The organism is Flavobacteriales bacterium (assembly GCA_016779935.1).
Lineage (GTDB): Bacteria > Bacteroidota > Bacteroidia > Flavobacteriales > UBA7312.
The window spans coordinates 1-57671 of the sequence record JADHMQ010000008.1; the positions used below are offsets into that span (position 1 = coordinate 1).

The following is a 57671-nucleotide window of genomic DNA, read 5'->3' on the forward strand; positions in this document are numbered from 1 at the left end:
ACCCGTGACCTCTTCCTTACCAAGGAAACGCTCTACCCCTGAGCTACATCGGCTTAGATTAAGAGCGGGAGACGGGATTCGAACCCGCGACCCTCAGCTTGGAAGGCTGATGCTCTGGCCAGCTGAGCTACTCCCGCAAATAGTTGTTTTGTGGGGAGAGCAGGATTCGAACCTACGAAGGCGAAGCCAACAGATTTACAGTCTGTCCTCGTTGACCGCTTGAGTATCTCCCCTAAACAATTATATAGCTCTTAAACTAAGAACTGAGCCGCTAGAGGGACTCGAACCCACGACCTGCTGATTACAAATCAGCTGCTCTAGCCAGCTGAGCTATAGCGGCAAATCAATAAATAAAAAAACAGCCCCTCTTGAAAAAGGGTTTGCAAATGTATTAAAGTTTTTGTTTTACACAAATAACAATACCGTTTTTTTTTGCAATAATATTTTTGGTGTTAAATTATGGTTAAACAAGGCGCTTTTTTTGCTTGTTTTTTTTAACCTGACGGATTAAGGCTTCCTGCACAAGATCAACAGCTTCTTCAAAGGATTCACATTGTTTGCTTGCAAAAAGGTCGCTAGCTCCTGTATTAACCTTGATTTCGACAATTTTATTGGCTCTACTATCAGTATTTTCAATTTTAAGAAATACTTCTGAGTAAATTAACTCATCATCAAACTGTATGAGTTTTCCAACTTTCTTATTGATAAATTCTAAAAGTTTCTTGTCCGCGTCAAAATGAATGGAATGAATGGTAATTTGCATAGCTATAAATTTTATGCTCTTGGATGAGCGTTATTAAATACTTTTTTTAATTTCTCGATTGAATTGTGCGTGTAAACTTCTGTAGCGGATAAGCTAGCGTGACCTAAGAGTTCTTTTATAACATTTAAATCAGCTCCGCTATTAAGCATGTGGGTTGCAAAGGTATGCCTCAATATATGTGGACTAGTCTTTTTCAGACTAGTAACACTTGAAATTAAATCATTAATTGTTTTGTATACAAGTGATGGATTTAACTTTTTTCCTTTTTCAGTCATAAGCAAATAAGTTGTAAAATTTGTTTTCATTGAATTTCTTATGTCTAAAAACTTTTCTAGAGAGGTTACTAATTCTTGTGTTAACGGAATAATCCGTTCTTTATTTCGCTTTCCTAATACTTTGAGTTGTTTTTTACTAAAATCAACATCACTAATTTTAATATTGATAAGTTCCGATAATCTAATACCAGTGGAATAGAAAATTTCAACCATCAATTTATTTCTTTTGCCTACATAATCATCAGAAAACTTTTTTTTGTCTAAAAGTTCATTCATCTCATCGACAGTAACAAAACTTGGAATACTTTTTGATGTTTTGGCTGAAGTCAGCTTTAGTGTAGGGTTAAGCTTGACAACTCCTTCTTTCTCTGCAAACTTAAATAAGGATTTTAGTGTAGTTATTTTTCTATTGACTGTTCGCGGAGAGTTACCTGTATTTAATTCATTAACTAGCCAGCTTCTAATCATTGAGTGATTGGCTTTTTCTATTGAAGTAGAGTAAACCTCATCTAAGTAATTGCTTAAAAGAGTCAAATCAGCCTTATACGCCTTTATAGTGTGTAAGGAATATCTTTTTTCTAAAGCTAGATAATCAAGAAATTTTTGAGTAAGGGGCATAAAAAAACATCAATTTGAACGAATATACTAAAAAATAGTCATTTTTCAAATGATGTTTGGATACATATTAGGGTTGAAAAGAACTAGTCCTCTTCTCTACGTAAAGTCTCTTTATAAGCAGCTCTTATCTTTTGATTTCTTAGCTCAACAGACTTCTTAGTAAACTCTCTACGAGCTCTAAGTTGCTTCATAGTGCCAGTCATATTGAATTTCTTCTTAAACTTTTTAAGTGCTCTATCAATAGATTCTCCGTCTTTTACTGGTATGATTATCATATTCAAATTTAAATTGGGCTGCAAATATACAAATATCTACTTCACTTACAATAGTTAATGGATTATTTGCTTAGCAATTACAATTTTCTGGATTTCAGAAGTGCCTTCTCCTATTGTACACAGCTTAGAATCTCTGTAAAATCGCTCTACTGGAAACTCTTTTGAATATCCGTATCCTCCAAATATCTGTAGGGCATCTGTTGAAACTGCTACAGCAACTTCAGAGGAATAATATTTTGCCATAGCTCCGCTGAGTGTTATTCTTTCTCCAGCCTTTTTTTTGCTTATTGTATTGTAAATTAAAAGTTCCGACGCTTCAATTGTAGTTGCCATATCAGCTAATTTGAATGATATTGCTTGATGTTGTGAAATGGGCTTACCAAATTGCACACGTTCTTTTGAGTATTTTAAAGATGCTTCATATGCTCCTTTAGCAATTCCTAATGAGAGAGCCGCAATAGAAATCCGACCACCGTCCAACACCTTCATAGCTTGAATAAAACCATCTCCCACATTTCCAAGTACATTATCGTTTGATATTTTACAATTATCAAAAATTAATTCAGCGGTTTCGGAAGCTCTCATTCCTAATTTATCTTCTTTTTTGCCTGATGAAAATCCTTCAATTCCTTTCTCAACGATAAAGGCTGTCATTCCTCTAGAGTCTCCTTTTTCGCCAGTTCGTACTATTACAACTGCTACATCTCCACTAATGGCATGTGTAATAAAATTTTTAGCACCGTTTAATATCCAATAGTCTCCTTCTTTAACAGCTGTAGTTGACATACCTCCAGAATCAGAGCCGGTATTGTGTTCAGTAAGTCCCCATGCGCCAATCCACTCTGCAGTTGCTAACTTTGGCAAGTATTTTTTCTTTTGTTCTTTATTTCCAAACTGTAGTATATGTCCAGTACATAAAGAATTATGCGCCGCCATAGATAAGCCTATTGAAGGGTCAACTTTTGATAAGTGTTCAATGGCAGTAACATATTCCGAATATCCAAAACCTGAACCTCCATATTCTTCTGGAACCAACACACCCATTAAGCCTAATTCACCTAATTTTTTAAATACTTCAATAGGGAATGTTTGAGAATTATCCCATTCCTTCATGTTTGGTATAATTTCTTTCTCAGCAAAGGATTTAACCATTTCTGCTATGAGTTTTTGATTTTCATTGTAGTTAAAATCCATACTTTAATATTTTATTAGCGATATTGTTTTGTTTGACTCTGAGTCAATATTTTTTCTTCCTTCTAAAAAAGAAAGCTCTACAACAAATAAAAACGCACTGACATTGCCACCGAGTCTATCTACTAATTTTGCAGCAGCATTGGCAGTTCCTCCCGTTGCCAGCAAATCATCATGAATTGCAATGTTCCATCCGTTTTGAATTGAATCTGTATGAATTTCCACCACAGCTTTACCATATTCTAGATTGTACTCCTCACTTATAACATCCGAAGGTAATTTACCTGCTTTTCTTACTGGTATAAATGGAATGTTTAATTCATTTGCCAACATCATTCCAAATAAAAAACCACGACTCTCAACACCAACAATGGCATCGATTTTCTGACCTTTTATCTTGCTTATAAATGATTCTATTACAAATGATGTTAATACTGGGTCTGCTAGTATTGGTGTTATATCCTTAAAAGAAACTCCCTCCTTTGGAAAGTCTTTGACTTCCCTAATTTTCTTCTCTAAAACTGTTATACTCATTAGTTGTGAAATAGTTTACAATTTTACGAAATTTAAGGGTGTCAATCAAGTGTAAATTATTCAGCTCATTAATGCTTTTATAAGCCCCATGTTCTTCTCGATAATTCACTATTAATCGTGCTAAACTTGAAGAAATATAGGGGTGTTTTCGCAACTCATATTCTCCTATTTCATTTATATTTTTCTTTAATATACCCTTATCATCTACTACCAGATACTTTTCAATCTTTTCATATCTTACGCTATCCATTTGGTAAACTTCTAAAATTTGTTTTTTGGTATAAAAACCGCCTAATAGGTTTCTGTACTTACAAATACGCTTAGCAAAATACGTTCCTATTCCTGGTAATTGTTCAAAAGCTAATGTGTCCGCCAAATTGATATCAACTTCAATTGTGTTCTTTAATTTGGGCTTTATATTGTTCGTTTTTTTAGGGAATTGTTTTGAGCGAGAAAATTTCACTTTTTTCTCAACAACAGTTTTTTTATTCTTGAAATTCTTAATCTCTTTTTGATATTGAGAGAAATCATATTCACTTATAGATTTATCTTCACTAATTTTCGTGAAAAAATGAATAGCTACAATGACAATGGATAAAGCTATAATAGCTCTTCTATTACTAGAGTTGTAATAAAAAAAGTTTTTCACGGCAAAATAGGTTAGTTTCTATTTGGTCTTTTTTATCTGTCCTGATTTAATTTTATTTAAATACTCTTTTAAATCGACTTTTACTTCACCTGATAAAATCAACAATCCTAAAATGTTAGGGAAGGCCATAGCTAAAATCATCATATCTGAGAAGTCTAAAACAGCTCCTAATTTCACGGATGAACCAATGATTATAAAAATCAAAAATATTAGTTTGTATACTAGTTCTGATTTTTTTGATGAACCAAATAGATACGTCCATGATTTTAATCCATAATAAGACCAGGAAATCATGGTTGAAAAAGCGAATAAGAATATTGCGAATACTAAAACATAAGGAAACCAAGATATAACGCTTTCGAATGCTTGAGATGTTAATTGAGCGCCTTCTACTCCTTGTACTCCAGACATACCGGTTACTATGATTACTAAAGCCGTCATTGTACAGATTATAACCGTGTCAATAAATGGCTCTAATAAGGAAACAATGCCTTCACTGACTGGTTCATTGGTTTTAGTCGCGGAATGGGCAATTGAAGCGGATCCTACTCCAGCTTCATTGGAAAAGGCTGCTCTTCTAAAGCCTTGAATAATAACTCCTATAAATCCACCAAATGCTGCACTTGGTGCAAAAGCTCCGTTAATAATCATCGCTATAGCATTGCCTATTTCTGAGAAGTGAACAATTAATATAATTGAAGCTGCAGCAACATAAAGGACTGCCATGAAAGGAACAATCTTCTCAGTAACTTTCGCAATACTTTTAATTCCGCCAATTATTACTGTACCTACTAAAATAGCTAACATAAATCCAAACATCGGCCCGTTGCCTGAGAGCATTGGAAATTGCCCTGAGAGCTGGGCATATGCTTGGTTGGCCTGAAACATATTACCACCACCAAAAGAACCGCCAATACATAAAATGGCAAATAAAACAGCTAGTACTTTTCCTAAGTTTGAAAAGCCATATTTAGCTAATCCATTTTTTAAGTAATACATCGGCCCTCCTGAAACTTCTCCTTCATCGTTAACCACCCTGTATTTTACACCTAGCGTACATTCCACAAACTTTGATGACATGCCTAATAAACCTGCTACAATCATCCAAAATGTTGCCCCTGGTCCGCCTACAGTAATTGCTACTGCTACACCGGCTATATTTCCCAAACCTACTGTTGCTGAAAGGGCAGTTGCAAGGGCTTGAAAATGCGATACTTCTCCTTCATCTTCTGGATCGTCATATCTGCCTCGTACTAAATCTATGGCATGTTTGAAACCTCTGAAATTAATAAAGTTCATTTTTAAAGTAAAAAACAAAGCTCCAAACACCAACCATACGACAACAATTGGAATTGAAACATCAAGGTCTAATCCAAGTGCTGAAATAGGATCCCAAAAAATTACTTTTCCGATTACCTCAACAATTGGCTCAAAAAAGCTATTGATTTTATCTCCTAGATTTTGGGTTTCTTTAGCGAACAACATATTAGAAAATAATAGTGCCGACATTGTAATAAAAATTCTTCTCATAATTTAGTTTAGTTGTTGCTCTAATAATTTTAACCCTTCTTCAAAAGAGTGTGGCTCATATCCAAGTTCTTTATTGGATTTGGTAAGTATAAAACCTGTTTTGGGTGGTCGTTTAGCTTTTTGATTTAATGTTTCTGACGATATTCTGTTAATATTAGATTTATCGCAGCCATAAAAATCAGCCATTCGCTCAACCATCTCAAAAATACTCATAAAATCTTTTCCGGAAGCATTAAAAATTCCTTTAGCTTGTTTTTCTATTGCTAATACACACGCATTTGCTAAGTCTTCTGCTAGTGTAGGCGAACGAAATTGGTCATCTATAATATTAAGGGGCTTGCCTTCTTTTAATGCTTTTCTTGCCCATAAAACTATGTTGTTTCGTCGCAAGTTTTCGGCAGTTCCAAACAATATGATTGTCCGAAGTATTGTCCAATTTATTTTTGAATCGTAAAGTAATTGCTCAGATTTTAATTTAGACAAACCATAATAACTTAATGGGTTTGGCTCATCATTTTCAGAATAAGGACCGTTCTCTCCATCAAAGATAAAGTCAGTTGAAATATGAATGAAATGGGAGTTATACTGATTACATGCATCTCTTAGATGCTCAACTGCTTTAACATTCACTTTATCACACAGCTCCTTTTTTTCTTCACATCCATCGACATCTGTTAATGCAGCCGTATTTATAACTACTTCAGGATTAAAATTTTCAAAAGCGTTAAATATTGAATGTCTGTCAGTAATATCAAGAGTTTGATACAAAAATCCTGAGGTATCGCTAATTAGACACTCTCCTATTGATGTTGCTAAGACTTCATGCTGATTTTTTAGAGCTATTATTAGCTTTTGACCCAACAGTCCGTTACTTCCGGTAATCAGAATTTTCTTCTGCATTAATTAACTGATTTGGGTTTTATGAGATATAAAATTAGATATAGTACTATTGGCGAGCCGAAACCTAAAATTGCAGCTATTATGAATATTATTCTTATTCCACTTACATCAAGGTCAAATTTGTCTGAAAGCCATGAGCAAACACCTAATAATTTTTTTTCTGTCATGCTAAATTTAATATGCTATATAAATGATTAATTTGTTCGGTATTTGCTAGTACAAACAGCTTAGAATTAGGTAAAATTGGAGTATCTGCATTCGGATTTATTACATATTCACCTTCTGAAGTTTTGTATCCAATAATGTTGCAACCTGTTTTGTATCTAGCATTAATATCTTTTATTGTTTTATTATGTAAATCTACTGGTAATTCCTCAAAAGAGATTTCATCTAGATTAATTTCAGCATCACCTTCCAGAGCTATGTTATCTAGAAATTCAACTACATCAGGAGTTGTTACTAAGGAAGCCATGTGAGCTCCTCCTAATTTATCTGGCATTATGACATTGTTGGCTCCAGCTATTTTTAATTTGCTATAAGATTCATCAAATGAGGCTCTGCTTATAATTGTTAGATCCTTATTTTTTTGACGTGCCGACAATACTACATATAAATTATCTGCATCAGATGCTAAACTTGTTATTAATGCCTTGGCCTTTGAAATACCTGCTTTTTCTAGTGTTTCGTCTAAAGTGGCATCTCCATTTATAAATAAAATATTCTTGGAATCTCTAAGTTTTTCAATACGCTCTGGGTTATTATCAATAACTACAAAATCCTGCTCATGTGCAAATAATTTTTTTACAGCTTGCGAACCATTTCTACCATAGCCACAAACGACCACATGATTTTCAATTTGCTTTACATCTTTTTTCACTTTGTAGTCCTTAAAATATTTATTAAACTCTCCACTAACTATATAAGTGGTTAGTACAGATACCGCATAAGCAAATGTACCAAAACTTGTGATTATTAAAAATGTCGTGAACAATCTTCCTTCTGGACTTAATTCTCGGACTTCTTGAAAGCCAACTGTTGACAATGTGATTACTGTCATATAAACAGCTTCACTCAAAGAATAATCTTCAATATACATATAGCCAACTATAGCTATTGCAACAACAATAAATATGAAAAGTATGGCTGAATAAATTTTTGAAAAAACGTAGATACCTAATTTCATAATTTAAAGGTCAAAAACACTAGGTCTTTTTCGGTACTTAAAATGATTTCTTACTCGCAGGATAAAAACCATTGTTAGATACACTAATGGTATTCCAAAGTTAACAAAGGATAGATATATAAAAAATAGCCTAACAAAAGAAGGTCTTAAACCTAATTTACTTGCCCACCATGCACTTACTCCAAAAAACTGTTTTTCAAAAAAATTATTGAATTGATGCATTATCCTTTAAGTAATTGATTACCGATGTTGCAATTTAAACATTTTTTGCTTTCACAATATTTTCTTTTTAGTTGCAATAGAGCTTGGGACTGAGCGGCAGATTTAGGGCTGATACTTATTGAAGAGTACTGTCTTATCACATAATTGTTTTCGGCCTTACATTCTTCAAGATATTGTATCGCTAAATCTTGAAAAGTTAATGCTGATTTTCGCTTTGAATATGCAAATAGAATTGGACATATAGCATTTATTACTATTGAGTTAATGACTTCTTTTCCAAATGTTTTTTTCGTCTTACTGACTCTTTATTAAAGTGATAGTGTGTTAACCAATATTCACTCACACTAGATTTAAACAACCTCCGTATTTCATCTAAAGTTTGAGCTTATAACACTTTTGAAAAAAGATGTGTGTTTTTATGTATAAGCATTGCTAATTGAGCCAATCTAACAGTTGGGAATGAAGATGGGCGTAATCGCATAAACATCCAGTCGGACTCTTTTAATTTCTTTAATCTATATTTATGTTTTAGAAATGAATATTCGTTTTTTAGTGATACGCTATAATCATCTTTGACTTTTTCTAAGAATCCTGCTGTACCAAATAGTAAAGCTTCTATTTGAAATATATTGTTTTTATGTTTTTGTAGAATGGATAATGGCAACTGTTTTGAAAGAGCTAGCATAGATGTTGAATTTACTCTCAAACCTATCGTGTAAAACAAAGCGTTGTAAAAGGTATTTTCCCAATTATTTTTATCAATCTCAAACTCTTTTATAAATTGAGATGTCTTTTCCTCCAGCCTTTCTACAAGCAATCTTTCCAAAAATTGATTGACTTGAAATGAATCTAATTCACCAATGTAAGGTTCACAAATAATTTTGGTTTTACTATTCATTAATTGCTCGTACCTTCCTAATAAACTCCTATCAACAATACTACATAACTCTAAACATGGAATCTCATCTCCTGATGAATTATAAACTTCTGTGTCGTGATTCCAAACTACATGAAGGATTACAGAATTATATTTTTCGTTATAATGATGTCTATGTTTGTTCCAGTCAGAAGAGTTTAGATGTATCTCAATATCACCATTCCAAACCAAATTCTCTATTCTAATTTGTGATGATTTGAAATCTGGACCAGCATCAAAATTGTGAACACCTACTTTTAAAATTGATATGCGTTGTTGTTTAGTAGTAAGTAATGAGTTAATATCAAAATGGCAGAATTGCCATATATAATGGAGAAGATTTTCATTCATGGCTTTAAACAACAGTTAGTCTATCCGAATCATAAACGTATCTTTTGAGATAATAGAAAAAAGACCATAGCCATTTTCAGAACCATCGTCATTTGTAAAACTGTTGTATACATTAACGGGTTCGGAGCCAAATATAGCACCACCGGCAGTATTGTTTTGTGAAATTCTGGACGAATGGTAAGTGTAATAATCGTAATCTAGAGTTGATAAGCTAACTTTTATAGAGTCAATTTTTGATTCAGTACCTACTCCAAATTCTAAATCATCTTCATAGTAATAATAATTCTCATAACTTAATTCAATTCGCTTTGTCTGTCCATTGAATAGCTGATCATTAAACATAACATTTCGTCCATACTCTTCATCAAAACTTGCAGAGCCATTTGAAAGTGAAGGGTCGGAAGATTCAAAATAGATTGGCGAACTTACTACTTGAGGCTCTTCATTTTCATTAAGGTAATGGGTGTATGAAACTAATTTAAGAAGGTAAAAATTTTCTTCAGAGACATCGTCATCAAACTCAATTTCAATAAAACTTGTAACGTTTCCACTTGTACTAGTAGTTGTATGATTAACTGATTTTATTTCTGTTATTGAAGGTGCACTTAAAGGTTTTGAATTTAGCAAAGGATAATCAGCATGAAATACTCTTAAACTATATGATTTATCAAATTCTGCAACTACATTGCTTTTATAAAGTTTTGATGAGTCAATATAAGTTAATGAATCAATGTATATTTCATTTTCAAATAATGTTACTACTGCGTCAGAATGAAACTCAAAACTCTCACTACTTAAAGGATCTAGAGAGTGAGATACATATACTTTAAATTTGTCATCAATTTTATTGGAAGAATTCACAACTAATTTGGATTGATGTGGAGGGAGTTCCAAATCAATTACTGTTTGCATATCTTCACATGAAGTAAAAAGCAAGACTACCGAAATTAAACTAGTTAAAAATCTCATAATCTAAAATTTAAATTTGTAGGTGATTGATGGAATTATAGGAAATAGGCTTACCTGCTTCGCTACTTTATTATTTATTATGGTATTGTTAACTAAGGTAGGTTCATTATCAATCCTAATAAAGAATGGGTTTTTTCTATTGTATACATTATAAGCTCCAATTGACCACGTTCGTTCGCCCCATTTTTTCTTTTTATTAAAATTAAGACCTAGATCGAGACGATGATAAGAAGCCATTCTATAATTATTTCTAGAAGGATAATAATCAACTTCATTGACTTCTGAGTATTCAATTCCATTAATATTCCCTCCCATTCCAATTTCTGGATATCTAGCAGTACTTAAGGTTATATTATTTCCTGTTCCGAATACCCAAGTTGTACCAATATCAAAATTCTCGTTAAATTTATGTGACATGACTATTGATATATCATGACGTCTATCATACTTGTAAGGATACCAATTACCCAAATTAATATTGTCAAATTTTCTTTCACTAAAAGCCAAAGTATAACCAACCCATCCTGTTGTTTTACCTTTTTTCTTTTGAAAAAATAATTCTACGCCATAGGCTCTTCCCTGTCCGGATGTTTCAACCTTTTCTTGCCAATCTTGAAAGCCAATAATTTGAGAGCCAGGTTTTAGAGTCATTAAATCAGACATGGTTTTGTAATACCCTTCTAAACTGATTTCAAAAAGTCCATTTTTAAGAGTATGATTCAAGGATATTGCCACTTGTCGAGAGCGTTGAGGAGGAACAGAGTCAGTACTTGGCACCCATATATCTATTGGTAGACCAACACTAGTATTGCTCAGTAAATGAATATGTTGTTGCATTTGGGCATATGATGCTTTTACAGACCAATCTTTACTAATTATATACCTTGATGAAACTCTAGGTTGTAAATCAAAATATGATTTTCCATCAGTAAGAAAATTCGCAAAATGCAAGCCTACATTCACTTTCAATTGGTCATTAACTTTTATATCATCTTCTATGAATAAATAACTGTCATGACTAAATAATTCTCTTGAAAAGTTAAAGATTGTATCAGTTTTAGAATAGCTTACATTTTGAAGAGAATCTCTGGAATAATTACTTTCAAAATAGTCTATAGCTCCTGGTGAAAAATGATGATAGGTATAATTTAATCCAAACTTCACATAATGATTAGGGTTTGGCAAGTAATCAAAATCTATTTTAGCTCCTATATCTTTAATGCCTGAATAATAGGCAAATTGCAAGGAGTCTGAACTTAGTGTATTCTGATAAGTTTGTTCAGAATAGTCTACTACATCAGTCTGAAATTTATACTTACTAAAGGTTGCTGTCGTGTTACTAAAGAGTTTATTGCTAAAAAGATGATTCCATCTTAAGGAGGATGTTAAATTCCCCCATTCAAATCCAAAATCAGTGCTGTAATTATATCTTAAATCGCTTTGCTGAGAATTTAACTTATCATCATCAGAACTATAACTTTCAGAGAGATAAAAACGATCTTTACCAGAATATGCACTCAAGTACAACCTATCATTTTCGGAAATCTTATGATTCAACTTTGCATTCAAGTCATAGAAAAAATATCCTGCAGGATTTCCATCATTCGACTGCCTAATAAAAGGTTGAGCTAAAATATCAATATACGTTCTTCTTCCTGAAATAATGAATGACGTTTTATCTTTTATAATTGGTCCTTGTAAAGTAAGTTTTGAAGATATTATTCCGACACTTCCTTCTCCTTCTATTTTTTTCATGTTTCCTTCCTTCATATCTATTTCTAGAACAGAGGATAAGCGTCCACCAAAACGTGACGGAAAGCCACCCTTAGTTAAGCGTACATTTTTGATTGCATCAGCGTTAAATACCGAGAAAAAACCAAATAGGTGAGACGCATTATATACTGGAACACCATCTAAAAGAATTAAGTTTTGATCTGGACCGCCACCTCTAACGTAAAATCCACTGGTCCCTTCTCCTCCAGACTGAACACCAGGCAGTAATTGAATGGCTTTTAAAACATCTACTTCACCTAGTAGTGCTGGTATATTTTTAATTTGCTCTACTGGGACTTCAACTATACTTGATTGAGTTCGTTCAACAACTGTTTCTTCTCCAACAATTGTAACTTCTTGAATATTAGTAGATGAAGAGGTTAATTCGATATTTAATCTAATATCCTTATTAAGATTAATAGTTTTTGAAGTAAGCTCATACCCAATATATGAGAAATCAATATTTACTTCTCCTTCAGGAAGGGTTAAACTAAAAAAACCATATGTATTTGAGGTTGTACCTTGAAATTTTTCTTTCCAAATTACATTTACACCAATTAAGCTCTCGCCAGTTTCTTTGTCATTTACATAACCACTTATGGTGTGTTTTTTTTGTGAAAACACATTTAAACTTAGCAGAGTTAAGATTACTAAAAAAGAGTGTCTTTTCATTGGTTTAAGTAAGTTTTTATAACGACAAAGACAGTAAGACTTTCATCTGTTGCTGCAAAGCCAACGCTTGCTCTCTTGCTTTTATTGCAAAATCTTTCGTTGAATCAGCATAAATAATCCCTCTTGAAGAATTTACGAGCAATCCACATTGATTGTTCATTCCGTATTTGGCAACATCATTTAGGTTACCTCCTTGAGCTCCTACACCTGGAACTAATAGAAAATGGTTCGGGACAATCTCTCTAATTTCTTTCAAAGATTCTGCTCTAGTAGCTCCTACCACAAACATGATGTTTTCACCATAACTTTTTGATGTTTTCAATACTTTCTGATAAAGCATTTCTCCATTTTCATCTTTAGTTATTTGAAAATCCAATCCTCCACTGTTTGATGTTAAGGCTAGTATTATTGCCCATTTATCTTTAAATTCTAAAAATGGAGTAACCGAATCAGAACCCATGTATGGTGCAACAGTTACTGAATCAAAATTATAGGTTTCAAAAAATGTCTTAGCATACATCTTAGAGGTATTACCAATATCCCCACGCTTAGCATCGGCGATTGTAAAAATATCTTTAGGAATATAGTCTATCGTTTTCTTAAGGCTTTTCCATCCCTTTTCACCCATACTTTCATAGAAGGCAATATTTGGTTTATAGGCAACACATAAATCTGAAGTAGCATCAATAATTTGCTTGTTAAATTCAAAAACAGGGTCTTCTAAATCAAGTAAATGAGAAGGGATTTTTTGCAAATCAGTATCTAAGCCAATACATAAGAATGATTCTTTTGCTTTTATTTGCTCAAATAGGTCGTTTGCTGTCATTTTTAATCTGTTTGGGTTGTACCTTCTTTTAGTCTTTCAGCGTTTTCTGCTATTTTAAGCTCTTCGATAAACTTTTCAATATCACCATCAATAACGTTTGATAGATTGTACTGTGTCAGACCAATTCTATGGTCGGTTACCCTTCCTTGTGGATAATTGTATGTTCTAATTTTTGCAGAACGGTCTCCAGTAACGACCATTGATTTCCTTTTGCCTGAAAGCTCTTCTAACCGCTTTTGCATTTCTATTTCATAAATTCTTGAACGCAGAACTTTGAGTGCTTTGTCGTAATTTTTATGCTGAGATTTTTGGTCTTGACATTGTGCTACGACACCTGTTGGAATATGTGTAAGTCTTACAGCGGAATAAGTGGTATTTACTGACTGACCACCAGGGCCTGACGAACAATATGTATCTTTTCTTATATCGCTGTCTTTTATTTCAACATCAAATTCTTCTGCTTCAGGCATTACTACTACTGAAGCTGCAGATGTGTGAACACGCCCCTGAGTTTCGGTTTGTGGCACTCTTTGAACACGGTGAACACCAGATTCAAATTTGAGCATTCCGTACACATCTTCACCCTTTACATTAAATATGATTTCCTTGTAACCACCTGATGTTCCTTCTGCAACATCTACAAGTTCAGTTTTCCAACCTTTAGTACCCGCATAATTTAAATACATTCTGTAAAGGTCACCTGTAAAAATACTAGCTTCATCTCCTCCTGCTCCTGCACGTATTTCCACCACAGCATTTTTGGAATCGGCTGGATCTTTAGGAATTAATAACACCTTAATGTCTTCTTCCATAGAATTTCTTAATGGTGTAAGTTCATCAAGTTCCATTCGAGCCATTTCCTTCATCTCGTCATCTTTAAGCATCTCTTTGGCATTTTCGAGATTTGATAACAGGTTTCTATAATCTTTATAAGCCGCTATGATTGGTTGTAAGTCTTTATATTCTTTGTTTAGTTGAATATACTGCTTCATATCAGAAATGATATTAGGGTCAACAATTAATTGTGACACTTCATCAAATCTTACTTTTATTGCTTCTAACTTATCTAGCATAATTAATAAACAAATTCACCGTATTGACTCTTAATTGTCAACTTTTTACCTTTATTAGATTCTACTCTACCAACCACTTTAGCATCAACATTAAACTGTTTTGATATAGCAATGATTTCGTCTGCTATTTCTGCAGGAACATATAATTCCATTCGGTGTCCCATATTGAAAACCTTGTACATTTCTTTCCAGTCCGTATTAGATTCTTTTTGAATTAATTCAAACAAGGGAGGGATATCAAAAAGGTTATCTTTTATAACATGAACGTCATTTACAAAATGTAAAACTTTTGTCTGTGCACCTCCACTGCAGTGCACCATTCCGTGAATATCATTTCTGTAAGCATCAAGAATCTTCTTAATGACTGGGGCATAGGTTCGTGTTGGTGAAAGCACTAATTTGCCAATATCAACAGTCAGGTCTTCCTGAGTATCTGTTAGCATTTTTGTTCCTGAATATATTAAATCTTCTGGAACTGATGGGTCAAAACTTTCTGGATATTTATTCGCCAAGTATTTTGAAAAAACATCGTGTCGAGCAGAAGTTAACCCATTACTCCCCATTCCACCATTATACTCTGACTCATAGCTAGCCTGTCCAAATGAAGAAAGTCCTACAATTACATCACCATCTTGTATATTATGGTTTGAGATGACATCTTCTCTTTTTAATCGAGCAATAACAGTAGAATCAACTATAATCGTTCGGACTAAATCACCAACATCGGCAGTCTCCCCACCTGTTGATTTGATATCTACACCTTGACTTCTTAAATCTGAAAGTAACTCTTCTGTTCCATTGATGATGGCTGAAATGACTTCACCAGGGATTAGATTTTTATTTCTACCTATAGTTGAAGAGAGTAAGATGTTATCAGTTACACCTACACAAAGTAAGTCATCCAAGTTCATCACAAGTGCATCTTGAGCAATACCTTTCCAAACAGAGATATCACCAGTTTCTTTCCAATACATGTAGGCTAATGATGATTTAGTACCAGCACCGTCCGCATGCATTACCACACAATAATCATTATCGTTTGATAGGTAATCTGGAACAATTTTACAAAATGCTTGAGGAAAAAGGCCTTTATCTACATTTTTTATAGCACTGTGAACATCTTCCTTGTCTGCTGAAACTCCCCTAAGATTATATCTACTACTTGACATATTGGTAAAAAAAAGCATCTCGAAAAATCGAGACGCTTTAAATTTTATTTAAATTATTTACTTCTTCTTCACTAGTATCTCATCCTTTTCAACATCGTAAAAAGCATTAGATACTACTATAAAATCTGTTCTTCTGTTGTACTGGTGAGCCTTTTCTTTATCCTTATTTCTTTTGAGTTTATTTTCGATAAAGTCAGCAGATAAAACTGCCCCAGGTCTCAATTTACCATCTTTAACATCCATTACATAAGGTTCTGTTTCTCCCATTCCCTTAGCAACTAGTCTTTTTGGCTTTATACCTTTATCAACCATATAATCAACACAAATTTGAGCACGTCTTTGTGATAACTCCATATTAAAGTCATCACCAGCTCTACTATCTGTATGTGAACGAAGTTGGATAACAACATTTGGATTTTTCTTTAAAACTAGTATTAGTGCATCTAATGCATCTTTAGATTCTTTTCTTAGCTTGGCACTGTTGTAATCGTACTCAATTTTAGGAAGTACTATTTCGTCTTGTGTAGCTTCTAATACTATGTCTTGAACTATGTTTACAGACTCTTTTACACCAATAGTAGTTTCTGAGAAATTATTAGAAAGATATCCCTCTTTTGAGACGGTTATATTGTAAGATATATTTTCTTTAACAAAGTCTTTTCCAAATAAATATCTACCAGAATTATCAGTAAAAGTTTCCGTTTTACTACCATCGCTACCAACAATTTCTACTTTTGCCCCGCTAACTACTTGACTGGATTTTATATCAGTGATTACTCCAGAAATAGTTAAATTAAGTTTTGGTAAATGAAATTGATAAATATCATCTCCCTTGCTACCAAGTCTATTCGATGAAAGGTAACCCTTTTCATCTTCTGCTTCAAAGATAATTCCGAAGTCGTCATTAGATGAATTAATAGGACTCTTCATGTTTGAAATAGAACGAAGGTTATTTTCACCATCAAACTCTGCCTTGAAGATATCCAAACCACCCATACCAACTAGACCATCAGACGAGAAGTATAAAGAACCATCGTTGTGAATGAAAGGGAATAGTTCATTACCACTTGTGTTTATTTTGTCTCCCATGTTGATTGGCTCACTCCACTCATCTCTTTTTAATTTTTTGATGTACCAGATATCTTTTCCACCAAATCCGCCTTTCATATCTGAAGAGAAATACAAGACCTTACCATCTCCTCTGAGTGAAGGATGAGCGAAACTACTCACACTGTCATAAGGCAATGGCACTAATACTGGAGAAATCCAGCTCTTACCTTTTTTTCTTGAAAAATAAATTTCACAAGTAGGAATCGGCTTTACTTTTGAGTTTTCCATACATCTTGTGAAGAATAATTCGTTACCACGATCATTCATTGTTGGAGTAGCTTCGTGATTTGAAGTATTCATAGGTTCTTCAAATGGTGTGGGCTTTGACCATCTATTTTTCTTTTTATCAAATTTAGACCAATAGATATCCGTATAAGAATTTCCTGTAAATCCGTCAGTAGCTTTTCCTAAAGAGCCATCTCTTGAAGATGTGAAAAACAACTCATCGTAATCTCTACTAGCATAGCAGGGAGAATATTCTTCCTGGTTGGTATTATGAGGAAATGATGTCAGTACGTAACGGGATGGGTTTTGGAGGGCGTCAAGTGCAAACAGACATGAAGCAATTCCTTTATCAGCTCTATCGTCATTAGACTTTAGCTCTTTATACTTTTCAAATTGGACTACAGCTTCAGAAAACTTCTGTTGTTTTTGTAATACCTGAGCGTACCTTAAGTATACTTCAGCATGAGGATATTTGGCTTTGATTGCTCTTTTATACATTGCAGTAGCCTTTTTCAAATATATAGGCGTACCGATATTTCGAGCACATTCTGCTTGTAAGAAAATCAATTCGGCTTTCTTAGCCCTATTTTTTTCTTTGGTGTAATCTTCCTTATAAAGTTTCTCGGCCTCATGATAGTTCTGCATCATAAAAGCCTTATCGGCCTTCGATGTTTTAACTTTCTTAGATGAGTTTTGAGAAACTAAAGTTGTTGACGATAAAATAATTAATAGCGCCGTAAGTGAAAGTAAATGTTTCATTTTTTGTACTTAGAATTTTTGCTAAAATAAGGATTTATTTCTTTTGAAAAAGACACAAGTAAATATCTATTAAAAAGTTGTTAATAATTTTAAAAAATGCCTATTGAAATATTTACAAAATAAGGTAGTTTTGTGTAATTAGTACACATATTAAAAAAATTAGCATTTAAAGAAAATGAAAAAAAGCAAACTTGAGTACATTTGGCTAGACGGTCATGTACCAACTCAAAACATGAGAAGTAAAACTAAAGTAATGAACGACTTTAGTGGTAAATTAGAAGATTGTCCGACCTGGTCTTTTGATGGAAGTTCTACTCAACAAGCATCTGGAGGCTCATCAGATTGCTTGTTAAAACCTGTTGCAATTTATCCTGATCCTAGCAGAATTAATGGTTACTTAGTTATGACTGAGGTGTTAAATGCCGATGGAACTCCTCACGATTCAAACGGAAGAGCTACTATTGATGACGATGATAATGATTTTTGGTTTGGCTTCGAACAAGAATACTTTATCATGGATAAAAATACTCAACTTCCACTTGGTTTTCCATTAGGTGGATATCCTGGACCTCAAGGCTTGTATTATTGCTCTGTCGGTGGAAAAAACACTCATGGTAGAGAATTTGTTGAAGAACATGCTGATTTGTGTATTGAAGCTGGATTAAACTTCGAAGGTATTAACCAAGAGGTTGCTAGTGGTCAGTGGGAGTTTCAACTTTTTGCTAAAGGCGCTAAAAAAGCTGGCGATGAAATATGGATAGCTAGGTACCTTTTGGACAGACTTACTGAAAGCTACGGCTATTACATTGAATATCATCCAAAACCAGTAAAAGGAGATTGGAATGGTTCTGGTATGCACGCTAACTTCTCGAACAATACATTAAGAACGTGTGGTTCTCAAGAGGTTTATGAAAAAATATGTGAAGCTTTCAGACCTGTAACTAAAGAACATATTAGTGTTTATGGTGCTTACAACGACGAGAGATTAACTGGTCTTCATGAAACAGCTTCAATTAACGACTTTAGTTATGGCATTTCTGATAGAGGTGCTTCTATAAGAATTCCTATCTTAACAGTTGAAAATGGGTGGAAAGGATGGCTAGAAGACAGACGTCCAGCATCTAACGGTGATCCTTATAAAATTGCCGCAAGAATTGTTAAGACTGTGAAGGGAGTGGTTTAAGAATTAAATTAATTGAAATTAAAAAACAGCATCATTGATGCTGTTTTTTTGTTTACTTCTTTAGGTCTTTTTCAACTTTCTGTACTTCTTCTTTTACCGTGGTAGCTGTTGAACGAATTTCTCGTTTAATATCGTCAGACGCATCTTTTAGTTCTCTAAGTCCTTTACCCAATCCACGAGCAAGTTCAGGAATTTTTTTTGAGCCAAATAGCATTACAACAACAAGCATTATAATAACTATCTCAGGGCCTCCAATAAATAAAATAACATTCAACATAATCGGTTTGAGTTTGAATAATTCACTTACAAAGTTAAGGGTTCAAAATAAAAATGCCTCAAAAAGAGGCATTTTTTATTTATAATATGATTAAGAAAGTTACTTCTTTTCGGTAACAGACTTCTTAATTGTATCAAGCATAATTGGTGATGCAACAAATAGGGATGAGTAGGTTCCTACTACAACACCCACCATTAATGCAAACATAAATCCTCTAATAACTTCTCCTCCAAATAAGAAAATAACTAATAGCACAAAAAACGTTGTTAATGATGTATTAACTGTTCTACTTAGTGTGCTATTAAGTGCATTATTCACAAGAGAATTGAACTCTTTCTTCTTATAGATAGCCATATGCTCACGGATACGGTCAAAAACAACCACTGTATCGTTAAGTGAATAACCTATAATAGTTAAAAGAGCAGCAATAAATGCTTGGTCAATTTCAAGGGAGAATGGTAATATTCCGTAGAAAATAGAGAATATTGATAATACTATTAATACGTCATGGAATACTGCAGCAACAGCACCTAAACTAAATTGCCATTTTCTAAATCTTAGTAAGATGTATAAAAATATGATGAATAAAGAGAAAATTATTGACCATAATGCAGATACTTTAATGTCATCTGCAATAGTTGGACCTACTTTCTGAGAACTCATAACTTCATAAGAGCCAAACTGTGCTAATCCAGCATCTAACTGACTAAGCACTAAATCATCAGCAGTTAATTCTTTACTATCTATTAAGTATTTTGTAGTAATTTTAACTTGGTTCTCGTCACCAAACGTTTTAACTTCAGGGAACATTTTTAAACCTTCTTCATCTACAAAATAATTCGCTAGAGAACTTCTTAAGTCTTCATTTTCAATTGCAGCAGAATCAAACCTTACTACAAAAGTTCTACCTCCTTTAAAGTCAACACCATAGTTTAATTTCTTAGTTACAAGTGAACCAATACCTATGAGTATTAAAATTGATGAAATGGCATAAAAGACTTTTCTTTTTCCAATAAAGTCGATGGCGGTATTTTTAAATGCTCCTCTAGTGATTTTGTTGTCAAACGATACCGATTCTTTCTTGCTAAGTCTCCAGTAGAAAACTAGTCTTGTAATGAATATCGCAGAGAATAGTGAGGTTAAAATACCGATTACTAATGTCGTTGCAAACCCTTTGATTGGTCCAGAACCAAACATATATAATACTATACCTGTCAATAAGGTAGTAACATTTGCATCAATAATAGAACTGTAAGCATTTTTGTAACCATCGGAAACAGCAAGTTTAAGCCCTTTTCCGTTTAACAACTCTTCTCTAATTCTTTCATAGATAAGGACATTTGCATCAACAGACATACCAATTGTAAGAACTATACCCGCAATTCCTGGTAATGTTAAAACAGCTCCGATTGATGATAACACTCCAAATACAAAAAACAAGTTTGCAAGAAGGGCAATATTTGATACTATTCCTGCGAAACTGTAATAGAACATCATGTATACTAGCACTAATGCCAATGCTATTATGAATGATTTTAATCCTGAATCAATCGCTTCTTGACCTAAAGATGGTCCAACAATTGCTTCTTCAATAATTCTTGCAGGAGCTGGTAATTTACCTGACTTTAAAATATTAGATAAGTCATTCGCTTCATTAATAGTAAAGTTACCTGTAATTTGAGATCTTCCTCCGGAAATTTCAGCTTGAACTGTTGGGAAAGAATACACAAAATCATCAAGTACAATAGCAATACTTTTACCAATATTATCTGCCGTTAGTCTTTTCCACTGTCTTGAACCTTCAGCACTCATGGTCATTGATACTTCTGGCACACCATTGAATTGACCAAAATCAGTTCTAGCATCAGTAACAACATCACCTTCCATAGCGGCATTACCATCACGCGAAGTTACTCTTAGGGCTACTAACTGTACAAATTTCCCTTCTGGATCATAAGGTTTAACAGTCCATGAAAACTTAATATCACGTGGTAAGATATCCTTCACTTCATCCATTCTTAAGAATTCATTTACCTTTGAAGTATCTTTAATGTCAGAAATACCACAAACAGGCCCACTGTTAGGTTGATTTGTTTGACTGATATTTGGATATAATACAGCATATAGAGGGTTCTGTCTAGAGAACTGCTCAGCAGAAAGTGCTGTACTATCTGAAGAAACTTCTGAATCTATACTTAACTCATCAATAGCTAAATCTGAAATCATATCCTCCGAACTATCAACAGATTCTTCTGTAGACTCCGAGTCTGCAGTAGCAACTTCTTCTACTTCTTCTTCAATAGTTGACTTTAGAAATGTATTTATTTGATCGATAAGACCTATTACTTCTGTATTTTCATAGGTTTCCCAAAACTCGAGTTGAGCTGTTCCTTGCAATAATTTTCTAACCCTTTCAGGGTCTTTAACACCGGGCAATTCAACTAAGATTCTACCAGAACCTTCTAGTCTTTGGATGTTTGGCTGAGTAACTCCAAATCTATCAATTCTGGAACGCAGTATGTTAAATGAACGACTGATAGCGTCCTCAACTTCTATACCAATAACTCCTAGAACTTCTTCATTAGTTGAATTGGAATTAATTTTATCTTTTAACTCAGGAGTATAAAATATTGACGCAAGCTTGCCATCAGGGTTTACTTCTGAAAATGACTGACCAAATAGTGTGACGAAATTGTCTTGGCTGTCTCTTTGTTTTTCTTGAGCAAGTTTAATTGCAGAATTAAACATCTCATCTGAATTGTAGTTTGACATTGCACGGATAACGTCTACAACAGACACTTCCAACGTAACGTTCATCCCACCTTTAAGGTCAAGACCTAGATTAATTTCTCTCGATTTACACTCATTATAAGTATAATTCTTTATTCCAATGTTATAAACAGGCTCTGTGGCTATAGAATCAAGATATCTTTTTTCTTTTATTTCATCTCCGTTAGAGTATTCAACCGCATCCTCTTCAATCCCCCTTACAACAGATGTAAATGATAATTGATACAAACAAACAAGTGCAAATACGATTGCAAACAGAGAAACGAAACTTTTATTTTGCATAATTATGATTAGTTTAGAACGGGCAAATATAGTTTTTCAAATTTGAAATAGCAATTGGAAAAACAATGAAGGAATATTAGTTGAATTGAATGGCATAGCACGCATTATATATTTTATATGTTGTAAATTTGTATTGGTATGAAAAGAATGCTGATTTTTTATTTGACTATTATTAGTCTTTCTTCCTTTTCTCAACAGCTTAAAAGAGCTGAATTGTCAATATTAGAAAATGGTGTAATTATCCAAAATCCTTTTACGGGTGGTTTAAGTTCGTCTCAACTTTCTAATATTGATTTTAATAACGATGGCGTAAATGATGTTTTTGTTTTTGAACGAATTGGAGATAGAACTCTCGCTTTTATCAAAAATACCAGCGGATCAGATTTAAGTTATTCCTACTCCAAAGAATACAGTTATGATTTTCCTAAACTCGAAAAATGGGCATTACTGATTGACTTTAATTGTGATGGTAAAGAAGACATATTTACTTATAACGATAGTTACGTTAGATTATACAAAAACACATCTGTAGGCACTTCATTAAGTTTTGAACTGGAAACGGATGCGCTAATAAGCGACTTAGGACCTATCCAAAGTGCAATTATTATATCTGAAGTTGATATTCCCTCATTTGTTGATGTAGACTTTGATGGAGATATAGATGTGTTGACATTTAAGCAAAGCGGCGGTTATGTTGAGTACCACCAAAATCAAAGTCAAGAGCTTTACGGCAATTGTGATAGCTTAATTTTTGAACTCAAAACCGACTGTTGGGGAAGGTTTTTTGAAGGCTTGAATGAGTATGACTTCAATAGCTGCGAAAGTCAAACTATAATAGATCAACCAATAGTTGAAAGTCGTTCTTCAGGAGGACACAGTGGCTCATCAACCCTTACTTTAGATATTGATGGTGATAATGACATGGACATCATTCTTGGTGACGTTTCTTTTAATAACCTCAATTTATTGACTAATACTGGTGATTCTGAAGAGGCCTTAATGACTTCTGTAAATCAAGACTTCCCCATTGGAAACGGCAGTAATATAAGCGCTGAGATTGAATCTTTCCCTGCAGCATTTCACTTAGATGTTAATAATGATGGGCTCAGAGATTTAGTCGTTAGTCCAAACACAAATAATAATGCCGAAGATTTTGAAAGCATTTACCTCTATCTAAATTCCGGCGCAGATAATGCTCCAGTTTTTGAATTTGAAAAAACCGATTTCTTGCAAGAGCTTACACTGGATTTTGGTACAGCTGCTTATCCAGCAATGATTGACTATAACAATGACGGATTAAAGGATTTAATTATTGGAAATTACGGTTATCACGCTGGAAATAATCCATCTTCTCAACTGGCATTACTAAGAAATATTGGAAGTGAGACAGAGCCTAATTTCGAATTAATTGATAGAAACTTCGGCAATTTATCCTCAATAAATTTAGATACTGGATTAGTAGCTTCTGTTGCTGGCCTCACTCCTACATTTGGAGACTTGGATAATGATGGCGACATTGATTTAATTGTTGGTGATGGAAATGGAAAAATTCATTATTTCAAAAACACCTCAGCAATTGGTAATGACGCTCAGTTCGAACTTGAAAATGTTAATTTAAATACTATTGATATTGGTCAACATTCAGCACCTTTTTTATTTGATATGAATGAAGATGGTTTATTGGACTTAGTCATTGGCAAAGTCGACGGAAGTATTACTTATGCTCAAAATAATGGCTCTGAAACCAACCCTGTTTTTGATAATCTCGTTGAAGATTTTGGTGCTATTTCCGTAACTAACGACGAAAGTTTATACGGCTTTAGCATTCCCTTTGTTTTTTCTGAAAATGGAGAGATAGAAATGTTGATTGGTAGCGAAATTGGACGGATTTATCATTACAATAACATTTCTGGAAATCTTTCAGGCTCTTTCAATTTGGTGAGTGATAATTTCGAAAATATTCAAGAAGGTAAAAATGTTGCTTGCTTGTACGAAGACTTCAATGGTGATGGTAAAAGAGATATGTTTTATGGCATGCAATCAGGAGGATTGTTCTATTATATTAGCGACAGTACTTTAAGCTCTAATTCAACTTATGACGTTTCGACTTTAATTGATATATATCCTAACCCTACTGACAAATTTATAAATGTTAAGTCAGAAGTAGATGCTATCGCAAAAATCTACTCCATACATGGGAAGCTACTTATCAATAAACAAATAAGCGAACAGTCAAATATTGATGTTAGTCAACTTCAGCCAGCCTATTATTTTATATCCTTTGAAACACTAGATAGCTCTAAAATCATTTGGAAAAAAATAATAGTCCAATAAAAAATGGAGAGCGAACTCTCCATTATTAAAAACAATAACTCTTAATTATTTTTAGTCAATTAAAGCATTTGTAGCTCTAACTCCATCTGCAGAATCGTTTAACTTTTCTTTTTCAGCATCGTTAAGCTCAATTTCTACAATTCTTTCAATTCCGTTCTTTCCTAATATTACAGGAACACCTATACATAAATCGTTTAAGCCATACTCTCCGTCTAACATTACTGAACATGGGAACATCTTGTGTTGGTCACAAGCAATTGAGTGTACAAGTGAAGAAACAGCAGCACCAGGAGCATACCACGCTGAAGTTCCTAACATTGATGTTAATGTTGCACCACCAACCTTAGTATCTTCCAATACTTTTTGCAATCTATCTTCAGAAATGAATTCAGAAACTCTGACACTATTTCTTGTAGCTAATCTCGTTAATGGAAGCATTCCTTTGTCGCTATGCCCTCCGATAACCATGCCGTCTATATCTGACGCAGGACATTCTAAAGCTTCGCTAAGTCTATATTTGAATCTAGCACTATCCAATGCCCCACCCATGCCGATGATTCTATTCTTTGGAAGACCAGTTACTTTGTGTGCTAAGTAAGTCATAGTATCCATAGGATTACTGACTATAATTAAAATTACATTAGGCGAATGTTTAATTAAATTCTCTGAAACTGTTTTTACAATACCAGCGTTAATACCGATTAACTCTTCTCGAGTCATACCAGGTTTTCTAGGGATTCCACTCGTAATTACTGCAACATCACTATTCGCCGTTTTTGAATAATCATTAGTGCTTCCAGTGATTTTAGTGTCAAAGCCATTTAAAGTAGCTGTTTGCATTAAATCCATGGCTTTACCTTCTGCAAAGTTTTCTTTAATATCAATTAAAACTACTTCTGAAGCGAAGTTTTTGATAGCAATATATTCTGCACAACTTGCGCCTACTGCCCCAGCGCCTACAACTGTAATTTTCATATGTTATAAATTTTTGTGCAAAATTAACATTCTGAATCAACAATTCTAATTTTTAAAACACTAAAAATGAATTTAATCTAAGGTTACGTTCAAATCTAATTGAAAATCTAAAAATATATTTGTAACTTTATGAGCTGTTTATACTTAACCGACTTAACAATTTCTCTATGAGAATTCTATTTTTTCTGCTTGCAATCATTTTAGTAAATATTGAATCTGCATACTCTCAAATTGATGCAGGAGATGACATCACTATCTGTGAAATTCAAAGTGTCAACTTGTCTGCTGACTACACACCCAATTCTGTGGGTACAAATGATTATGTTTTAGAAAATGTACCATATACTTCAGAAGCCTATACTGGCACTATTGTAAATATGTTTGATGATTCAGAGATGGGTCCTTTTGATATAGGCTTTGACTTCTGTTTCTTCGGTAATGTTTATAATCAATTCTGTATAGGCTCTAATGGCTGGATCACTTTCGAATGCGGTCAACCTACAACATACGTTTCTGGACCTATTCCAAATGCAGCGGCTCCAGTGAACTCAATTATGGCACCATGGTCTGACTGGAACCCAGGTGTTGGCGGCGAAGTAAGATATGAAACTATCGGTGTAGCTCCTAACAGAGCTCTAGTAGTTAATTGGGTTGATGTACCTCTATATGGCGGGGCTTGCACTAATTTTCAAGGTAAGTTTCAAATCGTTCTTAGAGAGTCGACTAACATAATAGAAAATAACATTGAATATAAAATGAACTGCCCAGACGATGGTGCTGGTGGTTCAGATATAGCTGTACAGGGTATTCAAAATTTTGATGGCTCTATTGCCATCGTTGTTCCAGGTCGAAATGCTACTGCATGGGAAGCCGAAAATGAATCTCATCACTATACTCCTACTGGTTTAGCAGTTTCTAATGTGCAGTGGTTTGATGAAAACAATAACCTTGTAGGTGATGGAACTGATATTTCAGTAAACCCATTAGCTACAACTACTTATACTGTAATAGCCTCAGAATGCCCAACTGATTATACAGATGAAGTTACTGTATTTGTTTCAACGGAAATAACAGTAAGTGAAACCATCGACGATAACATTTGTCCTGGTGAAATTTTCGGTGCTATAGATATTGATGTTAATGGCGGATTAGCCCCATATATTTTTTCATGGAGTTCAGCATCAAATACATTTTCTTCATCTAATGAAGATATTAATAACTTAAATGCAGACTCTTACAACCTAACAATAACTGATGACTTAAATTGCGAAAGTGATTTTGGACCATATATAATTTCACCTCCACCACTAGCTATTCAAATTTTTGAGTCTATAGATCCAGTAAGTTGTTTTGGGTTTAGTGATGGTGTTATTTCTACCTCAGTTAGTGGAGGAACACCAAACTATACTTATGATTGGACAGGAGATAATCCAATCACTGGAAATGGCACTAATACTATTAGCAATTTAGCTTCAGGCAATTACCAAATTACAGTTACAGATAACAATAATTGCCAAGAGACTGCTAACTTTTTCATGGACGAAAACTCATCTATATCAATTTTAAGTAATGTTTCTGACTATAATGGTTTTAACGTAAAATGCTACGGAGGAAATGATGCTTGGGTGTCGTGTATTTCTAGTGGAGGTCTTCTTCCTTATGACTTCTTATGGGTAGACGAGCAAAGTCTCGATACTATTTCTAGACAAGCTGATATTTATGAGCTTGAAGCAGGGAGCTATACATTTACAGTAACGGATGCAGAGGGATGTCCAAACTCAATTACATTTGATTTGATTGAACCAGATTCAATCTCAATAGACGTCTCTAACTACAGCCACAAAAGCTGCACATACAATAACGATGGGTTTATCGAAGTAGCTACTTGGGGCGGACCTGACCTACCAATCTATTCTGAAGAATATTTACCTCTAAAGTACACTTGGGATGGACCTAATTCTTTCTACTCAAATCAAGAAGACATTTACAATTTAATAGAAGGATTATATACTATAAAAGTTGAAGATGCTAATGGTTGTAAAAACGATTTAAGTTTTGAAATTAATCAACCTCCATTTATTGTTGCAAACTATAGGGTACTCAATGATACTGTAACACTTAATTATCCTTACGTTAATTTATTTGATGCTTCTGAAGGAAACGCCACTGCATGGGAATGGGAGTTGAGTAATGGGTTTATTTCAAATTCTCAAAATGTTTATGGTCTTGATTTGTCTACTGATTTAGATAGTGTAGGTATTAAGTATTACGATTTAAAATTAGTAGTTACTGATGAATTCATGTGTAAGGACAGCACCTATGGAAGGCTTGCTATCAAAAACGAACATACCCTTTTCATACCTAATGGATTTACTCCTGACAGGGATGGAAATAATGACACCTTTAAGATTTTTCATCATGCCATGCGAACTGAAACATTTTCGATAAGTATCTTTGATAGGTATGGCTCCGTAATTTTCCAAACTAATAATCCAACTGTAGATTGGGACGGAACAAATATGTTTACAGGCAATGACCTCAAGTCTGGCTCATATTCTTATGTCTTGAGTTATCAAGATTTTGAATACAGAATATATGACCATACTAATTGTGAGAATTGTTCTGGTACAATTACACTTGTAAGGTAATGATTGCTTTTCAAAGAATTCAGCACAAATTCTTTCTTTTTTTTACTTGAAAAATATTCACTAACTTTGTTAGAGTAATTATACTTAAAGTATTCCTTATTTAGTCGTGAAATATTTTTCAGCTATTTTTTTTATATTATTTTTTCATTCGGCAATTTCTCAGGTAAGTGTTGGCGATGATATCATACTTTGCGACACATTAGGCGCTACGCTTGTAGTAGAATACCCTTCCAACTTAGTTGTTGACGGTAGTTATACCATTGAAAGTATTCCTATTCAGTTAGACGATGTTAATTCTGGAACGACTTTGTCATCTCTAAGTGACGACTCATACTCTGGCATAGTAAACATTGGCTTTGATTTCAAATTTTTCTGTAACGTCTTCAATCAGCTTATAATTTCTACAAATAATTACTTATGTTTCAACACAGAAAACGCCAATTCATATTCCCCTTGGAGTACCTATGAAGTCCCTAATACAGATGCATTTACAATAATCACTAATTCCATTCTAGGGCCTTGGTTAGATCTTGACCCTAATAATGGAGGGGAAATTAAATTTAATACACTTGGCACCGCTCCATTTAGACGTTTTGTCGTTTCTTTTGAAGATTTCGGTTACTTTTCATGTGCTGACTTAAAATTTAATGGACAAATAAAGATATTTGAAACTACAAATACTATTGAAATACACATTGAAGATCAACCCCTTTGTGAGACATGGAATGGTGGACAGTCTGTTTTAGGCTTGATTAGTGAAAATCAAAACCAAAATGTAATTCAAACAGGATGGAATAATACACAAATGACAGCTAATAATGAAGCTTTCCGTTTTAGTCCAAGCCAAAGTATTAATGCCACTTGGACATCAGAAACAGGTGCCATCATTGGAACAGGTGATTCAATAGATGTGAATCCAATTGTTACCACAAAATATAAGGTAGATATTTCTGGTTGCGACAATAGTTATTCAGATTCTTTAATCGTATTTGTATCAAAACCAGTAACAGTTAACCCAACTATAGATGACAATCTTTGTCCGGATGAAATATATGGTAATATAGAAATTTCTACTGTTGGAGGGATTGAACCACTTAATTATTCTTGGAATTGTACTTCAAGCAGCTTCACTTCAAGTCAAAAAAATATTACTAATGTCCCTGAAGGAACATATCAATTTGTAATAACAGATAGTATAGGATGTGAAGCCTATACCAATAATTTCACAATATCACCAACACCAGAACCTTATGTAATTAGTGAGACAATTGAAGGCGTCAAATGTTACGGATTTTCTGATGGCAGTATTAATATTTCTGTTTCAGGAGGTACGCCAACCTATAACTATAGCTGGACTGGTAACAATTCCTTCTCTGCTAACGGAAATAATGTGATTAATAACCTAAAAACAGGAGTCTATAAGTTAGTAATAACAGACATTAATGGATGTCAAGACTCTGCTGAATATTTTGTTCCAGAAAACTCTTTAATTAGTATAGAAAGTACGTCTTCAAATTACAATGGATACAACATTAGTTGTAATGAAGGAAGTAATGGTTGGATAAATTTTATTGCGAGTGGTGGGAAAGCACCATATGAGTATTCACTAAAAAAACTTGAAACAGGCGAAATCATTTCAAATGAGTCTAACATTCAAAACTTAGGGTCGGGGCAATATGAATTTATGGTAAATGACGCTGAGGATTGTCCTGCAGCACATAATTTTGAATTCATAGCTCCTGAAAAATTAATAATAAATCTTTTAGATTATGGTAATGAATCTTGCACCTACAATAACGATGGTTTTATTGAACTATCAATAGTTGGTGGACCTTCTTTACCTGTAAATTCACAAAATTATATGCCTTACAAACATTTGTGGAATAGGAATGGTATAGTTTATAGCTATCAGCAAAATATTTATGGACTTGAACAAGGACTTTATACCGTTAATGTTACTGATGTAAATAATTGTTCTGCTGAATTTAACAAACAAATTACTGAACCGCCATCTGTTATTGCAAAATATAGAGTATTGAATGATACTGTTACGGTAAACTACCCAATCATTAATTTATACGATGACTCTGATGGAAATATTATTGAATGGTATTGGGAACTAAGTAACGGCATTACCTCAAATGAAGAAAGCATCTTCAATATAGATCTGTCTGCTGAATTAGATAGTAATGGCGTAAAATATTACGATTTGAAATTAGTAGTTGTTGACGATAACTTTTGCACAGATAGCGTTTATGGAACTTTAGCAATAAAAGATGTGCATACACTTTATGTTCCTACTGGCTTCACGCCTGACGGTGATGGCGTAAATGATGTATTTAAAGTGTTTCATCACGGATTAAAAAACGGCACGTTCAACATTAGAATCTACGATAGGCTTGGCTCAAATATATTCCAGTCTAATGACCCTAATTTTGAATGGAATGGCACAAACATGTATACTAATAACGAACTAATTACTGGGTCTTATACCTATGTAATTAGTTATCAAGATTTTGAATATAAAATCTACGACCGTGTGAATTGTCAGAATTGTTCTGGTACAATTACACTTGTACGATAAAAAAATAGCCTCCAAATGAAGGCTATTTTCTTACCAATGATTACTATTATTTATTAAATATCAATTTTTGCATATTTAGCATTTTGCTCGATAAATGCTCTTCTTGGTGGCACTTCATCACCCATTAACATAGAAAAGATTCTATCAGCCTCGGCAGCACTATCAATAGTCACTTGTCTTAATGTTCTTGAGTCTGGGTTCATAGTGGTATCCCATAACTGTTCTGCATTCATTTCACCAAGCCCCTTATAACGCTGGATGCCTGCCCCATTGAGCTTTTGCACCATGTTATCTCTTTCGTCATCAGACCAACAATAATATTGTTCTTTGCCTTTCTTAACTAAATAAAGTGGCGGAGTGGCAATATATAAATATCCACTTTCAACTAACTCCTTCATATACCTGAAGAAGAAGGTTAATATAAGCGTCGCAATATGAGAACCATCAACATCGGCATCCGTCATAATTACAATCTTATGATAACGAAGTTTTTCTAAGTTTAAAGCTTTGGAATCTTCTTCAGTTCCTATTGTAACACCTAAGGCTGTGTACATATTTTTTATTTCTTCATTTTCGAAGACTTTGTGCTGCATCGCCTTTTCAACATTCAAAATCTTACCGCGAAGAGGTAAAATAGCCTGAAAGAATCTATCTCTTCCTTGCTTAGCAGTTCCACCTGCAGAATCACCCTCTACAAGGAAAATTTCGCATTTTTCAGGGTCTTTATCAGAACAATCTGCTAACTTCCCTGGAAGTCCTGAGCCTGAGAGCACATTCTTTCTCTGAACCATCTCACGTGCTTTTCGAGCAGCATTTCTGGCCTGAGCAGCTAGGAGAACCTTTTGCACAATTTGCTTGGCCATATTAGGGTTTTCCTCAAGATAGTTGGAAAGCATCTCTCCTACTGCTTGGTCAACTGCTCCGGTCACTTCTTTATTACCAAGTTTTGTCTTAGTTTGCCCTTCAAACTGAGGCTCCATAACTTTTACAGAAATAACAGCAGTTAACCCCTCTCTAAAGTCGTCTCCTGCTATTTCAAACTTAACCTTATCAAGCATACCGGATTCATCAGCGTATTTCTTTAAAGTTCTAGTTAATGCTCTTCTGAATCCTGCTAAGTGTGTTCCTCCTTCATGCGTATTAATATTATTCACATAAGAATGAATATTCTCTGTATAAGAGGTGTTGTAGTGCATGGCTATTTCTACAGGCACTCCACTCTTCTCAGTGTCCATATGGATTACGCTGTCTAATAATTTCTCTCTATTTTCGTCAATTAACTCAACGAAGTCGATAAGTCCATTTTCTGAAACAAAGTTGTCTTTAATATCATTTCCTTCTTCATCCTTTCTTCTTTTGTCAGTCAAGGATAATCTAATTCCTTTATTAAGAAAGGATAACTCTCTTAATCGACTTTGAAGAATATCATAATGATAAACTGTTTCATGAAAAATCTCCTTATCTGGAAGGAATGTGACTATTGTACCCGTAACATCAGTAGTACCTATTTCTTTAACATCATATTTTGGAACACCTCTTTCGTATTCTTGCTTGAAGATTTTACCATTTCTGTGCACCTCAGCAGTAAGAAGTATAGATAGTGCATTTACACAAGAAACACCTACACCGTGCAAACCTCCAGAAACTTTGTAAGAATCCTTATCGAATTTACCTCCAGCATGAAGTACTGTCATTACAACTTCTAAGGCTGATTTTTTTTCTTTTGGATGTATATCTGTAGGGATTCCTCTACCATTATCTTTTACTGTAATGGAGTTATCTTCATTAATGATAACATCGATATCAGTACAATGACCTGCAAGTGCCTCATCAATTGAATTATCAACTACCTCATATACAAGGTGATGCAAACCTTTTTGACCTATATCACCAATATACATGGCAGGTCGCTTTCTTACGGCTTCAAGACCTTCTAAGACTTGAATATTACCAGCACCGTAATCCGCTTTATTTTCTAAATTTTCACTCATTGATTATATATGTTAATTAACTAGGGTATATACTAGTGATGACAAAGGTAAAAAAAGCAAGATATGTCGCTATAAAAAAAGCGACGTATTGACGGCTACTTATTAACAAAAAGTGAATAAGTTATAGCTTGAAAGAAAGCCCAAAAAACACTTGTGGACCTAAGACAGGATAATTTTGCCAAATGTGGTAGCCCCCCACAAGGTTTTGACCTTTAAAGTAGGCCGAAAAAATAGAGTTGTACCTATACTCCAAGGACAGATTGAAGTCAATAATATCGTCTAACTCTGGAGTATTTGAAGATTCAACAGTATTAGATCGATCAAAGGCTGTAAAGACTTCTATTGAAGGGATAATTTTATCTCCAATATTATAGTCTACTTTTAGTTTGCTCAAGAAGGAAGGCTTATAAGCAAATGATTGCATTGAATCGAGCTCGTATTTATTATACTCTAAATCTAAATCTGCATTGGCTTTTTTTGAAATCTTCCAATTTAAATTACCTTTCCATTTTAGTTGGTTAACATCGTCATACACAACCTTAAACTTATTTTGATAAATAGAATTCATATAGAGCTCAAAGAATGGCATATCTTGAACTCGTGAATAGGATACTTCAGACGACCACATAATGTCCTTAGACAAGACCGATTCCATTCCTAAGAAAACATCATATATAGCTTGTGAGTTTATTAACTCCAAAGAACCTCCGTCGTAAGTCAATGCATTAAGTATGTATGGGTTTTTCTTACTCAGCGCCCAGTATGAATTCTCCTGAAGACCTCCTCTTACTCCTACATATGCTTTTTGATAGTTTTCGGAAAAATGGTAATCATACCTTACTAATGGATAAAATGCAACGGTTACATCTGAACTGTCTCTGCTATCATATGACTGTAGTTCAAATCCAGCGTTAAGTTGGCCCCCGTAAAATTCTTTTGAAACAGATGGCCTAAACGTTAATATTAACTCCTTTGCAAGACTGTCATTAAAGGAGTATTTTTCAGAGAAATTATTTAAATCGTAGTCCACTCCTAAACTAAGTGAATAGTCATTTACTCCTATTGACTGGTCGATATCTAATAACCATGAAAATGTGTTTTCTGTTTTTTCGTTTAAATCGTAAGCGTATAATTTAGTGTAATACGATGGCTTACCATTTTCTGATGGTTTACTTTTAAGAGATACACTAATACTTGAATACCCCCAATACTGCTGGTTAGTCAATAGGTTTTCTTCTAAATTAAAAATAGTAGGGTCATATCCATAAAGCTGATGAATCCTTCCTTCTCGGCTAAAATAGGCATTAAGAATTCCAATATCTAAATCTGTTTTGGCATACAATGAAAAATCTGTTTCTCTAAAGGCAGCAGACACCTTTTGATTCTCATCGAATGGACTTTTGATATCGGCATATGACTCAACATATCCTAAAGCAAGGGCATAAGTTGTTTTTTTATCCCTATCAGAACTGTAGTAAATCCTAGAGGTTGGCATACTCATGTTCCCTACACCTCCATAAATATATGTGCTATATAACTTGGAAATGGGTTCACCTTTTATTTTAGCTACTTTGATGGGGTCTAGCTGCAAATTCGTTTCAAAGCGTTTATCAATTGGAAAATAGCTAACTCTTTTGCTTGTTTTTATAGTGTCCGAAAGTGTAGGACTAAGATTTATTTTACTTGCCGATGGAATTTTAGGAATGAAGCTCTTAGTTATTTGAACTTCTTGGATACCCAAATCTTCATTATCATTTGTTTGAGAATATACCGATATACTACAAAGGATAATCAGAACACTTAATAAAGTAATTTTATTCTTCATCTTCTTCGGTATTTTCTTCTTCAAACAATTCGTTTAGTTCAATGGAGTCTAACGAATCAATTATTAAACCCTCTTTATCAATTGCTTTTTGCTCTTGACTTTCAAGAGCTTCTATATTAGATATTTTTTGCTTACAGATACTAACTAAATCTTCTCCTTGATAATTATCTACAATACTCTGAAGGGTGGCTTTTGACTGAAAATAATTTTCTTTTTCAAAGTAAATATCTGATAACAAAATAAATGCCTTTGCGACATAATAATCACTATAATATTTTTCTGAAAGCTCGTAAATAGTTGACTCACAAGAATCCAAATCTTCTGCTAAAAATTGAAGGTAGGCTAATTGATATTTTGCTTCAGCTCCCAATTCAGAAGTATTGTTTTGAGAGACAAAGTCATACTCTTTTTTGGCAATATTATATTCGGACTGTTCAAAATAATGGTTAGCTATAACGAGTTTAGCCTTATTTTTTGTTTCAACATCTAATTTCTCTAATTGTAATAATTTCTCTGCAAATTCAAACTGTGAAGGCTTAATTCCCAGTTTTGTATAACATGTAAATAGCTTTAATGTAGATTCTCTTATTAGATTATTATCTTGTGCTACAGATAACAATTTATTGTAGTGAAAAGCTGCGGTTCCGTATTCTCCTCTTTCGAATTCAATTCTTGAGAGGCGAATTAATGAACGTTCAGTAAAATCATTTTGAGGCAACTCCAAAACCATCAAATAATCCTCAATAGCATCTTCTGGATTGTTCAAATACAAACATTCTGCTTTATAGTAGTGGGCTTTAAGTTTAAATATTGGATCCTCATAGTTAGTGAGATAATTAGAAAATGCAAGTGCAGCCTTATCGTATTTTTGATTGAGGTAAAGGTTTTCAGATGCTTCATAACTCAAGGAATCCTTAGATGCAACATCAACACTAACGTCTGAAAGACCATCTATATATTTAAAGTATGAGCTTACATCACCTTGTTCTACAGATAGGTTTTTAAAGGCTATTAAGGCTTCTTTCGCTTCTGTTGAATTTGGGTAATCTTCGATAACTTTTTTGAAGTTTGAAACCGCTAATTCATTCTTTTCATCATTGTAATAATTCAAACCTATATTCAGTAAAGCCACTTTTACTAAAGGGCTATTGGGATGATTTTTAATAAGATCATTGAGCAATTCAACTGACTTATCCAGATTGCCTTGGTTTGAATAAATAGAACTTAAGCTTAATATAGCGTCATCATGATAAATTGATGTAGGGAACTCTGCTATTAGCTTTGTCAGCACATCACGTTTTTTAGATTGTTTATTAGTAAGACCATAGCATGTAGATTGTTGAAATATTGAAAAGTCAATATCAAAAGTCCCTTTTTCTTCTGCTAAAACATAATATTCTATGGCCCTATTATATTTTCTGGTCATAAAATAAGAATCTCCAATTCTTAAATAGGAATCGGTCAACTTATTTTTATCAGTTGATTTTTTAATGTATTTCCTGAACCATTTTATAGCATTGTCGTATTGTTTGATTTGGAAATATGAAAAGGCAAGTGAGTAGTATGACTCTGAATATTCATTTGAAGAGAAGGCACCGTCCTGAAATTGAAAAGCATTAAATTCTTCAATGGCTTTGTTATAATCACCCAACTGATAGTACGCCTCTCCCATCCAAAAGTAACTTCTAGCAATTAAAGCAGAATTCAAAGGGTATTTTAATGATTTTTTAAACCATTCAATTGATACCTCATGCTCTCCTGAAAGGTAGTTTTCTAGCGCTAGAAAGTAACTCAACTTTTGATAAACTTGTTGCTGCTCAAAGGTTAAATCAGTTAAAACGGATAATTTATCAATAGCAGATTGATAGTTTTTTGTTGAAGTATATGCTTTAATCAGTAGATTTTGAACGTATGATTTATGAATTGAAACAGGATAGTCTTCAATAAAATATTCGATAATACTTACCGCGTCTTCAAGGGTATTTTTCTGTTCAAAAATTAACTTTACATGATTAAAAGCAGCGTCTTCTTTTAAATCTAAATCATAGTCAATTTCAGAGGCATACTTAAAAGCATTTATAGCTTGTGCTTTTTCATTCTGATTAAGATAGGCTTTTGCTAATTGGTGAGCAGCAAACTGAGACAAACTGTCTTCTTCTAATAAGATATTTTCGAAGTGCTTGATAGATTCATCAAACTGACCCAATTCAAAATAAGATATTGCCAGTTGGTATTGTTCAAATCTATTAAGGGAATTATTCTGAAGGTACTTTTGCATATAGCTCACAGAAGATTCATAATCATCCAAGGCGTAATAGGCACTCCCAATCAATCGAGCAAGCTCAGAATCTCTACTAGGGTTATAACTTGCCTCTAATAAAGGTTTTGCAAAATCAATTAACTCTTCGTATTGATGTTGATAATAATAAATGTGAGTTATGTAATATTTACTTATAACCCCAAGCTTTGGGGTTTCCATAAGCTTGTTGAATTCTTTAAGAGCAGTAGCATAGTTACCTTCTTCATAGGCCATATGACCCAAACAATAGGTAGTCAAATCTGAATATGTAAATTTGATTTTATTGATATCAAAAAAGAATATTTTGGCTTCATCATATTTTCCTGTAATGAAGTACGAATAGCCTAATCGGAAATAATACATAGCTTCATCTTCAAAATCAAGATCAAAAACATCTACCATATTAAGCTTAGCAATTGCTTTATCATATTCCTTATTTCTAAAATGAATTTTAGAAAGTGCTAAAAAGGACTTATTCCGATATTTACCATGGGGGTAATTACTTAAGTAATCTTCAAACCTTATTTCAGCTTCATCGTTAAACAACTCTAAAGCACATCGAGATTGTTGGTACTGAATCCACTCTATATTTTCATCTGACGCAGACTCACAGTCTTGAAAGGCATCACATATTGAATAGACTAAAGCGAATTGCTCTTTTTCAAGTAAGTTGTCAATTTGCTCTATATCGCAAATTTGAGCATATAATAGCTGACTAAGTACTATAAATAAAACGTTAAAAAATAATTTCATTTATAAATTTTGAGCTAATTTATCAAAGTTAGACCCTTCTACTATTGAGCATCGAATAAGTTATTAACAGAATACGTGTGCATAAAGAAGTATTGACGATAGTTTTAAAAAAAAGTAACTTTGTGACAAGCACAAAGCAATTAAAACATGCCATTAGTTGAATTAAAACACGCCGACATTTATCAGCAAGACAAACTCATTTTGAGTGATGTATCTTTTAAAATAGAACCTACAGAATTTGTTTATCTAATAGGCTCTACTGGTAGTGGAAAAAGTTCATTGTTAAAAACATTATATGCTGATTTGCCTTTAAATAAAGGCTTAGCCGAAGTAGTCGACTATCAACTTTTTGATATTAAAAAATCTATCATTCCTTTTCTAAGACGCAAGATTGGCATCGTCTTTCAAGATTTTCAACTTCTTACCGACAGAACGGTTTTTGATAATCTAGATTTTGTGCTAAAGGCTACGGGCTGGAAAAACAAAAAAGAGATTAGTGAGCGAATTGAAGAAATGCTTACAAAAGTGGGTATGCAAGAACACATTAATAAAATGCCTTATGAATTATCTGGCGGCGAACAGCAACGTGTTTGTATTGCAAGGGCATTATTAAACAAACCTGATTTGATTCTTGCCGATGAACCTACTGGAAACCTCGACCCAGAAACAACTGACAGCATCCTAAATCTTATCCACGAGTTATGCTCAAGTGGTTGTGCTGTATTAATGGCTACTCATGAACATAACTTATTAAATCGGTTCCCTTCAAAAGTATTGAAGTGTGAAGATGGAAGAGTAATTTATACTAAATAAATGCTTTCGATATTAATACCAGTATATAATTTCAATGTTACATCACTAATCAGCGAACTATTAAATCAGGCTGAAAAACTTAATGTCCAATTTGAAATAATATGTATTGATGACAAATCAAAGTCGAACTTTCTGGATGCCAACGATAATTTGAGAAATCTTGAAAATGTAAATTATCAAGTGTTAAAAGAAAATATTGGGCGCTCCAAAATAAGAAACCTACTTGCATCAGAATCTAAGTATGAATATTTACTTTTTCTGGACTGTGACATCAAAATATCAAATCCTGACTTCCTTGAAAACTATATCAATCTAATCAACAAAAATGATGTTATCATTGGTGGCTTAAAATATGAGTCGTTTGATGATACTGACAAAAACAAACGCCTTAGATGGGCTTACGGAAAAAATAGAGAAGAAAAAAAAGCAATCATTAGATCTAAAAATCCTTATTTAGCATTCAGTGTTTGCAACTTATTTATTAAGAAAAGTGTAAGTGAAAAAATCCTTTTTTCTGAAATTATTTCTCAATATGGACATGAGGATACTTTGTATGGTATTGAGCTCAAAGCTCAAAAAATTAAAGTGAAACATATTGATAACCCCATTATACATTTAGGATTAGATGAAACGGATGTTTTTATTAAAAAAACTGAATTAGGCTTAGAAAACTTGAAGTCACTATCTAATAATTACCCAGGGATAATTACACTAACAAAGATTGGGCGATATTATACTGCCATAAGAAGAACTCTTATTTTTTCAAAACCTATTTTTAAAATGACGAAACGTGTAACAAAGTCATTACTTTTAAATGGAAGCACTAATCTTCTAGTATTTGATTTATTTAAACTCAGTTTTTTACTTTGTCTAGAAAAAAACTAAACACACCTTCTAAAACTTTCTCTTCATTTTTCCAATTCAATTCCGCCTTAGCTTTTCCGAACTCATACGTTGATAATTTGGATTCCATAGCCTGAATTTGCTGAGCAATGTGTTGTGGGTTTCTATCTCCTAATAGCTCTCCAACATTGTAGTTCTCAACGATTTTTTCGACCTCAACTAAAGGTGAAGCTAGCACAGGCGTTTCAGCATGTATATAGTCAAAAAGTTTATTGGGCAAACTGTATTCAAAACTCTTTCCTAAAGGCTCTTCAAACAAAATTCCAATAGATGCACTTTCTGTATGCTTTTTTAAGTCTTCAAATGGCAAACGCCCTAAAAACTCCACCTGCTTGGAAACGCCTTCTGATTCTGACAAGGCTTTTAACCTATTTAAGCCAATGCCATTTCCAATTATTTTCAATCTATAATCGGGCAAAAATGACATACTCTTAATAGCTAATTCCAAACCACGTCCTGGATTTATATTCCCCTGATAAAGTATAGTTTTAGTATTTCTATCTCTTGAAGGTTGAGAACATAAATTAGGCACATTTCTAACCACTTTCATATCAATACCATATAAAGTTTTATAATGTGACTGAATAGATTCACAAACGGTATAAGCATGTTTGATTTTTGGAAGTAAAAAAGACTCTAAACGTTCCCAAAGCCTTTTCTTAAAAGGACGTTCTAATAGCTCAGGGGCTTCAGGGAAAAGCTCATGACTATCATAAACTAAAGGGATGTTTTTGAGTTTTGAAATCAAGTAATTCGCCAATAAGGTATCTAAATCGTTACTTAATAAAACTGAGGTAGGCTTAAAAAGTAAAAGAAAAAATAAACGAAGATTATATTCAAAGTAAAATAGAGGACCTGTATTGAACCACATCTTCATTCGCTTACAGCTGTAGTCTCTTTTTAAGGCTACACTCCACGGACGTTGCGCGCCAATGAGCTCAACCTCAAAACCCATCTTATGTAAGCTACTGCAAACTTTAAATACCCTTTGGTCGGTACTTATATCATTCGTAACAGAGACTATTACTTTTTTCCTCATCTTTGCGAAAATACATAAAATAGAAGGAGTAAATCATAAGTATTTATACCTTTGAAAAAATATGACTGTACAACACCAATACCCACTACAATCACTTAACACATTTGGCATTAAAGCACAGGCCGAATACTTTTCGCCCTTCTCATCCAAAGAAGAACTTATTGAGCTATTGGGTAAAACGCAAAAACCCCTAACTGTTTTAGGTGGTGGAAGTAACATCCTACTCACTAAGAACATTAATGGAACTGTTCTAAAAAATGAAATTTCAGAAATAGAAATAACGCATGAAGATCAGGATAGTGTTACTGTAAAAGTTGGTGGCGGAGTAGTTTGGCACGATTTCGTTATGTGGAGTATTGAACATAACTTAGGAGGTATAGAAAATTTATCTCTAATTCCGGGAAGCGTTGGCGCTGCACCTATGCAAAATATTGGTGCTTATGGTGTGGAAATAAAATCAGTCTTTAAAGAATTAGAAGCTGTACATATTGATGATAAAACCGTTAAGACCTTTAACAATAAAGACTGTCAATTTGCTTACCGATATTCTATATTTAAAGGTGAACTTAAAGGGCAATATATTATTTGTAAGGTGAGCTTTAAGTTAAGTAAACACCCCCGATTTAACACCTCCTATGGCGCTATAGAGGATGAGCTTAAGGAAATGGGAGCAAAAAAAAGCTTGAAGTCAATCAGTCAGGCAGTTATAAATATTCGTCAGCGAAAACTACCCAACCCCAAAGACATTGGAAATAGTGGTAGCTTTTTTAAAAACCCCACAATTCCAAAATCTCAGTTTGAACAGCTAATAACACAATTTCCGAATATAGTTGGCTACCCCATTGGTGAGCATTCTATAAAAGTTGCTGCCGGATGGCTCATCGACCGTGCCGGGTGGAAAGGTTACCGCAAAGGCGATGCAGGCGTACACAAAAATCAAGCTCTAGTATTGGTAAATTATGGCACTGCTAAAGGAGATGAAATACTAGCACTTTCAAGAGACATACAGAAATCCATTCAAGAAACATTTGGCATAGAGCTAGAAGCTGAAGTAAATATTTTATAACAGCATACAAATTAAAACACTTTCATCTCGTATTGATAAGTAAAAAGAAAACGCTTTTTCTATATTAAAAATATAGATATTTGCTCTTGTATCTTAAAACAGAATTAGCTTGAAAAAACCATTAAAAAACTGTTCTCATTGTGGAGAAATTACTTCGAAAGACATTCGTATTGAAGAAAAGTATTTTTGCTGTGAAGGCTGCAAAGTAGTTTATGATATTTTAAAAGATAACAATCTTACATCTTACTACAATGATAACAGTGGAATAATCCCAAAAAAAATCAAAGTGGTAAATACGACTTCCTTTCCGAAACATCAGTTTCAGAAAAATTAATTGATTTTAAGGAAGATAACACAAGCATAGTAAGTTTCAGAATTCCAAAAATCCATTGTAGCTCTTGTATTTGGCTTCTCGAACAACTTTATAAACTTAACGAGGGCATTTCATCTTCAAAAGTTAATTTTCCAAAAAAAACCATTCGAATAATATTTAACAATGAATTAACAAACCTCAAAGAAATAGTAGAACTTCTAGCTAGAATCGGTTATGAAGCTGAAATCAGAATGCATGAAGTAGAAAAATCATCATCTAAAATAACTTTACTAATTGAATCTATCCGCGTACTAAGTTGATTATAGTTTTTAGTAGTTTCAATAATTACATCTATCTCACTAATATATTTTTTTTTCATAATCAAACACAAGTAATTCCGTTAATTTAAGCGTCCGGCTAATTTCCTCAGAATTTTTACCCATTTCAACAGCTCATATTCTTTAATATTCCCATCATTATAGGTTAAAAGAATAGAGTCTTTTTTCATGCGATAGTCATTGAATGAATAATTTTGTCTATGAAAATCTTCTAAAAATATGTTATGAAGATTTGCAATTTTTTTTAATTTCTAAAAAACTTAATTCATAATCATTGTAAACTGATCTAGTCTTTACTGTCTTATAATTATCAGTTTCATCATCGCTCTTCTCACAGCCTACAAAAGTTATTCCTACTAAGGCGAGGAATAGGGTACCGTAAAGTAAATTTTTCATTTTTATAAGTTTTAAGTTATGCTAAGACTAGTGCCTTTGCTTTGTTCAATATTAGCCAAAAATTACTAGCACCTATCTATAATTTATGTCTAATTTAGACATTGAAAGAGGTGTAATTATTTTTTTTTAACTTCGAGTTAGTGAAAAAGCTTGGTAGAAATATTCGTATTATTAGAGAAATCCGTAACCTAAGACAAGGAGGTCTCGGAAGAGCTATTGGCTACTCGCAAAAACATATTTCTAGAATTGAAAAAGGGGAAGTACAATTAGGTGATGAATGCATCAAACGCATTGCTGAAACCTTAAATGTATCGCCACAAAAGCTAATTGACTTAGATTTAAAATCCTTTTTGAAATAAAAAAAGCAACTCAGTTGAGTTGCTTTTGTGCGGATGAAGGGAGTCGAACCCCCACGCCTCGCGGCACTAGATCCTAAGTCTAGCGTGTCTACCAGTTCCACCACATCCGCAGTAAAATGGTTTGCAAATATATAGTTTTTCATTAATCCACCTCAAAAAATAATTATGTAATATTTCAAATGTAAATTGCATCAAAATGCTATTTTTGTTTGAATATCATTTTTAACCTAATATGTTACACATACAACCTAAAGATATCCCTGTAAGTGAATTACACCAATACTTATTGGGTGCTGTTGGTCCACGCCCTATTGCTCTAGCAAGTACGCTAGACCAATTTGGAAATCCTAACCTCAGTCCATTTAGTTTCTTTAATGTATTTAGTGCTAACCCACCTATTGCTATTTTTTCTCCAGCAAGACGAGTGCGAAATAACACCACTAAACATACCCTAGAAAATGTGTTAGATAATAAGGAAGTGGTTATCAATGTTGTATCATATGATATTGTACAACAAACCTCTCTATCAAGTACAGAATACGAATCAGGCGTCAATGAGTTTGTAAAAGCTGGATTAACCCCTATTCAATCTGAATTGGTAAAGCCTTTTAGAGTAAAAGAGTCACCTGTTCAGATGGAATGCGTAGTAAATGATGTTATTGAATTGGGACAAGAAGGTGGTGCAGGGAATTTGGTAATATGCGAAATTAAAATGATTCACATCAAAGAGGACATCCTCAACGATATGGGTGCCATTGACCCTAACAAAATAGATTTGGTAGGAAGAATGGGGGGCAATTGGTATTCAAGAAGTTCCCAAGATGCCATTTTTGAAGTAGAAAAGCCAATCCGAAAGCTAGGCATCGGTGTAGACAACATACCCTCTCGAATACGAAATAGTTATATACTTTCTGGGAATGACTTAGGTATGCTGGGCAATATAGAATCTATTCCAAGCACAGAAGAAGTGGATACTTATAAAGAAGAAAATTACACCATCAAAGAGATATTAAATTTCACAATGGAAGATGAAGAGACAAGAGAAAACCTTCATTATAGAGCAAAAGAATTATTAAAAAAAGGGCGAGTTATTGAAGCCTGGAAAACATTATTGATCGATAAATTAAATAGAACATGAGTTTAGCAATTACAGGAAAACTAGTTAAAGCATTAGACGTAGAAAGTGGCACAAGTAAAGCCGGAAAAGAATGGAAAAAACAATCGTTTGTGATTGATACTGGTGCACAGTACAATCCAGAAGTATGTTTTAGCTTATTTGGCGAAGACAAAATCGCTATGATTGAAGGTCTTCAGCCAGGAATGGAAATCGAAGTTTCTTTCAATCTATCTTCAAGAGAATACAACGGAAAATACTATCATAATATAGACGCATGGCGTATCAACAAAGCAGCGGCAGCTGTTGTTGAAGATATGCCTCAGGCTCCAATGAATTCTTTGGACGCTGAAGAGGATGACGACTTGCCATTCTAAAAAATGTCATCCAAACTGATACGTATTTTCAAAGCTCTATTACCCGCTCCATTTACTATTGCGGTAATACTCTCTGTAGTTACGTTTTTACTGGCTTTTTTCTTGAGTCCAAAAGAAGAAGTATCTGCACTTCAACTACTAACGTATTGGGAGGAAGGTTTATGGAATGCCCCCTTATTAGTGTTTGCTGTACAAATGATGCTTATGTTGGTATTGGGTCATGTTTTAGCACTGAGCAATACCATCAGCAACTACATAGACAAAGCCAGTCGACTATGTACAAATACATCCACAGCAGCAGCTTTTGTAACTCTACTCACCTTAATGGTTTCTTTTTTCAATTGGGGATTAGGACTAGTATTTGGTGCTATTTTTGCTCGAAAGGTTGGCGAATACGCTTCTAAGAACAATATCCCCCTGAACTACCCCTTGATTGGTGCAGCAGGATATTCTGGATTAATGGTTTGGCACGGCGGGATTTCAGGTTCTGCTCCCATAAAAATTGCAGAGGAAGGACATTTTCTTGAAAGTCAAATGGGTGTTATATCCCAATCCGAAACAATATTTTCTTCAATGAACATTACGGTAAGTCTAGTGCTTTTAATCGTGCTACCTTTGGTTATGTATATTCTAGGCAAAAAGGGAGAGCATAAAACTGTAGCTCTTTCAAGTCCAACAATAGAACAAAATACCACTACTATTGAAGGTGCTGAACGCCTTGACCACTCAAATGTATTGGCATATGCTTTTGGAGGAATCATTTTATTCTATTGCTTTTATAAAGCAATTCTATTGCCAGAAGACTTATCCCTAAGTTTTATCACGCCAAATTTTATTAACCTATTCTTGTTGGGCTTAGGTATTAGTTTACACGCTAGTTTCTACAGTTTTTTGAAAGCAATTAACCAAGCTATTGGAGGCGCAAGTGGTATTCTTATTCAGTTTCCACTCTATTTTGGAATTATGGGACTGATGAACAGCTCTGGACTGGTTAGTGTATTTTCTGACTTTTTCGTGAGTATTTCAAACTCAACCACCTTCCCTATTTTTACTTTCTTTAGTGCAGGAATTGTAAATGTATTTGTACCAAGTGGTGGCGGACAATGGGGTGTACAAGGGCCAATCATAATCGAAGCTGCTAGTCAACTTAATGTACCTTATTGGAAATCTGTGATGGCTCTTGCCTATGGCGACCAAATCACGAATATGCTACAACCCTTCTGGGCATTACCTCTGTTGGGAATCACAGGACTTAAAGCTAAAGAAATACTGCCTTATAGTCTACTTTTAATGTTAGCAGGAGTGGTAATTTTTATTGGTGCATTATTGATTTTTTAGGAGCGCACATCCAAGGCGTCACGCAAAGCATTGCCAAGCAAAACAAAAGATAATACGAGCAGCATAATTGCTATCCCTGGAAATATGGCTAAATAAGCTTTGCCCATTACTATATATGCGTAGTGGTCTTTAATCATTGTTCCCCAAGAAGGCATAGGCGGTTGAGCACCAATGCCCAAAAAGCTTAGACCAGCCTCAATGAGAATTGCAGATGCAAAATTAGCCGCAGAAATTACAATAACAGCACCCATTACATTTGGTAAAATATGTTTGAAAAGAATTCGAAAGTGACCAAACCCTAAACTTTGTGCTGCCTCAACGTATTCATTTTCTCTTACGCTCAATACTTCTCCTCGAACTATTCTAGCAACCTCTACCCACATCGTAAGGCCAACCGCAACAAACACCTGCCAAAATCCTTTTCCTAAGGCTAAGGAAATGGCTATTACCATTAATAATGTAGGTATTGACCATACAACATTCACAAGCCACATTATAGCAGCATCTACTCTACCTCTATAATATCCGGCTAATGCTCCTAATAAAATGCCAATCAATAGAGAGATAAAAACCGAAATAAAACCAACTGATAAAGACACACGAGTACCACACAAAATTCGACTTAACAAATCTCGTCCAAAAGAATCTGTACCTAAAAAATAAGTGCGATTAGAAATTATGTAATCGCTTTTAGAAAACTTCTGCTCATACTGGCTATCATATTGAGTAAACCATAACACACCCTTATCCTCTCTGTAAGATGAAATGGGAATTTCTTCAAACTGAGACTCTTGTCCAAAAAGCATTTTCTCAAAAAAATTGACTTCAGCAACATCCCCTTTTGTAACTAGTATAAAATCAGTACTAAAACCAGGTTCTTTTTTAGACAACTCAAGGTGCATTTGATTAGAATAAGGCGTAGAATCTGGAAAAATAACATAGCCTAAAAAACTTATTACTACAGCTATACCAATTATAATAAGTCCAAAAACTCCAAGACTATTTCTCTTAAATTTTTGCCAAGCTATGTGAGTTAGACTGCTCATTTTTTGTACTTCCTCCCCTTCCATTTATACTGCCCAAATTGTGATGAAATAGCCACCCAAACAATATAAAATGGGTAAACCAACTCTAATATAAAAAACACATAAAAAGGAATATCGTATTCAAAAAATCGACATAACTTTCTTAAAAACAAAAAGTCAACTACAGCCTTAAAAAGATAGAAAATTATCAAGGCTAATATTTGTTCCTTTATAAACAAAGCCACAAACGATAGATTAGCCAAAAACACCAAAAGAGATACCCACTGGGCAGAAACATCTTTATAGGATGAAGTTTTAGACGCCCATCTTTTTCTTTGATTCAAAAACTCAGACAGTGTAGGCTTAGGCTCGGTTGATACAATCGCCTTGGAATCTTTAACAAAAGAAATTTTACCATTATTTTTCTTCACATGGTGCAATAAAAATACATCATCTCCAGAAGCAATATCTTTTTCTGTATTAGAAAAGGCAGAAGTACGGAAGCCCATATTTGCTCCATTACACATAATTGCCTTTTGAACACCTATAGCACCTGCTCCCGAGCCAATAAGGCTCATAAACTCTAATGCTTGGAATTTCTTAAAAGCGTTATCTAGCCCATGATAGGCAACAGGTCCTGAAACCAATTGAACATCCTTTTCCGAAAATGGCGACACCATCAAACTAATCCAATCTTTAGAAAGTCTACAATCGGCATCTGTAGTTAAAATAACATCATGTTTAGCGTTATTAACACCTAATTCAATAGCAGCTTTTTTACCACTCCCTTCAGAGCTTAGTAAAGTTATGTTCAAAGAAGAAGACTTTACTATTTCAAAAGAGTTATCCTCGGAAGAATCATCGACAAAAATAAACTGTACCTTGTCTAAGGAGTAATTTTGATTTTCTAAGTCTGAAAGTAAAAAGGGTAAATGTTTCGCTTCATTTCTAAAAGCAACTAAAATACTTAGCTCAATATCATTGACTGGAGAAACAGTTGGTAAGCTTGACCATCCTTTTGAATAGGATTTTATCTGAAATAAATATAACAGAAGTAATATACTGTATAAGACTATCATTTGCGAAAGAATTTAAGCTGATAAACGAACAAGGTTCCTATGATAGCTGGAATAACTAAATTGATAATCCAAAGAGTAAAAGCAGCAGTCATGATCCCTATTACATTTTCAGATAGAAAACCAAAGAAGTATATAGCAACAGAGCCTCTAACACCTATTTCAGTTAAAGCTATTGTTGGAATTACAGACATACTCAAAAAGGTTAAGGCGCTCATTGTTAAGGATTCAAGAAATGTTACGTCAATATTTACAAATTTAATAAGTAAATAGAATTGAAAAGAATACACTAAATAGCGGGAGATACTGGCTAATAAAACGATGAGTATTTCAGATGTTGAATATTTAGAAAATACAGACCAATAGTCTTCATACTTTTTTAAAACTTTCCATTTTGATAATACTCCGGACAGTTTTGATATGTTGAACAATATATAAATCAAAAACGAAATGAATAATAGACAAAGTCCAAAAACTAGAATTGAGTTATCAAAAAAATCAGTAAATACTGGAGATGAGAAATGTAATGTAAAGTAACAAATGGCTAAAAACCCAAATAAAATCGTTGCTACAAGTTGAGAAAGGTTACCAAAAACAGTTACTAATACTGCTTTTATTCTGTCAGCATATTGCAAGCAAAAGACTCTCCCTCCAAACTCTCCAATTCTGTTGGGGGTAAACATAGAAACCGTAATTCCTAAAAAAACAGCTTTCAAAGCTAGCCAGAAGCTTACTTTTTCTAGTTTAACAATTAAAAACTGCCACTTAAGCGCATCTATTGACCAATTCAATACCATCAAAAGCAAAACAAAAATTAAATCAGAATAACTGTCTTTATTCAGAATATAAATAAACTGCTCCTTGATTTCTAAATAACTTTCATTAGCAAAAACCTTTTGATACAAAAACCAGAAGGCTAAACCAACAACTAATAATTTAATTAATACACTGATTTTTTTGCTACTTTGCATATTCAACAATATTACAAAATTGAAAAGTAAAACAGACCGAATAATTTTAGGTATTGACCCTGGCACAACGATTATGGGGTATGGACTTATTCATATCAAAGGCAATCAAATGGAAATGCTATCAATGGGTGTATTACATTTATCAAAATTAGGAAGTCATGCTGACAAGTTAAAGCGAATATTTGAACGCTCTTTAGCTTTGATTGACGAATATAATGCGGATGAAATGGCCCTGGAAGCTCCCTTCTTTGGTAAGAATGTCCAATCAATGTTAAAATTGGGTCGAGCACAAGGTGTAGCTATGGCGGCAGGATTATACAGAAACATCCCTATTTACGAATACGCTCCTAAAAAGATAAAAATGTCCATAACTGGAAAAGGAACGGCTTCTAAAGAGCAAGTTGCAGCTATGCTTAAAAGTTTACTTAAAATCAAAGAGATGCCAAAACACTTGGATGCATCAGATGGTTTAGCAGCCGCAGTATGCCATTACTTTCAAAATGATAAAGTTAGTCAGGGAAAACCCTATTCCAATTGGTCTTCATTTCTTAAAGACAATCCGGGACGTTTAAAGTAATACCCTTGTAGAAATTGATTGGGCTGTTTGCTCAAATTCTTCTTTAGTGAATGATAATTTTTCTCTTGAAAAATTAATGTCCTCAACACCATTAATAGGAACTAGGTGAATATGAGTGTGAGCCACCTCTAATCCAATTACAGCAACGCCTATACGCGCGCAATCAATTACTAATTTTTGAGCTTTCGCTACCTTTTGAGCAAACTTCCAAAGATTAGCATACTCATCACTTTCCATATCAAAAATATAGTCAGTTTCATGTTTTGGAATTACAAGTGTATGCCCTTTAGATAATGGGAAAATATCTAAAAAAGCTAAAAAATTATCATCCTCTGCAACTTTGTAAGCAGGAATTTCGCCACTAATTATTTTAGAAAAAATAGTAGGCACTACCTAGAAATATCAATAATTTCAAACTTCATTAGACCATTTGGCACTTGAATCTCGGCAATATCACCGACTTCTTTACCTAACAAGCCTTTAGCTATAGGCGAACTAATAGAAATCTTCTTAGTCTTTAAATCCGCTTCACTTTCTGGAACAATTTCATAAGTCATACTCATAGAGTTTACCACATTTTTAATGGTAACTTTAGACATGATTAAAACCTTTGAAGTATCTATTTGAGATTCATCAAGTATTCTTGCTTTAGAAAATTCAGATTCCATCTTAGCAATTTTGGCTTCCAAAAGTCCCTGAGCTTCTTTTGCAGCATCATATTCTGCATTTTCAGAGAGATCTCCTTTGTCCCTTGCTTCAGAAATTTGTCGAGCAATATTGCTGCGCTCGGTAGTCTTTAAATGTTCTAATTCTTTTCGAAGTTTTTCCAATCCTTCTTCTGTATAATATACAATATCTGACATAATTACATGCGTTAAAATAAGTCAAAAGAGAAGACCTTTATAGCCTTCTCTCCTTACTAAATTATAAATTTTATTTTAATTATAGGTCTATGCGGACACCTATGGTATTTAATAAACCAAAGTGTTCTGATGGTCTCATTGAGAAATCAATACCAAAAGTTGTTTCACCAGATAATGGTAATTCAACCGTAAAACCTGCTGTTGGACCAGTTAAGTCTACACTACCATCAGCAATTTCATTTTCATAAACGTATCCACCTCTAATCATCACTAAATCTTTGTAAGAATACTCCAAACCAACTCTATATTGGTCATTCTTAAATGAATTAGAGGTAAATGTACCAGCAGTTGTTAATCTATGATTATCAGGCAATAACTGAAAGTCATATGCTAAACCAATATTTAATAATGAAGGCAATTCAAAAGCATCAGTTCGGTGCTCAAGAGTCATTGTATACTCTTCATCTGGAGCATTTCCTCTAAAGGATATACCGTCACCATCAAATATCATTGTTGGACCTACATTTTTAAGGGCAATACCAAATTTGATATGGTCACTATTACCAGTTACATATTGGATACCTGCATCTAATGCAATGCCGCCTGCACTAACATCAGATGTTCCTTCTACAATAGATTTAAAAACAAAGCCTCCAAAGATACTATTTGAAAATGCTTTAGAATAAGCAAGATTAATATTAGTTGCAGATATAGAATATGTACCTAATCCGCCATCTGGTAATAATTCTGTAGTTCTAACAATATCGGCAATAGAGATAGATGTAATACCTAAAGCTAATACAGAAGTTTCGTTCAATCGTTGAGAAAAACCAAATGAGTTAATAGGAATATCGGCTAACCATGATGTTCTGGAAAAAATTAACTCCGTTTTTTCAGTAAATGCTAAACCAGCTACGTTGCCGTAAAGTGATTCTAACCCTCTTACTGAAGCGATGTTAGCACCTCCCCAACCAGAAGATCTAGCCCAAGGATTAATTAACAACTGACTTGCACCAGCAGAACCCACACGGTCTGGGTTACCAGCGGATAAATCTGTTGTTAAAAAACATGCAAATAGTATAATCCCAAAATGTTTAAGCGATTGTATCATTTTCATACAGTATAAATATTAAAAGGTGTCTAGGTCAATTGGACGTAACACACCAAACCATTTTAAATTCTTTTCTTTTCCTAAGCTAGGAACACTTACATTGATAATATATGCTCCACTTGAAATAGGAATGCCTTTTTGATTTTTCAAATCCCAATCAATAGTTGCCGAGCCTTCACTGTCTTTTGTAAGCTTTTTAACTAATGAACCGTCTAAACTGTAAATAGAAATTATACATTCTGCAGGCAGATTGGTTAATCTAACTCTTGAGTCTAACTGACCTCCATTTTCAACTCCTTCATAAGTAGAATAAGCATAGTATGGATTTGGAACTACATTTATTAAATCCATTACAGAATCTACTTGACTTTCCTCAGTCAAAATTGTTGGTGCAATACCAGCGGTTGAGAAGCGATAATTAGGGTAGTTTACTTTTTTGTAGCTCACTGACATAGTCACTGGATTAGATTGAGTACCACCACTTACCTCATCAACGTAGTAGATATCGCCAAGTGAATTAACTGCTCTCCATTCGTTATTTACTTTGACAGAGTCAGAAGCAGAAATTGAAGTGATTTCATAAGCATATAATTGGTCATAATTACTCAAGTAATCTTTAAGCTGAGTAGCTGATGTAGTAATTGTAATGTTATCCGTATTGACTGTTTCATCCACATCATTCATTTCTCTATATTCCCTTGCAACATCTATATTGATAGAAACGTCAGAAGATAATAGCTCATAGCCTTCGTTTAGTAAAGGAACAGATACCCACATCATCTCTTGGAAGAACTGACGCTTCGTATTTACATTTGTTGTCAGAGCTGTTTTAGCTGCTTCACATTCATCGTATTTAGATGAATGAACATAAACGAAGTGTTTCCCACCTAAGAAATAACTTCCGTTTGCCCATGTTGGCACTTGAGTTTGTACCCTTGAACTAGGGTTCCACTTCATATCGTTACCATTATCAGAAGACAACCAAGAATCCTCAGCAAACATAATGTTCAAACGCTCTCCAGTTTCTTTGTTAATAGCGTATCCAGGGAACCATCCCATTCCTGTTCCTGTTCCGTCAGGAGCACCTTCTTTGTCTACAGATTCGGCAGCTCTAAGGTCTAACTTAGCAACACCACCCTCGGAATACAAAGGATCATCTTGTGATTCTAAGACTACACATCTAGACCACTTCGATTTGTCACTGGTGTAAACTACCTTCACACTTTGCAAAGAACGTAATCTATTACCTGTTTGAGCTATTGGGTGATTATCCGTAAAGACAGATGTATTATCGTATCCTGGACCGTCTTTGTAGTAAGACACCAATCTGTAAGGAGCCCACGTTCCATTAACAACATCTTCAAAGACACCATCTGGATCACCTTCTATATCGTTAAATACATTAGTAGCAGCTGTTGAATAGGAACCGGCATGAATCCAGTTTCTACCCCATAGATAAGTATTAGTAAGAGAAGTTTCTCCATCCTCCTCATCAACATCACGAACACCAGTTAACCAAGGGTTATATTCATTAGCAAACTCAATAGATGAAGAAATAAGCCCATTGTTCTCTTCATAGCTGGCTGAATTACTTTGATAATCCCAATCAGCAGGATTTTTTTGTTCAATTTCTACAGAAAATCCAAGGTTTGAGAATAATTGCTGATTACCAGAACTGATATTAGCATCTGCTACAAAACTTTCAGAAGTAGTAAGGTTTACCAACTCCCACTTTGATTTAGCCTCGTCTAACACTATGTGTCTAGGATCAGACAATGAAGCGTTATACACCTCTCCATACATCTTTAAGGCGAAGTCCGATTGAGTTAAATAACGGGGGTCTATTACTTTCAAATCAACTGGACCAAAATTTGCTTGATAAGTTGGCTCATTAGTAGCATTTGAGGACGAACTCATTATCTCATTTTCTGTTTCTTCGGTTAACTGTAATTCAAATCCACCATTTCCAGCTCCATATATTTTGGTTACTTCTATACCATCACCAACCTCTGCATTCATTACAGATGTGAAAGGTTTATGAGGAATGGCTGAGTATACCTTAATATTCTTACGACCAGCTTTATAAGGTCTTTGTTGACCATCTAAAAAGGCTGGATTAGTTGGGTCGTATTCTTTATAGTTATTATAGCCGTATGCAACACCCATAAAGTAATAGGTTTGATTGTTTACTAAATCTTTATTGCCTGTAGCAAACTGGTCTTCTGTAATATGAATAGAATTTGTTATTCCTAAATCAGAGCCAGAAACCTCTAAGGTTGGCACGTTTGCACCAATAGATACATCAAAGTTATAATTGATAAGATTTTCCACAGAATCTTTTATATCAGATTGGAAAACCAATCGTGCTAAATCAGGGTTATCTAAGTCTGTTACACTCACAGAAGCCGCACTTAATTGATACAACTGGTATCCTTGGAATCTGTAATAAGGATCCCAACTTTCACCTGGTGGAGAAATAATCAAAGGATCTAGCTCAATGTAGCTCTCTAAAAAGTTGTTTGATGTTGGTCCATTAGATAAATTAAGAACTAACTCTCTATCAAGCTCTACAATCTCGATATCTGGAGCGTCAGGACCATTCAATACTTTAAAGCAGTTATCAAATAATGCTTGTGCTTTATCATCTGCAAGTCTAATTAACTCAACTGATGCTAAATTATCCCCCGATGTTGCTCTTGCCCATACAACACCCGTTGTAATTCTATTTACTGCTCCTGGCTCAAGCGTAAAAGGACCGGCAGATTGAACAAATCGTCTATCAGCAGGCGTGTTACCTTCAGTTTTCTCTGTCCATCCATCTGGATCATCCCAAGAGTCTGAAGTGATAAGACCATCCGTACCCCATCCATAAGGATCGGTATCACCAGGGAACATAAACTTTGCTGGAGTAGAACCATTTACACCATCACCACCATAGGTAATTTCAAGACCATTTTTCCATTTACCAATTAGGTAGTTATAGATATGTTGTCCATTTTCAGGGTTTCCTTGATTTGTAAAGTCATTGTTATAATATACAAAACGAGACATGATGGCTTGTTCGCCTGGCTCATCAATGATACTATCACGGTCGTTATCTATCCCGTCATCAGCATCAGCTAAAGGTCCTTGGAAGAAGTCTACACCAATAGCTGGAGGTGTTGCACCATATCCAGTTGCACCTTCATCCACATCATCACCATTGTAACAATATCCAAAACCACGTGCTACATCACAACCAACATAATCGTCATCATATTTGCCTAAATCCGGATCAACCCATTGTCCGAAATAAGCATCTTTAAGTTGAATAGTTGCTCTGTTAATGATTTTGTAGTTGTAGAAAGTCATATTATTGATTTCATCATTAGTGGCAAAGGCAAACGCTTGAGCACGAATTTCTAAACCAATAGGGTCAGCACCAGTTTCTGAGTGAATATTTCCTTTATCGTTAAATAGCCAATATAAAGTTTGGTCACCATATATTAGGTCGTCACTGTTACAATCTAGATTACCTTCAATGTCATATTTTGGGTAGTCACCATCGCTAGGGTTATACTCGCCATCATCGTTAGCATCAAAATATGGTGCTAAGAACTGATAGTCGCCATCAACACCATTTCCAGGCCAGTTAAGGATAGACAATGGAATAGAATAATCAGGATAGGCATCATTATCACTAAACCACGCAATGAATTCATCTACTTCTTGTCTGGTTATAGCAAAATGCTTGTCGTATTCATCACACGTTTCAGCATCTATTTCACCAGAAGGATCAAGAGGTCCAGTCCAAAAGTCATTACCAGTCTGACGATAAGTCATTGCAGCTGCTTTTAACTGCTCACCAGCATCAATACCAGCTATCCAAAGTGCACCAGCAAACATGGAATGTTTATTACTATTTTTAGGAATCTCATATCTAGCGTCACTTAAGTTCCACCACATATCGGCTGCTCCCATAATGGTTGTACGAACATTATTTATGTTCAGGTCTGTCTTCGCTTGAGAGGGGGTGCAATCAGCAGCAACTCTAGCTAAGCTAGACTGTGAAGTTGAAGTAGACGTGTTTCCTACATTTTCTTTTGCAAGTAATGTTAGTGAAGATATACCTGCTAAAACTATTAATACTATTTTATTCATGTCTATTATTTTTTAGACTAAAAGTTAATTTCTATTCCCAATCTTGCCAATCTCGGTAAGCTGTAATTAGAAGGGTTATCAATTTTAATTCTGTACATGTCAATAAAGGATTGAGGGTCGTTCTGCCCCTGAATATCTGTTTGTGCAGATGCATCAGATAAGTAACCATCATCATCTGGATTACCTGTTGCACGATACACAGATCTTATGTTTTTAGTGTTTAGCAAGTTTTGAACTTGTAAATAAACATTAAAGCCTAAAGTTCTTTTATTGTCTAACTGACCAACATCCATGGTAAATCGTTTATTGATTTTAGTATTAATTCGAACAGTCCATGGTAATCTTGAGCCATTAAGGCTTCCTTCTAATGTTGAACGATCGTTAATTCCAAAAGCACCTTCTTGTGTAATGTTCGACTGTCTAGAGTATGGTGTACCAGAACCTGCAATGACTACAAAGTTAGCTCCAGCGTTTGCAAATATTTGTTTCTTAAACAATACGGGTCCTGTATAATCTTTCCCGCTTCCATATCTATAGTCCATACTTACGTTGAAGGCATGTCTCTGATCATAACTCAAAGGAATTGTTGTTCTTAAGTTAGGTTGTCCTGTATTTACTAAACTTAATCCAGATGAAGAGGATGAACCTGTACCGTCAGCGAATTGCAAGGTATAGTTGGCTGATAAAGTAACGTTTCCACTTCTTCTCATATCATAAGTAGCAGACATCCCTTTAACAGTTCCAAAGTCAATATTACCATAAGTAAGGTAAGAAACAGGGTATGAATAGTTTGTTTTCACAATCTGAATCATATCTCTTAACTCTCTATAAAACGCTGATAGTGTTAGAGAGGATTTTAAGTTAAGCGTTTGAGCAAAACCCAATTCAAAATCCACTGTTTTTTCAGCTTTTAGGTTTGGATTATTAATAAGTGCACCCACCCTATCTTCAATATATAGATAGTCAATAGGCTCTAATCGGTTTCCTGATGGTGGTCTTTGAGTAACTACATCGTAGTGAGCAAAGAATTGCGCTTCATCCGAAATTGGGAACGAAAACGAAATACGTGGTGAAAAAACAGTCTCAGGATCATAATCAGAGAATACTGGAATACTGTCTTCTGGATTCACTAAATATGGCGTAATCTGACCAGTTGTTGTGGATTGTGCGATAGATTTTGGGTCAACGATTAATTCTCCATTTTGGTCAAACCACTCTTCACCGTTTCTATAACCAACTACTTCAGTAGGGTTTTCCAAATCATTTACATACACGACATAATCATCACCAATGCTTGATGGTTTAACGTAATCGCCATTCGTAAGTAAATCGGCACTCGAACCTGCAGTATACGTTTGATATAAACTGTATGGATCAGATAAAACAGATTGGTTAGCGTCAAAACGATCAACTCGAACACCAACATTAAATATCAAATCATCAAAGGCAAACTTATCTTGTATATAACCCGCAGTGTAAATAGGTTCAAAAGCTCCAATATTTCTAACAAAGTCATCTTCAACACCATCGCCATCTCTATCTACTCTTTCATAGAAAAAGTCTTCAATGGATGAGGATGAAGTCAATAAATCTCCTTTATAGTCATATCCATAATATCCAACTAAACCGTTTTCATTTAGTTCATCGGCACTAAACATGTCAATTGATAGAGCATCAGGGTCAAATGAATCAATATCAATGTATTCGATTTCTCCTATATTGAATTTCTCTCTCAAACTCCAGTCAAATCTACTTTGAGCTTCTTTATTATTCAACCTATCATAGTATATAGTATCGAATGTTCCATTCTCTATAATGTATGGGTTTGCTAAATCTAACTCTTGAATGTGGAAGTTTGCTAACTGACGGCCTAAGGTCCACAATCCATTAGGGTTAGTAAACCAACTTCTATCCGTTCTTTTTTCATA

At 34.2% G+C, this 57671-nt stretch carries 48 protein-coding genes and 4 tRNA genes (1 of these 52 running past the window's edge); 14 read left to right on the top strand and 38 right to left on the bottom strand.

Going from position 1 to position 57671, the window contains the following annotated elements:
• Positions 1-63: 63 nt before the first annotated feature.
• The 22 genes from ISP73_05175 to ISP73_05280 all read right to left on the bottom strand — a co-directional run bounded on the left by ISP73_05175 (position 64) and on the right by ISP73_05280 (position 17983).
• Positions 64-137, bottom strand: a tRNA-Gly gene (locus ISP73_05175).
• 14 nt (positions 138-151) lie between these two features.
• Positions 152-233, bottom strand: a tRNA-Tyr gene (locus ISP73_05180).
• A 33-nt stretch (positions 234-266) separates the two neighbouring features.
• Positions 267-340 (bottom strand) — tRNA-Thr (locus ISP73_05185).
• Between the two features lie 123 nt (positions 341-463).
• The gene (gene raiA / locus ISP73_05190) at positions 464-763 is read right to left on the bottom strand and encodes a ribosome-associated translation inhibitor RaiA (GenBank protein ID MBL6657979.1); all 300 of its coding nucleotides are present in this window, start codon (positions 761-763) and stop codon (positions 464-466) included.
• 11 nt (positions 764-774) lie between these two features.
• Positions 775-1656 carry a tyrosine-type recombinase/integrase gene (locus tag ISP73_05195; GenBank protein MBL6657980.1) on the bottom strand — a complete coding sequence of 294 codons (882 nt, stop codon included), beginning with the start codon at positions 1654-1656 and terminating at the stop codon, positions 775-777.
• A gap of 83 nt (positions 1657-1739) precedes the next feature.
• Positions 1740-1931, bottom strand: a complete 192-nt coding sequence (locus ISP73_05200; GenBank protein MBL6657981.1) for a 30S ribosomal protein S21 — start codon at positions 1929-1931, stop codon at positions 1740-1742.
• Positions 1932-1985: 54 nt separating this feature from the next.
• Positions 1986-3125, bottom strand: a complete 1140-nt coding sequence (locus tag ISP73_05205) for an acyl-CoA dehydrogenase family protein (GenBank protein ID MBL6657982.1) — start codon at positions 3123-3125, stop codon at positions 1986-1988.
• Positions 3126-3128: 3 nt separating this feature from the next.
• Positions 3129-3656 carry an adenine phosphoribosyltransferase gene (locus ISP73_05210; protein ID MBL6657983.1) on the bottom strand — a complete coding sequence of 176 codons (528 nt, stop codon included), beginning with the start codon at positions 3654-3656 and terminating at the stop codon, positions 3129-3131.
• Positions 3625-4305, bottom strand: a complete 681-nt coding sequence (locus ISP73_05215; GenBank protein MBL6657984.1) for a helix-hairpin-helix domain-containing protein — start codon at positions 4303-4305, stop codon at positions 3625-3627. The genes ISP73_05210 and ISP73_05215 overlap by 32 nt, the downstream gene beginning before the upstream one ends.
• An 18-nt stretch (positions 4306-4323) precedes the next feature.
• Positions 4324-5835, bottom strand: a complete 1512-nt coding sequence (locus tag ISP73_05220; GenBank protein MBL6657985.1) for an alanine:cation symporter family protein — start codon at positions 5833-5835, stop codon at positions 4324-4326.
• Between the two features lie 3 nt (positions 5836-5838).
• A complete protein-coding gene (locus ISP73_05225; GenBank protein MBL6657986.1) occupies positions 5839-6735 on the bottom strand; it encodes an SDR family oxidoreductase in 897 nt (298 codons plus the stop codon).
• On the bottom strand, positions 6735-6902 hold the full coding sequence (locus tag ISP73_05230; GenBank protein MBL6657987.1) for a PspC domain-containing protein: 168 nt from the start codon (positions 6900-6902) through the stop codon (positions 6735-6737). Before ISP73_05230 ends, ISP73_05225 begins: the two co-directional genes overlap by 1 nt.
• Positions 6899-7918 carry a potassium channel protein gene (locus ISP73_05235; protein ID MBL6657988.1) on the bottom strand — a complete coding sequence of 340 codons (1020 nt, stop codon included), beginning with the start codon at positions 7916-7918 and terminating at the stop codon, positions 6899-6901. The genes ISP73_05230 and ISP73_05235 overlap by 4 nt, the downstream gene beginning before the upstream one ends.
• Positions 7919-8139: 221 nt before the next feature.
• Positions 8140-8406: a DUF2851 family protein gene (locus tag ISP73_05240; protein MBL6657989.1), complete on the bottom strand. Its 267-nt coding sequence runs from the start codon at positions 8404-8406 to the stop codon at positions 8140-8142.
• Complete coding sequence (locus ISP73_05245; protein MBL6657990.1) at positions 8394-8483, bottom strand: hypothetical protein; 90 nt, start codon at positions 8481-8483, stop codon at positions 8394-8396. The genes ISP73_05240 and ISP73_05245 overlap by 13 nt, the downstream gene beginning before the upstream one ends.
• A 42-nt stretch (positions 8484-8525) precedes the next feature.
• Positions 8526-9407: a DUF2851 family protein gene (locus ISP73_05250; GenBank protein MBL6657991.1), complete on the bottom strand. Its 882-nt coding sequence runs from the start codon at positions 9405-9407 to the stop codon at positions 8526-8528.
• 15 nt (positions 9408-9422) lie between these two features.
• A complete protein-coding gene (locus ISP73_05255) occupies positions 9423-10319 on the bottom strand; it encodes a DUF4249 family protein (GenBank protein MBL6657992.1) in 897 nt (298 codons plus the stop codon).
• A 60-nt stretch (positions 10320-10379) separates the two neighbouring features.
• Positions 10380-12821 (bottom strand): carboxypeptidase-like regulatory domain-containing protein, encoded by a 2442-nt coding sequence (locus ISP73_05260; protein MBL6657993.1) that lies wholly within the window; start codon positions 12819-12821, stop codon positions 10380-10382.
• 16 nt (positions 12822-12837) lie between these two features.
• On the bottom strand, positions 12838-13647 hold the full coding sequence (gene pyrF / locus ISP73_05265) for an orotidine-5'-phosphate decarboxylase (protein ID MBL6657994.1): 810 nt from the start codon (positions 13645-13647) through the stop codon (positions 12838-12840).
• Between the two features lie 2 nt (positions 13648-13649).
• Positions 13650-14720: a peptide chain release factor 1 gene (prfA, locus tag ISP73_05270; protein MBL6657995.1), complete on the bottom strand. Its 1071-nt coding sequence runs from the start codon at positions 14718-14720 to the stop codon at positions 13650-13652.
• 2 nt (positions 14721-14722) lie between these two features.
• Entirely contained in the window at positions 14723-15889 is a 1167-nt protein-coding gene (locus ISP73_05275) for a phosphoribosylformylglycinamidine cyclo-ligase (GenBank protein ID MBL6657996.1), read from the bottom strand.
• Positions 15890-15946: 57 nt separating this feature from the next.
• A complete protein-coding gene (locus tag ISP73_05280) occupies positions 15947-17983 on the bottom strand; it encodes an OmpA family protein (protein MBL6657997.1) in 2037 nt (678 codons plus the stop codon).
• 175 nt (positions 17984-18158) lie between these two features.
• Between ISP73_05280 and ISP73_05285 the strand changes: the two genes are divergently transcribed.
• Positions 18159-19166, top strand: a complete 1008-nt coding sequence (locus ISP73_05285) for a glutamine synthetase beta-grasp domain-containing protein (GenBank protein ID MBL6657998.1) — start codon at positions 18159-18161, stop codon at positions 19164-19166.
• 52 nt (positions 19167-19218) lie between these two features.
• Here the strand turns inward: ISP73_05285 and tatA are convergent, their stop codons facing one another.
• On the bottom strand, positions 19219-19443 hold the full coding sequence (gene tatA / locus ISP73_05290) for a twin-arginine translocase TatA/TatE family subunit (protein MBL6657999.1): 225 nt from the start codon (positions 19441-19443) through the stop codon (positions 19219-19221).
• Between the two features lie 99 nt (positions 19444-19542).
• On the bottom strand, positions 19543-22515 hold the full coding sequence (gene secDF / locus ISP73_05295) for a protein translocase subunit SecDF (protein ID MBL6658000.1): 2973 nt from the start codon (positions 22513-22515) through the stop codon (positions 19543-19545).
• Positions 22516-22653: 138 nt separating this feature from the next.
• On the opposite strand from secDF, the gene ISP73_05300 reads away from it, so the two are divergent.
• The gene (locus ISP73_05300; GenBank protein ID MBL6658001.1) at positions 22654-24849 is read left to right on the top strand and encodes a T9SS type A sorting domain-containing protein; all 2196 of its coding nucleotides are present in this window, start codon (positions 22654-22656) and stop codon (positions 24847-24849) included.
• 51 nt (positions 24850-24900) lie between these two features.
• Here ISP73_05300 and mdh read toward each other — a convergent pair whose 3' ends face one another.
• On the bottom strand, positions 24901-25824 hold the full coding sequence (gene mdh / locus ISP73_05305) for a malate dehydrogenase (protein MBL6658002.1): 924 nt from the start codon (positions 25822-25824) through the stop codon (positions 24901-24903).
• Positions 25825-25991: 167 nt separating this feature from the next.
• On the opposite strand from mdh, the gene ISP73_05310 reads away from it, so the two are divergent.
• Together ISP73_05310 and ISP73_05315 are read left to right on the top strand one after the other, a co-directional pair.
• The gene (locus ISP73_05310) at positions 25992-28472 is read left to right on the top strand and encodes a gliding motility-associated C-terminal domain-containing protein (protein ID MBL6658003.1); all 2481 of its coding nucleotides are present in this window, start codon (positions 25992-25994) and stop codon (positions 28470-28472) included.
• A gap of 106 nt (positions 28473-28578) precedes the next feature.
• On the top strand, positions 28579-31056 hold the full coding sequence (locus ISP73_05315; protein ID MBL6658004.1) for a gliding motility-associated C-terminal domain-containing protein: 2478 nt from the start codon (positions 28579-28581) through the stop codon (positions 31054-31056).
• A gap of 53 nt (positions 31057-31109) precedes the next feature.
• On the opposite strand, the gene gyrB is transcribed toward ISP73_05315, so the two are convergent.
• The 3 genes from gyrB to ISP73_05330 all read right to left on the bottom strand — a co-directional run bounded on the left by gyrB (position 31110) and on the right by ISP73_05330 (position 37924).
• Positions 31110-33047, bottom strand: coding sequence for a DNA topoisomerase (ATP-hydrolyzing) subunit B (gene gyrB / locus ISP73_05320; GenBank protein MBL6658005.1), 1938 nt, complete (start codon positions 33045-33047; stop codon positions 31110-31112).
• A 121-nt stretch (positions 33048-33168) separates the two neighbouring features.
• Positions 33169-34872 (bottom strand): hypothetical protein, encoded by a 1704-nt coding sequence (locus tag ISP73_05325; GenBank protein ID MBL6658006.1) that lies wholly within the window; start codon positions 34870-34872, stop codon positions 33169-33171.
• The gene (locus ISP73_05330) at positions 34862-37924 is read right to left on the bottom strand and encodes a tetratricopeptide repeat protein (GenBank protein MBL6658007.1); all 3063 of its coding nucleotides are present in this window, start codon (positions 37922-37924) and stop codon (positions 34862-34864) included. Before ISP73_05330 ends, ISP73_05325 begins: the two co-directional genes overlap by 11 nt.
• 147 nt (positions 37925-38071) lie before the next feature.
• Between ISP73_05330 and ISP73_05335 the strand changes: the two genes are divergently transcribed.
• Both ISP73_05335 and ISP73_05340 read left to right on the top strand, forming a co-directional pair.
• A complete protein-coding gene (locus ISP73_05335; protein MBL6658008.1) occupies positions 38072-38737 on the top strand; it encodes an ATP-binding cassette domain-containing protein in 666 nt (221 codons plus the stop codon).
• Positions 38738-39622, top strand: coding sequence for a glycosyltransferase family 2 protein (locus ISP73_05340; protein ID MBL6658009.1), 885 nt, complete (start codon positions 38738-38740; stop codon positions 39620-39622).
• On the opposite strand, the gene ISP73_05345 is transcribed toward ISP73_05340, so the two are convergent.
• On the bottom strand, positions 39591-40679 hold the full coding sequence (locus ISP73_05345) for a glycosyltransferase (GenBank protein MBL6658010.1): 1089 nt from the start codon (positions 40677-40679) through the stop codon (positions 39591-39593). The two genes, ISP73_05340 and ISP73_05345, sit on opposite strands and share 32 nt — an antisense overlap.
• A gap of 61 nt (positions 40680-40740) precedes the next feature.
• Between ISP73_05345 and murB the strand changes: the two genes are divergently transcribed.
• From murB to ISP73_05365, 4 genes are all read left to right on the top strand, one after another.
• Positions 40741-41745: a UDP-N-acetylmuramate dehydrogenase gene (murB, locus tag ISP73_05350; GenBank protein MBL6658011.1), complete on the top strand. Its 1005-nt coding sequence runs from the start codon at positions 40741-40743 to the stop codon at positions 41743-41745.
• A 109-nt stretch (positions 41746-41854) separates the two neighbouring features.
• Positions 41855-42079, top strand: coding sequence for a heavy metal translocating P-type ATPase metal-binding domain-containing protein (locus tag ISP73_05355; protein ID MBL6658012.1), 225 nt, complete (start codon positions 41855-41857; stop codon positions 42077-42079).
• Complete coding sequence (locus ISP73_05360) at positions 42079-42378, top strand: cation transporter (GenBank protein ID MBL6658013.1); 300 nt, start codon at positions 42079-42081, stop codon at positions 42376-42378. The genes ISP73_05355 and ISP73_05360 overlap by 1 nt, the downstream gene beginning before the upstream one ends.
• A gap of 554 nt (positions 42379-42932) precedes the next feature.
• Complete coding sequence (locus ISP73_05365) at positions 42933-43151, top strand: helix-turn-helix transcriptional regulator (GenBank protein ID MBL6658014.1); 219 nt, start codon at positions 42933-42935, stop codon at positions 43149-43151.
• Positions 43152-43179: 28 nt separating this feature from the next.
• Here the strand turns inward: ISP73_05365 and ISP73_05370 are convergent.
• Positions 43180-43261, bottom strand: a tRNA-Leu gene (locus tag ISP73_05370).
• 122 nt (positions 43262-43383) lie between these two features.
• Between ISP73_05370 and ISP73_05375 the strand changes: the two genes are divergently transcribed.
• From ISP73_05375 to ISP73_05385, 3 genes are read left to right on the top strand one after another with little or no spacing between them, the layout of a single operon-like run.
• On the top strand, positions 43384-44289 hold the full coding sequence (locus ISP73_05375) for a flavin reductase family protein (GenBank protein MBL6658015.1): 906 nt from the start codon (positions 43384-43386) through the stop codon (positions 44287-44289).
• Positions 44286-44642 carry a DUF3127 domain-containing protein gene (locus tag ISP73_05380; GenBank protein ID MBL6658016.1) on the top strand — a complete coding sequence of 119 codons (357 nt, stop codon included), beginning with the start codon at positions 44286-44288 and terminating at the stop codon, positions 44640-44642. The genes ISP73_05375 and ISP73_05380 overlap by 4 nt, the downstream gene beginning before the upstream one ends.
• Before the next feature lie 3 nt (positions 44643-44645).
• Complete coding sequence (locus tag ISP73_05385; protein ID MBL6658017.1) at positions 44646-45980, top strand: short-chain fatty acid transporter; 1335 nt, start codon at positions 44646-44648, stop codon at positions 45978-45980.
• On the opposite strand, the gene ISP73_05390 is transcribed toward ISP73_05385, so the two are convergent.
• From ISP73_05390 to ISP73_05400, 3 genes are read right to left on the bottom strand one after another with little or no spacing between them, the layout of a single operon-like run.
• Positions 45977-47026, bottom strand: coding sequence for an ABC transporter permease (locus ISP73_05390; protein MBL6658018.1), 1050 nt, complete (start codon positions 47024-47026; stop codon positions 45977-45979). The genes ISP73_05385 and ISP73_05390 overlap by 4 nt on opposite strands.
• Positions 47023-48084: a glycosyltransferase gene (locus ISP73_05395; GenBank protein MBL6658019.1), complete on the bottom strand. Its 1062-nt coding sequence runs from the start codon at positions 48082-48084 to the stop codon at positions 47023-47025. Before ISP73_05395 ends, ISP73_05390 begins: the two co-directional genes overlap by 4 nt.
• Positions 48081-49052: a flippase-like domain-containing protein gene (locus ISP73_05400; GenBank protein ID MBL6658020.1), complete on the bottom strand. Its 972-nt coding sequence runs from the start codon at positions 49050-49052 to the stop codon at positions 48081-48083. The genes ISP73_05395 and ISP73_05400 overlap by 4 nt, the downstream gene beginning before the upstream one ends.
• 19 nt (positions 49053-49071) lie before the next feature.
• Here ISP73_05400 and ruvC point away from each other — a divergent pair, with 19 nt between their 5' ends.
• Positions 49072-49629 (top strand): crossover junction endodeoxyribonuclease RuvC, encoded by a 558-nt coding sequence (gene ruvC / locus ISP73_05405; protein ID MBL6658021.1) that lies wholly within the window; start codon positions 49072-49074, stop codon positions 49627-49629.
• Here the strand turns inward: ruvC and ISP73_05410 are convergent.
• The 5 genes from ISP73_05410 to ISP73_05430 all read right to left on the bottom strand — a co-directional run.
• Positions 49621-50019, bottom strand: a complete 399-nt coding sequence (locus tag ISP73_05410) for an HIT family protein (protein ID MBL6658022.1) — start codon at positions 50017-50019, stop codon at positions 49621-49623. The two genes, ruvC and ISP73_05410, sit on opposite strands and share 9 nt — an antisense overlap.
• The gene (gene greA / locus ISP73_05415; protein MBL6658023.1) at positions 50019-50492 is read right to left on the bottom strand and encodes a transcription elongation factor GreA; all 474 of its coding nucleotides are present in this window, start codon (positions 50490-50492) and stop codon (positions 50019-50021) included. The genes ISP73_05410 and greA overlap by 1 nt, the downstream gene beginning before the upstream one ends.
• 79 nt (positions 50493-50571) lie before the next feature.
• Positions 50572-51609, bottom strand: a complete 1038-nt coding sequence (locus tag ISP73_05420) for a PorV/PorQ family protein (protein MBL6658024.1) — start codon at positions 51607-51609, stop codon at positions 50572-50574.
• Between the two features lie 12 nt (positions 51610-51621).
• Positions 51622-55743 (bottom strand): hypothetical protein, encoded by a 4122-nt coding sequence (locus ISP73_05425; protein MBL6658025.1) that lies wholly within the window; start codon positions 55741-55743, stop codon positions 51622-51624.
• A gap of 17 nt (positions 55744-55760) precedes the next feature.
• Positions 55761-57671, bottom strand: partial view of a carboxypeptidase-like regulatory domain-containing protein gene (locus tag ISP73_05430; GenBank protein MBL6658026.1) — the 3' portion only. It continues 1773 nt past the right edge of the window; 1911 of the gene's 3684 nt are visible here — the last part of the coding sequence; its start codon lies beyond the right edge, outside the window; its stop codon occupies positions 55761-55763.

Excerpts from the sequence above, each read along its gene's own strand:
- ISP73_05345 (MBL6658010.1), bottom strand. The coding sequence starts at position 40,679 with ATGAGGAAAAAAGTAATAGTCTCTGTTACGAATGATATAAGTACCGAC.
- ISP73_05195 (MBL6657980.1), bottom strand. The coding sequence starts at position 1,656 with ATGCCCCTTACTCAAAAATTTCTTGATTATCTAGCTTTAGAAAAAAGA.
- prfA (MBL6657995.1), bottom strand. The coding sequence starts at position 14,720 with ATGCTAGATAAGTTAGAAGCAATAAAAGTAAGATTTGATGAAGTGTCA.
- ISP73_05210 (MBL6657983.1), bottom strand. The coding sequence starts at position 3,656 with ATGAGTATAACAGTTTTAGAGAAGAAAATTAGGGAAGTCAAAGACTTT.
- ISP73_05395 (MBL6658019.1), bottom strand. The coding sequence starts at position 48,084 with ATGATAGTCTTATACAGTATATTACTTCTGTTATATTTATTTCAGATA.
- raiA (MBL6657979.1), bottom strand. The coding sequence starts at position 763 with ATGCAAATTACCATTCATTCCATTCATTTTGACGCGGACAAGAAACTT.
- ISP73_05205 (MBL6657982.1), bottom strand. The coding sequence starts at position 3,125 with ATGGATTTTAACTACAATGAAAATCAAAAACTCATAGCAGAAATGGTT.
- tatA (MBL6657999.1), bottom strand. The coding sequence starts at position 19,443 with ATGTTGAATGTTATTTTATTTATTGGAGGCCCTGAGATAGTTATTATA.
- ISP73_05380 (MBL6658016.1), top strand. The coding sequence starts at position 44,286 with ATGAGTTTAGCAATTACAGGAAAACTAGTTAAAGCATTAGACGTAGAA.
- ISP73_05310 (MBL6658003.1), top strand. The coding sequence starts at position 25,992 with ATGAGAATTCTATTTTTTCTGCTTGCAATCATTTTAGTAAATATTGAA.
- ISP73_05200 (MBL6657981.1), bottom strand. The coding sequence starts at position 1,931 with ATGATAATCATACCAGTAAAAGACGGAGAATCTATTGATAGAGCACTT.
- ISP73_05375 (MBL6658015.1), top strand. The coding sequence starts at position 43,384 with ATGTTACACATACAACCTAAAGATATCCCTGTAAGTGAATTACACCAA.
- gyrB (MBL6658005.1), bottom strand. The coding sequence starts at position 33,047 with ATGAGTGAAAATTTAGAAAATAAAGCGGATTACGGTGCTGGTAATATT.
- mdh (MBL6658002.1), bottom strand. The coding sequence starts at position 25,824 with ATGAAAATTACAGTTGTAGGCGCTGGGGCAGTAGGCGCAAGTTGTGCA.
- ISP73_05225 (MBL6657986.1), bottom strand. The coding sequence starts at position 6,735 with ATGCAGAAGAAAATTCTGATTACCGGAAGTAACGGACTGTTGGGTCAA.
- ISP73_05280 (MBL6657997.1), bottom strand. The coding sequence starts at position 17,983 with ATGAAACATTTACTTTCACTTACGGCGCTATTAATTATTTTATCGTCA.
- ISP73_05340 (MBL6658009.1), top strand. The coding sequence starts at position 38,738 with ATGCTTTCGATATTAATACCAGTATATAATTTCAATGTTACATCACTA.
- ISP73_05230 (MBL6657987.1), bottom strand. The coding sequence starts at position 6,902 with ATGACAGAAAAAAAATTATTAGGTGTTTGCTCATGGCTTTCAGACAAA.
- ISP73_05260 (MBL6657993.1), bottom strand. The coding sequence starts at position 12,821 with ATGAAAAGACACTCTTTTTTAGTAATCTTAACTCTGCTAAGTTTAAAT.
- ISP73_05235 (MBL6657988.1), bottom strand. The coding sequence starts at position 7,918 with ATGAAATTAGGTATCTACGTTTTTTCAAAAATTTATTCAGCCATACTT.
- ISP73_05390 (MBL6658018.1), bottom strand. The coding sequence starts at position 47,026 with ATGAGCAGTCTAACTCACATAGCTTGGCAAAAATTTAAGAGAAATAGT.
- ISP73_05420 (MBL6658024.1), bottom strand. The coding sequence starts at position 51,609 with ATGAAAATGATACAATCGCTTAAACATTTTGGGATTATACTATTTGCA.
- ISP73_05255 (MBL6657992.1), bottom strand. The coding sequence starts at position 10,319 with ATGCAAACAGTAATTGATTTGGAACTCCCTCCACATCAATCCAAATTA.
- ISP73_05385 (MBL6658017.1), top strand. The coding sequence starts at position 44,646 with ATGTCATCCAAACTGATACGTATTTTCAAAGCTCTATTACCCGCTCCA.
- ISP73_05275 (MBL6657996.1), bottom strand. The coding sequence starts at position 15,889 with ATGTCAAGTAGTAGATATAATCTTAGGGGAGTTTCAGCAGACAAGGAA.
- ISP73_05285 (MBL6657998.1), top strand. The coding sequence starts at position 18,159 with ATGAAAAAAAGCAAACTTGAGTACATTTGGCTAGACGGTCATGTACCA.
- ISP73_05325 (MBL6658006.1), bottom strand. The coding sequence starts at position 34,872 with ATGAAGAATAAAATTACTTTATTAAGTGTTCTGATTATCCTTTGTAGT.
- ISP73_05220 (MBL6657985.1), bottom strand. The coding sequence starts at position 5,835 with ATGAGAAGAATTTTTATTACAATGTCGGCACTATTATTTTCTAATATG.
- ISP73_05330 (MBL6658007.1), bottom strand. The coding sequence starts at position 37,924 with ATGAAATTATTTTTTAACGTTTTATTTATAGTACTTAGTCAGCTATTA.
- murB (MBL6658011.1), top strand. The coding sequence starts at position 40,741 with ATGACTGTACAACACCAATACCCACTACAATCACTTAACACATTTGGC.
- ISP73_05335 (MBL6658008.1), top strand. The coding sequence starts at position 38,072 with ATGCCATTAGTTGAATTAAAACACGCCGACATTTATCAGCAAGACAAA.
- secDF (MBL6658000.1), bottom strand. The coding sequence starts at position 22,515 with ATGCAAAATAAAAGTTTCGTTTCTCTGTTTGCAATCGTATTTGCACTT.
- pyrF (MBL6657994.1), bottom strand. The coding sequence starts at position 13,647 with ATGACAGCAAACGACCTATTTGAGCAAATAAAAGCAAAAGAATCATTC.
- ISP73_05300 (MBL6658001.1), top strand. The coding sequence starts at position 22,654 with ATGAAAAGAATGCTGATTTTTTATTTGACTATTATTAGTCTTTCTTCC.
- greA (MBL6658023.1), bottom strand. The coding sequence starts at position 50,492 with ATGTCAGATATTGTATATTATACAGAAGAAGGATTGGAAAAACTTCGA.
- ISP73_05400 (MBL6658020.1), bottom strand. The coding sequence starts at position 49,052 with ATGCAAAGTAGCAAAAAAATCAGTGTATTAATTAAATTATTAGTTGTT.
- ISP73_05250 (MBL6657991.1), bottom strand. The coding sequence starts at position 9,407 with ATGAATGAAAATCTTCTCCATTATATATGGCAATTCTGCCATTTTGAT.
- ISP73_05425 (MBL6658025.1), bottom strand. The coding sequence starts at position 55,743 with ATGAATAAAATAGTATTAATAGTTTTAGCAGGTATATCTTCACTAACA.